Annotated in this window: 56 protein-coding genes and 1 other RNA gene (1 of these 57 running past the window's edge); 21 read left to right on the top strand and 36 right to left on the bottom strand. The window is 37.0% G+C overall.

Features of this window, described 5'->3' with window-relative positions; all coding sequences use genetic code 11:
- Window positions 1–1,577 carry the 5' portion of a phytoene desaturase family protein gene (locus CH361_RS00290; protein ID WP_100788846.1) on the bottom strand. The gene continues 10 nt to the left of window position 1, outside the view, so 1,577 of the gene's 1,587 nt are visible here — the first part of the coding sequence; it begins with the start codon at window positions 1,575–1,577; the stop codon falls past the left edge of the window.
- Entirely contained in the window at window positions 1,577–3,007 is a 1,431-nt protein-coding gene (locus tag CH361_RS00285; protein ID WP_100789389.1) for a DUF4139 domain-containing protein, read from the bottom strand. Before CH361_RS00285 ends, CH361_RS00290 begins: the two co-directional genes overlap by 1 nt.
- Window positions 3,008–3,099: 92 nt before the next feature.
- Between CH361_RS00285 and mtnP the strand changes: the two genes are divergently transcribed.
- Window positions 3,100–3,963, top strand: coding sequence for an S-methyl-5'-thioadenosine phosphorylase (gene mtnP / locus CH361_RS00280; RefSeq protein ID WP_100788845.1), 864 nt, complete (start codon window positions 3,100–3,102; stop codon window positions 3,961–3,963).
- Here the strand turns inward: mtnP and CH361_RS00275 are convergent.
- Entirely contained in the window at window positions 3,960–4,352 is a 393-nt protein-coding gene (locus CH361_RS00275) for an STAS domain-containing protein (protein WP_100788844.1), read from the bottom strand. The genes mtnP and CH361_RS00275 overlap by 4 nt on opposite strands.
- Window positions 4,349–5,518 carry a galactokinase gene (gene galK / locus CH361_RS00270; protein ID WP_100788843.1) on the bottom strand — a complete coding sequence of 390 codons (1,170 nt, stop codon included), beginning with the start codon at window positions 5,516–5,518 and terminating at the stop codon, window positions 4,349–4,351. The genes CH361_RS00275 and galK overlap by 4 nt, the downstream gene beginning before the upstream one ends.
- 44 nt (window positions 5,519–5,562) lie before the next feature.
- Between galK and CH361_RS00265 the strand changes: the two genes are divergently transcribed.
- Window positions 5,563–6,906, top strand: a complete 1,344-nt coding sequence (locus CH361_RS00265; protein ID WP_100788842.1) for a glucose-6-phosphate isomerase — start codon at window positions 5,563–5,565, stop codon at window positions 6,904–6,906.
- Here the strand turns inward: CH361_RS00265 and CH361_RS00260 are convergent.
- From CH361_RS00260 to CH361_RS00245, 4 genes are read right to left on the bottom strand one after another with little or no spacing between them, the layout of a single operon-like run.
- Entirely contained in the window at window positions 6,892–7,614 is a 723-nt protein-coding gene (locus tag CH361_RS00260) for a nucleotidyltransferase family protein (protein ID WP_100788841.1), read from the bottom strand. The two genes, CH361_RS00265 and CH361_RS00260, sit on opposite strands and share 15 nt — an antisense overlap.
- On the bottom strand, window positions 7,611–8,594 hold the full coding sequence (locus tag CH361_RS00255) for an aminoglycoside phosphotransferase family protein (protein WP_100788840.1): 984 nt from the start codon (window positions 8,592–8,594) through the stop codon (window positions 7,611–7,613). The genes CH361_RS00260 and CH361_RS00255 overlap by 4 nt, the downstream gene beginning before the upstream one ends.
- Before the next feature lie 8 nt (window positions 8,595–8,602).
- Window positions 8,603–10,114 carry a hybrid sensor histidine kinase/response regulator gene (locus CH361_RS00250; RefSeq protein ID WP_100788839.1) on the bottom strand — a complete coding sequence of 504 codons (1,512 nt, stop codon included), beginning with the start codon at window positions 10,112–10,114 and terminating at the stop codon, window positions 8,603–8,605.
- Entirely contained in the window at window positions 10,107–11,897 is a 1,791-nt protein-coding gene (locus CH361_RS00245; RefSeq protein WP_100788838.1) for an ATP-binding protein, read from the bottom strand. The genes CH361_RS00250 and CH361_RS00245 overlap by 8 nt, the downstream gene beginning before the upstream one ends.
- A gap of 61 nt (window positions 11,898–11,958) precedes the next feature.
- On the opposite strand from CH361_RS00245, the gene CH361_RS00240 reads away from it, so the two are divergent.
- A complete protein-coding gene (locus CH361_RS00240) occupies window positions 11,959–12,768 on the top strand; it encodes an alpha/beta fold hydrolase (protein WP_100788837.1) in 810 nt (269 codons plus the stop codon).
- On the opposite strand, the gene CH361_RS00235 is transcribed toward CH361_RS00240, so the two are convergent.
- On the bottom strand, window positions 12,769–13,002 hold the full coding sequence (locus CH361_RS00235) for a ferredoxin (protein ID WP_100788836.1): 234 nt from the start codon (window positions 13,000–13,002) through the stop codon (window positions 12,769–12,771).
- A 49-nt stretch (window positions 13,003–13,051) separates the two neighbouring features.
- Here CH361_RS00235 and CH361_RS00230 point away from each other — a divergent pair, with 49 nt between their 5' ends.
- Window positions 13,052–13,417: a response regulator gene (locus CH361_RS00230; RefSeq protein ID WP_100788835.1), complete on the top strand. Its 366-nt coding sequence runs from the start codon at window positions 13,052–13,054 to the stop codon at window positions 13,415–13,417.
- Between the two features lie 2 nt (window positions 13,418–13,419).
- Here the strand turns inward: CH361_RS00230 and CH361_RS00225 are convergent, their stop codons facing one another.
- The 6 genes from CH361_RS00225 to CH361_RS00200 are packed head-to-tail and all read right to left on the bottom strand — an operon-like array spanning window position 13,420 to window position 19,427.
- On the bottom strand, window positions 13,420–14,196 hold the full coding sequence (locus CH361_RS00225) for a TlyA family RNA methyltransferase (protein ID WP_100788834.1): 777 nt from the start codon (window positions 14,194–14,196) through the stop codon (window positions 13,420–13,422).
- Entirely contained in the window at window positions 14,177–15,100 is a 924-nt protein-coding gene (locus CH361_RS00220) for a polyprenyl synthetase family protein (RefSeq protein ID WP_100788833.1), read from the bottom strand. Before CH361_RS00220 ends, CH361_RS00225 begins: the two co-directional genes overlap by 20 nt.
- A 51-nt stretch (window positions 15,101–15,151) precedes the next feature.
- Entirely contained in the window at window positions 15,152–15,565 is a 414-nt protein-coding gene (locus CH361_RS00215; protein ID WP_100788832.1) for a nucleoside-diphosphate kinase, read from the bottom strand.
- A 42-nt stretch (window positions 15,566–15,607) separates the two neighbouring features.
- Window positions 15,608–17,716 (bottom strand): cation:proton antiporter domain-containing protein, encoded by a 2,109-nt coding sequence (locus tag CH361_RS00210; protein ID WP_100788831.1) that lies wholly within the window; start codon window positions 17,714–17,716, stop codon window positions 15,608–15,610.
- 18 nt (window positions 17,717–17,734) lie between these two features.
- A complete protein-coding gene (gene coaD, locus CH361_RS00205; RefSeq protein ID WP_100788830.1) occupies window positions 17,735–18,217 on the bottom strand; it encodes a pantetheine-phosphate adenylyltransferase in 483 nt (160 codons plus the stop codon).
- Between the two features lies 1 nt (window position 18,218).
- Window positions 18,219–19,427, bottom strand: a complete 1,209-nt coding sequence (locus CH361_RS00200; protein WP_100788829.1) for an argininosuccinate synthase — start codon at window positions 19,425–19,427, stop codon at window positions 18,219–18,221.
- Window positions 19,428–19,508: 81 nt separating this feature from the next.
- On the opposite strand from CH361_RS00200, the gene CH361_RS00195 reads away from it, so the two are divergent.
- The 3 genes from CH361_RS00195 to CH361_RS00185 are packed head-to-tail and all read left to right on the top strand — an operon-like array spanning window position 19,509 to window position 22,723.
- A complete protein-coding gene (locus tag CH361_RS00195; RefSeq protein WP_100788828.1) occupies window positions 19,509–20,657 on the top strand; it encodes a nitrilase-related carbon-nitrogen hydrolase in 1,149 nt (382 codons plus the stop codon).
- Complete coding sequence (locus CH361_RS00190) at window positions 20,641–21,168, top strand: hypothetical protein (RefSeq protein ID WP_100788827.1); 528 nt, start codon at window positions 20,641–20,643, stop codon at window positions 21,166–21,168. Before CH361_RS00195 ends, CH361_RS00190 begins: the two co-directional genes overlap by 17 nt.
- A 1-nt stretch (window position 21,169) precedes the next feature.
- Entirely contained in the window at window positions 21,170–22,723 is a 1,554-nt protein-coding gene (locus CH361_RS00185) for an FAD-dependent oxidoreductase (protein WP_100788826.1), read from the top strand.
- On the opposite strand, the gene rlmD is transcribed toward CH361_RS00185, so the two are convergent.
- The gene (gene rlmD, locus CH361_RS00180) at window positions 22,716–23,915 is read right to left on the bottom strand and encodes a 23S rRNA (uracil(1939)-C(5))-methyltransferase RlmD (protein ID WP_100788825.1); all 1,200 of its coding nucleotides are present in this window, start codon (window positions 23,913–23,915) and stop codon (window positions 22,716–22,718) included. The genes CH361_RS00185 and rlmD overlap by 8 nt on opposite strands.
- On the bottom strand, window positions 23,915–24,985 hold the full coding sequence (locus CH361_RS00175; RefSeq protein WP_100788824.1) for a quinone-dependent dihydroorotate dehydrogenase: 1,071 nt from the start codon (window positions 24,983–24,985) through the stop codon (window positions 23,915–23,917). The genes rlmD and CH361_RS00175 overlap by 1 nt, the downstream gene beginning before the upstream one ends.
- Before the next feature lie 100 nt (window positions 24,986–25,085).
- On the opposite strand from CH361_RS00175, the gene CH361_RS00170 reads away from it, so the two are divergent.
- The gene (locus CH361_RS00170; RefSeq protein WP_100788823.1) at window positions 25,086–26,702 is read left to right on the top strand and encodes a sensor histidine kinase; all 1,617 of its coding nucleotides are present in this window, start codon (window positions 25,086–25,088) and stop codon (window positions 26,700–26,702) included.
- On the top strand, window positions 26,699–27,628 hold the full coding sequence (locus tag CH361_RS00165) for a response regulator (protein WP_100788822.1): 930 nt from the start codon (window positions 26,699–26,701) through the stop codon (window positions 27,626–27,628). The genes CH361_RS00170 and CH361_RS00165 overlap by 4 nt, the downstream gene beginning before the upstream one ends.
- Before the next feature lie 7 nt (window positions 27,629–27,635).
- Here the strand turns inward: CH361_RS00165 and CH361_RS00160 are convergent, their stop codons facing one another.
- Together CH361_RS00160 and CH361_RS00155 are read right to left on the bottom strand one after the other, a co-directional pair.
- Window positions 27,636–28,277: an HAD family hydrolase gene (locus CH361_RS00160; RefSeq protein WP_100788821.1), complete on the bottom strand. Its 642-nt coding sequence runs from the start codon at window positions 28,275–28,277 to the stop codon at window positions 27,636–27,638.
- Window positions 28,267–28,983: an RluA family pseudouridine synthase gene (locus CH361_RS00155; protein ID WP_100788820.1), complete on the bottom strand. Its 717-nt coding sequence runs from the start codon at window positions 28,981–28,983 to the stop codon at window positions 28,267–28,269. Before CH361_RS00155 ends, CH361_RS00160 begins: the two co-directional genes overlap by 11 nt.
- 270 nt (window positions 28,984–29,253) lie before the next feature.
- Between CH361_RS00155 and CH361_RS00150 the strand changes: the two genes are divergently transcribed.
- Both CH361_RS00150 and CH361_RS00145 read left to right on the top strand, forming a co-directional pair.
- The gene (locus tag CH361_RS00150; protein WP_100788819.1) at window positions 29,254–30,435 is read left to right on the top strand and encodes an EAL domain-containing protein; all 1,182 of its coding nucleotides are present in this window, start codon (window positions 29,254–29,256) and stop codon (window positions 30,433–30,435) included.
- A gap of 179 nt (window positions 30,436–30,614) precedes the next feature.
- Window positions 30,615–31,847: a DUF2804 domain-containing protein gene (locus tag CH361_RS00145; RefSeq protein ID WP_100788818.1), complete on the top strand. Its 1,233-nt coding sequence runs from the start codon at window positions 30,615–30,617 to the stop codon at window positions 31,845–31,847.
- A 16-nt stretch (window positions 31,848–31,863) separates the two neighbouring features.
- Here the strand turns inward: CH361_RS00145 and CH361_RS00140 are convergent, their stop codons facing one another.
- From CH361_RS00140 to CH361_RS00125, 4 genes are all read right to left on the bottom strand, one after another.
- A complete protein-coding gene (locus tag CH361_RS00140; protein WP_100788817.1) occupies window positions 31,864–32,343 on the bottom strand; it encodes an LA_3150 family lipoprotein in 480 nt (159 codons plus the stop codon).
- Window positions 32,344–32,352: 9 nt separating this feature from the next.
- On the bottom strand, window positions 32,353–34,050 hold the full coding sequence (locus tag CH361_RS00135) for a porin (protein WP_100788816.1): 1,698 nt from the start codon (window positions 34,048–34,050) through the stop codon (window positions 32,353–32,355).
- 385 nt (window positions 34,051–34,435) lie between these two features.
- Window positions 34,436–36,427: a methyl-accepting chemotaxis protein gene (locus CH361_RS00130; RefSeq protein WP_100788815.1), complete on the bottom strand. Its 1,992-nt coding sequence runs from the start codon at window positions 36,425–36,427 to the stop codon at window positions 34,436–34,438.
- Window positions 36,428–36,507: 80 nt separating this feature from the next.
- Window positions 36,508–36,918, bottom strand: a complete 411-nt coding sequence (locus CH361_RS00125; protein ID WP_100789388.1) for a DUF3052 family protein — start codon at window positions 36,916–36,918, stop codon at window positions 36,508–36,510.
- Window positions 36,919–37,202: 284 nt separating this feature from the next.
- Between CH361_RS00125 and CH361_RS00120 the strand changes: the two genes are divergently transcribed.
- Complete coding sequence (locus tag CH361_RS00120) at window positions 37,203–38,768, top strand: methyl-accepting chemotaxis protein (RefSeq protein ID WP_100788814.1); 1,566 nt, start codon at window positions 37,203–37,205, stop codon at window positions 38,766–38,768.
- 82 nt (window positions 38,769–38,850) lie between these two features.
- Here the strand turns inward: CH361_RS00120 and CH361_RS00115 are convergent, their stop codons facing one another.
- Both CH361_RS00115 and CH361_RS00110 read right to left on the bottom strand, forming a co-directional pair.
- Window positions 38,851–39,711 (bottom strand): alpha/beta hydrolase, encoded by an 861-nt coding sequence (locus CH361_RS00115; RefSeq protein WP_100788813.1) that lies wholly within the window; start codon window positions 39,709–39,711, stop codon window positions 38,851–38,853.
- A 21-nt stretch (window positions 39,712–39,732) separates the two neighbouring features.
- Window positions 39,733–40,338 carry a TetR/AcrR family transcriptional regulator gene (locus CH361_RS00110; protein WP_100788812.1) on the bottom strand — a complete coding sequence of 202 codons (606 nt, stop codon included), beginning with the start codon at window positions 40,336–40,338 and terminating at the stop codon, window positions 39,733–39,735.
- A gap of 114 nt (window positions 40,339–40,452) precedes the next feature.
- On the opposite strand from CH361_RS00110, the gene CH361_RS00105 reads away from it, so the two are divergent.
- The gene (locus tag CH361_RS00105; RefSeq protein WP_100788811.1) at window positions 40,453–41,031 is read left to right on the top strand and encodes an LURP-one-related family protein; all 579 of its coding nucleotides are present in this window, start codon (window positions 40,453–40,455) and stop codon (window positions 41,029–41,031) included.
- Between the two features lie 228 nt (window positions 41,032–41,259).
- On the opposite strand, the gene CH361_RS00100 is transcribed toward CH361_RS00105, so the two are convergent.
- Window positions 41,260–42,015: an SDR family NAD(P)-dependent oxidoreductase gene (locus CH361_RS00100; RefSeq protein WP_100788810.1), complete on the bottom strand. Its 756-nt coding sequence runs from the start codon at window positions 42,013–42,015 to the stop codon at window positions 41,260–41,262.
- 207 nt (window positions 42,016–42,222) lie between these two features.
- On the opposite strand from CH361_RS00100, the gene CH361_RS00095 reads away from it, so the two are divergent.
- The 4 genes from CH361_RS00095 (at window position 42,223) to CH361_RS19640 (ending at window position 46,150) form a co-directional block, all read left to right on the top strand.
- On the top strand, window positions 42,223–43,107 hold the full coding sequence (locus CH361_RS00095) for an AraC family transcriptional regulator (protein ID WP_100788809.1): 885 nt from the start codon (window positions 42,223–42,225) through the stop codon (window positions 43,105–43,107).
- A gap of 255 nt (window positions 43,108–43,362) precedes the next feature.
- Entirely contained in the window at window positions 43,363–44,781 is a 1,419-nt protein-coding gene (locus tag CH361_RS00090; RefSeq protein WP_100788808.1) for an OmpP1/FadL family transporter, read from the top strand.
- 87 nt (window positions 44,782–44,868) lie between these two features.
- Window positions 44,869–45,348 carry a GyrI-like domain-containing protein gene (locus CH361_RS00085; protein WP_100788807.1) on the top strand — a complete coding sequence of 160 codons (480 nt, stop codon included), beginning with the start codon at window positions 44,869–44,871 and terminating at the stop codon, window positions 45,346–45,348.
- A 619-nt stretch (window positions 45,349–45,967) separates the two neighbouring features.
- Window positions 45,968–46,150, top strand: a complete 183-nt coding sequence (locus CH361_RS19640) for a hypothetical protein (RefSeq protein WP_165782213.1) — start codon at window positions 45,968–45,970, stop codon at window positions 46,148–46,150.
- Window positions 46,151–46,173: 23 nt separating this feature from the next.
- On the opposite strand, the gene CH361_RS00075 is transcribed toward CH361_RS19640, so the two are convergent.
- The 5 genes from CH361_RS00075 to ssrA form a co-directional block, all read right to left on the bottom strand.
- On the bottom strand, window positions 46,174–47,142 hold the full coding sequence (locus CH361_RS00075; protein ID WP_100788806.1) for a hypothetical protein: 969 nt from the start codon (window positions 47,140–47,142) through the stop codon (window positions 46,174–46,176).
- A gap of 35 nt (window positions 47,143–47,177) precedes the next feature.
- Entirely contained in the window at window positions 47,178–47,894 is a 717-nt protein-coding gene (locus CH361_RS00070) for a metallophosphoesterase (protein ID WP_100788805.1), read from the bottom strand.
- 504 nt (window positions 47,895–48,398) lie between these two features.
- Complete coding sequence (locus CH361_RS00060; protein ID WP_208861351.1) at window positions 48,399–48,941, bottom strand: hypothetical protein; 543 nt, start codon at window positions 48,939–48,941, stop codon at window positions 48,399–48,401.
- Window positions 48,938–49,315: an MliC family protein gene (locus tag CH361_RS00055; protein ID WP_100788803.1), complete on the bottom strand. Its 378-nt coding sequence runs from the start codon at window positions 49,313–49,315 to the stop codon at window positions 48,938–48,940. The genes CH361_RS00060 and CH361_RS00055 overlap by 4 nt, the downstream gene beginning before the upstream one ends.
- A gap of 494 nt (window positions 49,316–49,809) precedes the next feature.
- Window positions 49,810–50,161, bottom strand: a transfer-messenger RNA (tmRNA) gene (ssrA, locus tag CH361_RS00050).
- 97 nt (window positions 50,162–50,258) lie between these two features.
- On the opposite strand from ssrA, the gene CH361_RS00045 reads away from it, so the two are divergent.
- Genes CH361_RS00045 through CH361_RS19800 form a run of 4 tightly spaced genes read left to right on the top strand, consistent with a single transcriptional unit; the run spans window position 50,259 to window position 53,457 of the window.
- Window positions 50,259–51,401 (top strand): LIC13341 family surface-exposed protein, encoded by a 1,143-nt coding sequence (locus CH361_RS00045; RefSeq protein WP_100788802.1) that lies wholly within the window; start codon window positions 50,259–50,261, stop codon window positions 51,399–51,401.
- A gap of 6 nt (window positions 51,402–51,407) precedes the next feature.
- Entirely contained in the window at window positions 51,408–52,061 is a 654-nt protein-coding gene (locus CH361_RS00040; RefSeq protein ID WP_100788801.1) for an FFLEELY motif protein, read from the top strand.
- Window positions 52,058–52,795: a flagellar motor protein MotB gene (locus tag CH361_RS00035; RefSeq protein WP_100788800.1), complete on the top strand. Its 738-nt coding sequence runs from the start codon at window positions 52,058–52,060 to the stop codon at window positions 52,793–52,795. The genes CH361_RS00040 and CH361_RS00035 overlap by 4 nt, the downstream gene beginning before the upstream one ends.
- A 23-nt stretch (window positions 52,796–52,818) precedes the next feature.
- Window positions 52,819–53,457: an LA_2478/LA_2722/LA_4182 family protein gene (locus tag CH361_RS19800; protein ID WP_244279431.1), complete on the top strand. Its 639-nt coding sequence runs from the start codon at window positions 52,819–52,821 to the stop codon at window positions 53,455–53,457.
- Window positions 53,458–53,931: 474 nt separating this feature from the next.
- On the opposite strand, the gene CH361_RS00025 is transcribed toward CH361_RS19800, so the two are convergent.
- From CH361_RS00025 to CH361_RS00005, 5 genes are all read right to left on the bottom strand, one after another.
- Window positions 53,932–54,402 carry a hypothetical protein gene (locus CH361_RS00025; protein WP_100788799.1) on the bottom strand — a complete coding sequence of 157 codons (471 nt, stop codon included), beginning with the start codon at window positions 54,400–54,402 and terminating at the stop codon, window positions 53,932–53,934.
- Window positions 54,403–54,405: 3 nt separating this feature from the next.
- Window positions 54,406–54,981: a hypothetical protein gene (locus CH361_RS00020; protein ID WP_100788798.1), complete on the bottom strand. Its 576-nt coding sequence runs from the start codon at window positions 54,979–54,981 to the stop codon at window positions 54,406–54,408.
- Between the two features lie 220 nt (window positions 54,982–55,201).
- Window positions 55,202–55,480, bottom strand: coding sequence for a hypothetical protein (locus CH361_RS00015; RefSeq protein ID WP_100788797.1), 279 nt, complete (start codon window positions 55,478–55,480; stop codon window positions 55,202–55,204).
- Between the two features lie 198 nt (window positions 55,481–55,678).
- On the bottom strand, window positions 55,679–56,110 hold the full coding sequence (locus CH361_RS00010) for a DUF3806 domain-containing protein (RefSeq protein WP_165782212.1): 432 nt from the start codon (window positions 56,108–56,110) through the stop codon (window positions 55,679–55,681).
- Window positions 56,111–56,395: 285 nt separating this feature from the next.
- Window positions 56,396–57,671 (bottom strand): S8 family peptidase (locus tag CH361_RS00005; RefSeq protein WP_208861350.1); only part of this gene is annotated, 1,276 nt, incomplete at its 5' end.

Below are 57,671 nucleotides of genomic sequence, written 5' to 3'. Positions count from 1 at the left end.
TCTTGGCTCTTTTGAAAAAGTTCTTTCATCAGCCGAAGTGTTCCCGTGAGCCCTAAAACCACAGAAGAAGCTGCGATTCCGCCCATGAGAGCGCCAGCAACTCCGGGAGAACAGGCATCTGCTCCCGTTAGGTAAAGATTTTTGACAGTAGTCCTCACACCTAACCATTCTTGTCGAAAGCGTTCCGGTGTACAGGAAAGTCCGTAAATCGAACCTTCTTTATGTCCGGTAAAAAACTCTGTGGTAATAGGAGTGGAGAGTTCCGTGAACTCAATGAGATCTCGAAATCCAGGAAACCGAACTTCTAAAAATTCTAACATCCCTTCCGTGATGGTTTCTTTGAGTTTGGTATAGTCTTCCCCTCTTTTTTTCCAGGGTTCGTCTTTCCATTTTGCAAATAAAGAATAATCAGCAAAACTAATGGCCTCTGCAGTATGGTCTTCTGCTTCAGGATTTTTTAAAGAAGGGAAGGATAGATACATCATCGGAGGTTTCCCTTTTGCTAAATCATTTCTTTTCGCATAACAATTGTCATGATTTATCTCAGGGAAAATCCAATGGTTTTCGCCATGGAATCCAAGTTTTTTGGGAGATTCCTTAAATCCAATATAGAGTGTGATGGAGGTGGTTCCTTGGGAACTGAGAGTTTCCAAAGGTTTTTGGAAAGAAGCGGAATGTTCCTTGGGTAATAATCTGTTATAGGTAGTATAAGCTCCGGCATCGGAAACAATTACATCTGCGAAAAACTCCTCTTCTGAAAAACTTTTTCCTTTTTGAACTTCTACCTTCACCCCCACAGCCTTGTCCCCATCCAAAAGGATTTCTTTAACTTTGTGTAGAATTTTTAAACTTCCACCGTTTTCTTCTACAATAGGCTCAATAGAATCTACAATTTTGGAAGAACCACCTATTGGAAAATAACCACCATGGAAATAATGTGTGACGATCATCGAATGGATGGCAAAGGATGAGGCCGAGGGAGGAAGTCCATAATCACCCCACTGGGAACAAAGAAGGGCTCTTAAGTTTTCATCCCGAATATGAGTGTCCATATATTCTTTGGTTGTGATGTACGGTGTTGGAATATGGTTTAGGTTTAAGAACTTAGCTGCCTTTTCAAATACTGCCGGTAAAGCCTTCAAGGTAAAATGCCTTCCAAACCATTGGGTAAAGGTTTCGATGTCACGAAAGTATTGGTCAATGGAATCTGTTTCTAAAGGAAATTTTTGTTTTAGATCTGCTATGAATTTTTCTTTTTCTCCATAAACTGGAAAACTAAAATCGGGATAATCAAAAACTTCAAAAGGTTCTTCCATTTTGTTCCATTTCACACCTTTCCTTGTGATGGAATCAAAAAGAGTTCGTAACATAGAACCTTCACCTAAGTCTCCGATATAATGGATCCCCACATCCCATTCAAATTTACCAAGTCGTTTGAAAGTATGAGTAAACCCACCTAACTTAAAGTGACGTTCGAGAACGAGTACTTTCTTTTTGGCAACTTGAGAAAGGATAGAGGCGACCGTAAGGCCACCAATACCCGATCCAATGATGATTACATCATATTTGTTTTCCATTAATGGTATTTAGTTTCTACAGTGTATTCCACAGTTACAGTTTCGTTCGCTTTTAGAGGAACATCTGTATATGCTTTTGTTGCAGATTCTTTTGTAAATTTATGGGAAGACTTTGTTATATTCCAATCACCCCAAAGACTCGCATAAAATCGAACTTCAATTTCTTCTTTTTTTCTATTTCGAATTTCTGCAGAGTAGGTCGACTTATCTCCTCGAGAAAGTTTAAACACTTCGTTTGAAAGTCGTTTGCCGTTAGCAACTACATCAAAGGCTTGTCCTGTTCGAATTTTTACTTCTTCGTTCTCAGGTGTATGGTCAATTGTGTCCTCACCCAGAAGTTGTTGGCGTCCTTTGGAATCTGCTTTAAAAACACGAATGGTTCCTTGTGGGAGTGGCCTTCCTAAATTGTTTTTCTTTGCATTTTTAAAGATGTATTTGACGGTTGCGTTATTGAAATTCTTTTCATTTCCTTCATACATAGGTAGATTTTCAAAAACAAAATATTTTTTGATTTCAATTCCTTCCGATTGAAAGAGTTGAACTTGTTTCGTTTGATTGTAACCAATGTTTGTCGGTTGGTCTAAAGTGTATAAATAGTATTCAGACAAATTTTCTTGGTTAAATTCTGGAGCATCAGCTTCAGCATATTCTTTTGTCATGGTTTTTTTCACAGTACGTTCTTTTACAGCATAAGATGAAACTTGATTGGAGACCAAATTTACTTTTCCTGCAACGAGTTGTAATACTGCGTTTTTGAATTCTGCACCAGAGTTGTTATTTAGGGTAACCCAAGAATTCAACCCACAATTATTTTCTTCTTTGTCCAAAACGAGGATATAGTCAGCCGACCAACCAAGGCCATGGGTTTGGTATGATACTTCTAATGTTTGTTCTTTTTCTGTATCATTCTTTAATTTCCAAACAAGAGTAGGTTTTGCATAAAGATTTTCTGGGATGGTGGGAACTGTCACCCTTCCATTGTAACCTAGTGAAATTTCATCCCCAATTTTATAAACGGGGTTTCCGTTGTTTGCGATCAAAGTGGCTTTGACTGAAGTTGTTTTTTCTTTTCCTTCGTTGTGAAGAGTTACTTCTTTTCCAATGTATTTGTCCATAAGCCGTTCTGGAGAAATTAAATCATATTCGTAGTTTTGTTCAAAGACAGTGAGTTTTTTGCCATCTTCCCCTTTGACCCTTACGGTTTGTGGAATGATTTGAGAAGGAACATCTTCGAAGCGTAAAGTACGAATTCCCTTGGAGAGATTTAGACTTCGTGTTTCTCGAACGAGACCAATCCCACCGTTATAAATAGTCACACTGACTGTTTTACGATCAGATTGTGTCGACAGGTCAAAAGCGGAATCGGAAGTGATACCTGCTGTAAAAATCAGAAGTGTAAGAGTGGTTAAGGATAATATTTTGGATTTCATGTATTCTCCCATGAGCATTCTACAGTCTCTGAATGCAAAAAACGAATGCAACTAAAATCGTTAGAAGAAAACTGCACTTTAAGGGGATTCGTATGGCAAATGTAGTGAAAATCGGGGTCATTGGTGGAACAGGCCTGTATTCAATTGATGGAATGGAGATCATTCAGGAAATCCATCCAGAAACTCCTTGGGGCAAACCATCGGACACGATTACAATTGGTCGGTTTAAAGGGAAAGAAATTGCCTTTTTACCAAGGCACGGGAAAGGACATTTTTTAAATCCTAGCGAAGTTCCTGCACGAGCCAATATTGCCGCATTAAAACAGTTAGGCGTAGAAGAAATCATTGCTTTTAGTTCTGTCGGAAGTCTTCGTCAAGAAATTGCTCCTAGAGATTTTGTAATTCCTTCGCAAATCATCGATCGTACCAAAGCAAGACCATCTACATTTTTTGAAAATGGAATGGTTGCTCACGCTCCTTTTGCAGATCCCTTTTCTCCGGGTCTTGGAAAAAAAGTAGAAGAAGCCGCAAAACAAATCGGTCTACCCATCCATGCTAACAAAACATTGATCTGTATGGAAGGACCCCTTTTCTCTACAAGAGCTGAATCTCATATGTATAGATCTTGGGGAGCTGACATCATCAATATGACAGTTCTTCCCGAAGCAAAACTAGCAAGAGAAGCAGAGATTCTTTATCAAATGATTTGTATGTCTACAGACTATGACTGTTGGAAAGAAGATGAAGCTCATGTGACTTTGGAAATGGTTTTGGGGAATTTAAATAAAAATGCAGAAACAGCAAAGAAGTTGTTATCAGCACTCATTGACCTTTTAGGAAAATCGGATGATACTAGCCTAGTAGGAAGTACAAAGTTTTCTTTGGTAACCTCTCCAGAAAAAAGAAATCCGGAACAAATTGAAAAATTAAAATTTCTTTTTCCTACTTATTTCTAAACTGCTTGAACAGCCTGTTCCAATGTTGGAAAAATTTGGAGTAGGCTTTTTAGTTTCGTTAATTCCAATACATATCTAACTTTTTCAGACGGTGAAATGATTCGAATATATCCTTTTTGTTTCATCAGTCTGGAATGGACTCCCAAACAAACTCCAAGCCCAGAACTATCAATATAACTGACCTGTTCAAAGTTTAAATAAATATAATTGATGCCTTTAGAGATCAGGATTTCCAAATTTTCTTTCATAATCTGGGAATTGTAAAGATTGATTTCTCCTGATAACTCAAAGTATACAGCAGTTTCTGCGAGGGGCACAAATCTTTGGTGGAGGACTTCCATTTTAAAGTCTCCGCTTTCGACTGTGTAATCACTCCAGTTTTCGATCATAAAAAAATTTCCTTTACCCCGTCCGAAATTTGAAACTTGTAGAAGTCTAACGCAAGGTTAAATTTTTGTTGATAACTTTTTTTTAAAACTTCTTCGATTTCAGAAAAATGATCCTTCTTGTCTAGTACGAGTACGCATCCACCGAATCCACCACCGATCATTCTGGCACCAATGACACCTGCATTCTCTAAGGAATCAACAATGAAATCAGTTTCGGGGCAAGAGACCTCAAAATCTTTTGATAAAGACCAATGTGTGCGAAACAATGCCGATCCAACTTCTGAAAAATTCCCAGACTCTAGTCCATTAATGACAATTTTTGTCCGTTCTCTTTCAGAGGTGACATGTTTGGTTCTTTTACCTTCTTCTTCTGTTAGGTGGCAGTTAGATATCTCCAAATCGGATAAATCAACGTCATATAAATGTGTAAATTTCGGATGATTTGTTTGAATTTTAATCAATGCTGATTCGCATTCGGCCCGGCGATTGTTGTAGGAACTGTCTTTTAAGTTATGTTTTACATTCGAGTTAATCAGGTAAAATTCGTAGTCTCCAAGATCAAAATGGTGATACGAATATTTTAGTGTATCAGTATTTAAGGAAATACAATCATTCTCTTTTCCAACAGCGATGATGAATTGATCCATAATCCCACATTTGGTTCCAACAAAATTGTTTTCAGCTCTTTGTCCTATTAGAGCAATTTCTTCTTTGGGAATCCTTAGTCCAAATGTCTCCTGAATGGCAAAACCAGTGACTACTTCCAATGCAGCCGAAGAAGAAAGACCTGATCCTTGAGGGATATTTCCATCCACGAGGAAATCGAATCCAGGAACGGTGTGGCCTTTTTTTTCTATTTCAACAATGACTCCGGCCACATAGTCCGACCAAGGTGATTTCGAATTTTGTAATAGAGGTTTTTTTAATTCAACTGTTTCGTTATGTGTGACTGAGTGAAGATGATAGCTAGAAGTATTGTTTGGACGAATATAGACTTGCACAGCGAAATTAATCGCAGCTGGAAGGACCGTTCCTCCTAAATAATCTACATGTTCACCAATTATATTGATTCTAGCTGGAGCTTGGAACAAACGCGGTAGTTGTTTTGTTTTTCCAAATAATGACTCAAATTGATTCAAATTTTCTTTACTTCTAAAAGAATCCACTTCATCTTCCTTTCGATGCCATACTTTATTTTAGGACAGGTGCTATGTCGAACCTAAAAATTTCGGATCGATTTGTGAAATCTTTTCTTACTGAAACTTTACTTCAGAAAGGATTAGAAAATGCCGAGAAAGCCCGACAGACTTTACTTCAAAAAACAGGAATGGGGAAAGAGTTTTTAGGTTGGGTGGATCTTCCCGGCCAAACCAGTTCGGAAGATTTGCAAAGGATACGATTGGCTGCCGAAACGATCCAATCTCATTCTCAATATTTAGTCGTAGTAGGAATTGGTGGAAGTTATTTGGGGGCAAGGGCAGTGATTGAAGCACTGACACCAGAATTTGGTGGTCATGAATCCAATAAAAAATCAGTAAAAATCATTTATGCCGGTCATCATTTAGATTCAGATTATCATTCACGTTTACTTGCTTTCCTGGAAAATAAAGAGTTTTCAGTCAATGTGATCTCAAAGTCGGGAACAACAACTGAACCTGCGATCGCCTTTCGTTTGTTACTTTCTCTTTTGGAAAGAAAGTACGGAAAAGAGAATGTTAAAAATCGAGTTTTTGCAACGACCGATAAAGAAAAAGGTGCTTTGAAACAACTTGCTGACGAATATGGGTTTCCCACTTTTGTTATCCCTGATGATGTGGGGGGGCGTTATTCTGTGTTTACAGCTGTGGGACTATTACCAATTGCTGCGGCAGGATTTAGTATAAATAAACTCATTGATGGTGCCAAACAAATGGAGGCTGAGCTTAAAGAAAAAACTGCTTCCGAAGGCAACGTGGCCACAATGTATGCAGCAATTCGAAATAATCTCTATACAAACGGAAAAAAAATAGAAATCTTTGTTAGTTATACTCCTGCATTGTCTTTCGTTTCTGAATGGTGGAAACAACTGTTTGGCGAAAGTGAAGGAAAAACTGGAAAAGGAATTTTCCCCGCTTCGGTTCAATTCACAACGGACCTCCATTCTATGGGCCAATATATCCAAGACGGCGAACGTACTTTGATGGAAACAATTATCAAAATAGAATCTCCAAAACAAGATTTATACCTCACAGAAAAAACAGACGATCGTGATGGTTTGAATTATTTAGCAGGTAAAAAACTTTCAGAAGTAAATCAAAGTGCAATGCTCGGAACTCTGATTGCTCATAAAGATGGGGGAGTGCCTTGTTTAGAAATTACCTTACCATCCTTAAATGAAGAAATGATTGGTGAACTTTTATATTTTTTTGAATTTGCTTGTGGAATTTCTGGTTATATGTTAGGTGTAAATCCTTTTGATCAACCAGGTGTGGAAGATTATAAAAATAATATGTTTGCTCTTCTCGGGAAAAAAGGATACGAAAAACGAAAAGAAGAGATTCTAAGTCATATTTGAAGTTTCGAGAAAGACCTGAATTTTTGGAAGTTCGCTTCCAAAAATATCTTTCGTTGCATAGGAATCCCAAAGTTCTTTTGTACCTAAGTCCAAAACATTGCCACTAAACACTTCTCCGGTAATCTCTCCTCTCTCAGCGCATTCCTTAAAGATATCAGAGAGATCATAATATTGATCCTTTTCTAAATGGATGAGGCAGTTTGGATCTAAGATGGCAAGTCCAATGTAATAATAAGATCCATTTCCAAATTCTAAAATTCCATTACTGAGAATATTTATTTTTGTATAGTTCTGTCCTTCGGGAGTTGGAAGTAAGTATAAATGAATTTTTGTTTTATCAGATAAGTGATTCTTTGGTGTAAAATCTGAATTTGGGAAAAATAAAGTGTCTGGATTGATTAGTAAAATTGGATCATTTAGTGATTCTTTAGGAAGACCAGTTCGAATTCCTCCTGCTGTACCTAAAATTTTCTCTTTCTCTTCCAATACTTCTATTGGTAGTTCTTTAAAACTCTCTAGATGTGATTTGATTTGACCACCTAAGTAGTGTGTGTTGATCCAAACTTTAGAAATCTTCCATTGTTTCAGTAAATATAAACTGTAATCAAGTAAAGTAATACCTTGAATCTTTAATAACGGTTTAGGACTGTTTTCTGTGAGAATTCCCATCCTTTTTCCAAATCCAGCCGCCAATACAAAGGCATTCATAAATTTTTAAAGTCCTTATGACGGCTTAGTTCTTCCCGTAAACTACGAACAAAAATATACAATGAGTCAGCAAACATTCCCAATTGAATGATTTCTTCCAATTGATTTAAACAGGAAATAATGGATGGTTTGAATTTATCTTTTCCATGGTCTGTAACCATTCGAAAGTAAGTTCCAAGAGCCTTAAAGGATCGTTGTAGTGCTTGGAGATAAAACGTATCGTTAAATTTTTTTGTTTGGTCAGTATTTCTTTCCCGAAATGATTTTAACATCAAAGAACGAAAATCTCTCGGTAAAGGATAGTATGCATCGTATAAAATGGAAGCGAGATCGTATTGCGGGACACCCATTCTTGCATCCTGAAAATCAATCAAAGCATAGTCAGAATTAGGTGAAATTAAAACATTGCGACAATGAAAATCTCTATGCGTAAATACATTGATTGGATATTGACTTAAATAACCAACTGTCTCTTCAATAAATGCCTTGGCTTCATTCGAAAATTTTGTTCTGATTTGGAATAAATTTTGAAATCCTTCGTATTTTTCCAATGTTAAGTTTGTTTCGAAACTTAATTTTTCTGTATCAAATTTTCTATTTTTTACGAGAGGTGGTGGATCCAATGTTTGGAGTTTTAAAATTAAATCGATTAGGATTGGAAATTTATTTTTATAATCATTTAAGTGATAAGTGCTAAAGTCATCCAAACCTTCAAAACTCATAAAGGTTAACCCAAACTTTCTATTTACATCTAAAACTTTTGGGGAGTTTATTTTATTTTGATTCAGAAATTCAGAAATAATAATGAAATCTTCATTCACAGTCTCATCTACACAAACAACTTCTTCTGGATTTTTTAGAGAAGTTAGACGAAAGTACCGTCGGCTAGAGGCTTCTTCTTGTAGAGGAACGATTTTACAATCTCTACCACTACGAGAGAGAATTAAATCTAATTGTGAGTCATTAAGTCCTGGATACACTTAAGTCACTATGTTTCTGAAACCTTTGGAAAAATAAAATGAAATTTGGATCCTTTTCCAATAGTTGAATCAATTTCTAAGTGAATTTCAAAATTATCTACGATTTGTTTGACAACAAACATTCCAAGACCTGTCCCTTTTCCTAATTCCTTAGTTGTAAAATAGGGTTCATAAATTTTATCTAAAGTTTCTTGGGACATACCTTCGCCATCATCAGTAATGACTAGATGGGAATTTTTTTGATCAATATAGGACGAAATTTCAATGGTTCCAATGTTATTAGTAGCATCAGCTGCATTTAGTAAGATATTGGAAAGCAAGAGAGCAAATTGGTCTGAATTCATTCGGATCGGAATTTCTTCCGTAGATTCTTCTCTTTTGATCTGACAGTATTTTAATTTGGCTGTTTCTTTGAATACTTGAAGAACAGAATTAACTTCTTTATTTAAATCTAAAATTTTTGATTGTTCACCGTTAGATTTTAAAGATTTTCCTAGTTGTAATAAGTTTGAGGTAAGCGCTCTTAACTTTTCAGTTTGGTTGAGGGTTACTTTTAAGGCTCTATCTTTTAACATGTTATCGGCATTTTCTCTGGAGGCCATTTCCACAAAACCTTGGATGGCGGTAAGTGAATTATTGATTTCGTGTCCAATGCTTGCGGCCACTACAGATAAAAATGCTCTTCGTTCTGAATGGATGAGTTGTTCTACCATCAACTTCTTTTGTGTTACATCTCGGATCACACCAGTGTAATAAGTATCCCCATCCAAACTATAAGAACAAATGGCAATATCCGCTAAAAATGTTGTAGAATCCGAACGTAATAAAGTAACATCCGATAATTGCAAAGTAGATTGATTGGATTCTTCATTTAAAACTTTTGAAACCTGAGTCATATATTTTTGCATTTTATTTTCTGTGAATAAAATCCTTACTGACTGCCCAATTAAATCTAAAGGAATTTTAAATCGAAACATTTCAAAACTTGCTTTGTTTGCCGAAACAACTGTTAATTTAGAATCAATTGTGATTACGGCATCCGATGTTGCATTGAGTATGGCCGCGTTTTGTCTATTTAAATCTAAGTTTTGTGTTCGAAGGGCTTTTTCTAATTTTTCCGATAACATTAGTTTTTCGAGATCAGAATCTTTTTGGTTCTTAACCTCTAGAGCTCGTTTTACAACGGAAAGAATTTGGGTTTTATCTACAGGTTTAGAAATATATTCAAAAGCATGATAACGAATTGCTGATTCTGCAGAAGATAAATTTGGATTTCCGGTAATCAAAATGACAGGTAGATTAATTTGTTTTTCTGCGATGAATTTGGTGAAATCAATTCCTGACATTCCAGACATTAGAATATCAGAAATTACGATTGAAAAAGTTTCTCCTGCAGAAATTCTTTGGATCGCTTCTGTAGCCGATTCCGCAAGTTCAATTTGGTATCCTTCGCGAGATAAAACTCTTTTTAAGGCAATTCGAATGTCTTCTTCATCATCTATGATTAAAATTTTATCCATTATCGTCTGTATGAGCAGGAAGGTAAATTTCTACCTTTGTTCCTGTTCCTTCCTTTGTTTTAATATAGATTTCGCCACCGTGTTCTGCGATGATCTTCTTTGAAATAGACAACCCTAAGCCAGTACCTTGTTTATTTCTTCTTGTTGTAAATAATGGTAAAAAAACTTTTTCTAAAGTTTCGTCATCAATCCCTGGTCCATTGTCTTCGACGGTAAAAACAACCCATTCTTTTTTTTGATTTTTTACTAAATCGATACCCAATTCAATTTTTGGAAACTGTCTCAAACTCTCCATTTCTGAAAGTGCATTGATGGAGTTTACCACACAATTAATTAATACTTGTTCAATTTCCTGCCATCGAACAAAAATTCCCGGTAAATTTGGATTGGCCCGCCTTTTAAAATCAATGTTCTTCTTTCGGCAACTCACTTCTACAAGTTCACTTGTACGAACCAAAATATAATAAGGGGAAACAAAATCCCGATTTGGACTTTCCATCCTTCCTAAATCAAGTAATGCTTTCACCAAGTCTCGAATGCGTAGATTTGCAGATTCAATTTTTTTTAGAATATTACGTCTTTCATTCGGATCGGTTTCATCCACTGTAATTAAATCATCTAAATACAAAAGAGCACTTTGGAGTGGATTGTTAATTTCATGCGCAAGGCCTGCGGCAATTTCACCGATACTTGCAAATTTCATTGATTCTATCAATTGACGATCCATTTGTTTTGCTTCAGTAATATCCGAGAAAACTAACATTATTTTTTTATCATAAGGATCATATCGCCTGACAGGTATAAAGCGAATTTCAAAAGTCCGTTCTTCACCAAGGAGTAAATATTCGAATTCTGTGGTTTCAACGTTTTGATTTTCTACGACAGAATTCAAAACATTAAGCATTTTAGATCTTACTTTTTCATCAAAAAAATGGAAGATATCTTCACCAACTTCAAATGCAAAAACTTGAAATAATAGAAATTTAAATATGGGCGCAATTTCTATTATTTTTGCTTCTTGGTTAATGATTACAAAACCATTATTCATTGTCGCAAAGAATGTTCGTAATTTATCTTCACCGTATTTGAGAATACGTTCCGCATTTTGTAACTCAGAAAGATCTAAAAGAAGGATTGTAATGCCAGTTTGTTTGCCTTGGTCCGTTGTGATAAAACTTTGAAGCTGAAAACTAACCAACTTACCTTTCTGTGGTTGGAATTCGATAATCCGTTTTATGTTTTGTTTGAGTATTTCTTGTTTAAAATTTTCAGATAATCGAAGTATTTCAAAAGCATTATAGGATTGAATTTTTTCATTTGATAATTGAAAAAAATGAACGAACCGCGTATTCGCATAAGTAATGTTTCCATTTAAATCTGCTTGTAAGAAAGGAATTTCTAAATGGTCTACAATTTCAGAATTTTCGCCTGCATATTCATGATTCCAGTTGATCGTAAATGAATATATCTCTGTGTCAGGATCAAAGAATTCTATTAGTGAGGAAAAATGAACAGATACAGCAATCCTTTCCGAATTTTGATTTTTTAGGAACCATTTGTAGTCACTTTTCGAATGGGGATGTGTATGAATTTCTGAAATTAAAAGGTCATAGTCATAAAAAAGATTTTGGATTTCCAATGACTTTTGATTTTTAAGTTCCAAACGTTCCCTTGTGTTTTCGTCAATATAAAGGACTTGTTTGGATTTAAGATCGACGAAAACCAATCCATTCTGGGAATGGGAAAGTAGCTGCGATAGTCTTTCGATTTTTGAATTTAACATTATGATAAAATATTTTTACCGAAGCTTATTTCGAAATTATCAGTCCCAGAGACGTAAATCAATGAAAAATATGGGCGGAATCCCCTGTTTCGTAGCTATGGGTGGGCATAACATTTTTTATTGGAAATTTGGAAATGGCAACAAAAAACCCATCGTTTTTTTTCATGGTTTACTTGATGAAAGTTTTGGATTTCGAAGGGTCGTAAAAGAGTTGTTAGATGATGGATACCCACTCTATGTATTTGACTTACCTGGTTATGGTCAAAGTAAACTACCCTTAGTAAAATATTTATACCAAATTGATGTATGGGCAGATTTACTTCTTGAGTGTTTTCAAAAATTAGATCTAAAAGATATTTGTCTAGTAGGTCATTCCATGGGGGGACTTACTTCTCAACATCTAGTTCTGAAGGATTCCTTAAAAATAGTCAAAAAACTAATTCTTCTTGCTCCGGGCGGGATTCCACATCCAGAACGAGAAAGAATGCGAAAAATTCTATTTCCTAAAACCGAAAAACAGGTGGTATTACTCCTTCGTTATCTTTATGGAGAAGAATTTCCCGAACCTGGATATTTATTTCGCCATACTCTTGTTACAATTTGGAATGAAAAACCAAATGAATACTTACAAGAAAATACCTTACGTAGAGAAAATGAGATTTTTTTTGATTCAAAAATTAAAGAAATAAAAATTCCTACTTTGATACTTGCTGGAGCAGAAGACGAAATCACTCCACCGTTTATGATGAAAAAAATGAAATCTTACATCAAAAAAAGTAAATTAGTTTGGATTCCAAAGGTTAGACATGCAATCCATTTGGAGAAACCTATCGTAGTGGCTGAAAATATCAGAATATTCTATAATTCTTAATTATTCGCCGTCATCGCCAATTGCGTCCACTGGACACATGGCCATTGCAGCTTTCGCCTGTTTTTCTTCAGCGGGAGTTGTTGGTTGGTTTTTGAAGAAAATATGGCTTTCATCCGAGCTGTATTGGAGTAAACCAGGGGCTTCCTTGATGCAGTCGTTACAAGGAACACAGGTCTGGTCGACATAGTATTTCCCTGGGACATTCTCCGGTTGTTTGCTACTTTTATCTGCCATAGAGTATTTTTACTTTTTAACAGACCCCCCCTTATAAAATAAAGCATATATGACGAAAAAGAACATCCTCATCGTGGAGGATGAACCCTTCCTCGGGCTCAATATCAAACAGAAAATCGAATCTTTTGGTTTTCATGTGATTGCTGTTGTACCTTCTGGGGATGAGGCCTTCCAAATAGTTTCGGAAAAGGTTCCGGACCTTATTTTAATGGATATTAATTTGGAAGGTTCTTTGAATGGGATCGAAACGGCAGAATCCTTAAGGGAACAATTCTCTGTACCGGTTTTGTTTTTAACCGGATTTTTGGACGATACAGCCAAACACCGAATCAATAATAACCCGTCTTATGCCTATTTGATGAAACCTTTCACCACAGACCAATTGAAAGAAGCTGTCTCTGGTTTTACTGTCTAAGGTTATTTTACCGAATCCTTCCATTCCCATCGAATCAGAAACTCTCTGTTCCCGTCGGCACCTTGGATGGGAGATTCCGCGAGTCCTAAAAATTTAAGTCTTGAATCTAAGTTTTTGATCTTACGCCATATTGTTCTAATCGTATAACCAATATGATGCGAATCTTTTAGAACACCTTTTTCTAATTTGGATGGATGAACTTCGAATTGAGGTTTGAATAAAGAAATCCCTTGCCAAACAATCTTTGGTTTGGATTGAAAAAGTACAATCAATGATCCAAAAACCGGAACCAAAGAAATAAAACTCAAATCCATAGTAATCCAAGTTTCTTCTGTTAAAGGTTCTAACTCTGTGATGGAAAGGTCTTTTAGATGGGTGCGATCAAAGACGGTGACTTTGGGATTGTTTGCTATCTTTTGGGCTAGTTGTCCATAACCAACATCCACTGCAATGACTCGAGCTGCCCCTTTTTCCAATAAGACCTGGCAAAAACCCCCGGTGGAGGCACCCAAATCGATACAAGTTTTGTTTTCCACATTGGATGTGGGAAAGGAATCAAAAGCACCAAGAAGTTTGTAAGCTCCTCGAGATACGTAGGTTTTGATTTTTTCTTTGGTGCGGACTATGTCCTTGGGAGAAATTTTTGTTCCAATTTTAGAAACAACAATATCGTTTACAAGGACGGAACCGGACAAAACGAGAGATTGTGCTTTTTTTAAATCGATCGCATAACCTTCACGAACGAGAAAATCATCGAGTCTATTTTTTTCTTTCGGCAATGTATTTTGGCAGTCCTAAAAAGAATTCATTGTTTAAAGACGGTAATTCAGAAACGAGAGAAATTGCCTTTGTAACGGACTCATCTCTTAGTTTTTTAGCGGTTTCCAATCCATAAAGGCTAGGGTAGGTGAGTTTACCGGCTTTGGCATCTTTACCAGGAGTTTTTCCTAATTCTTCCAGATTCCCTTCTACATCCAAGATATCATCGGTAATTTGGAATAATAATCCAATTTCTTTCGCATAACTAGAAATTACGGATTCTCTTTCCAACCAGTCGGGGCGGAGTCGGTTCCCTAGTAGAAAGGATGCTTCAATGAGAGCTCCCGTTTTTTTTTCGTGGATGGAACATAGTCTAGATTCCTGATCACTAGTGCTTGGATTTTTTTCTTCTTCAATGTCTTCCATTTGCCCAAGAATCATCCCATTCATTCCGGCACCTTTGTGTAGGATTTGGATGGAATCACGAATGGCATTTGGGTCTGTGGGTTCGAGTAGAGATAACAAATAGAAACTAATGGAGTTAAGTGCATCGCCCGCAAGGATGGCGGTTGCCTCATCAAACTGGATATGGCAAGTGGGCATTCCTCGCCGAGTGTCGTCATTGTCCATAGCCGGAAGGTCGTCATGGATGAGAGAATAGGTATGAATGCACTCAACGGCAAGCGCCGCTAAATACGCCGGCTTGTGATTATGGAAACCAGATTCTCTCATCACAGCTTCTGGATTCAAAAAAGAATTGAGCACAAAAATCGGTCGGATTCTTTTTCCCCCGGCCCTTAAACTATACAAACAAGCATCCGTTATGCGAGTCTGTGGTTGGAATAATTTCTTAGTATAGGACTCAAAAAAAGAATCAAAAAGTTGTTTGGAAGTTTTTAGAATTTGGAGAAAGGATGATGACACAGGAAAAAGACCGGTCCTACCTAAAGAACCGATCGTTTGGTTGGTTTCAAATTAATTGAGTTCATACCCTTTGAAGAAAAACGCAATTTCTTGGAGCGCGTTTGCGACAGAGTCAGAACCGTGAACTGCGTTAGCTTCTTTGCTTTCTGCAAAAAGAGCACGGATGGTTCCCGCTTTTGCTTCTTTTGGATCAGTGGCACCAATCACATCTCTCCAATGAGTCACTGCATTGTCTCTTTCAAGAGCGCAAGCAACGATTGGGCCAGATGCCATGTATGTGCAAAGATCATTGTAAAATGGACGAGCCGCATGGACTGCGTAAAATTGTTTTGCGTCTTCGAGGCTGAGTTTTAGGAATTTCATTCCTAGGATTTTAAATCCTTCTTTTTCAATTCTTTGAAGGATGTCACCGATGTGTTTGTTTTTTACAGCATCGGGTTTAAGCATGATAAAAGTTCTTTCCATATCTCCAGTAGCTTGGAGAAACCGAAAAAAGCAATCGAATCTTTAGGTAGCTAAAAAACGAACCAAAAGAAATGAAGTGGGGAGTAGGTCCATCTTTTCAAAACCCAGTTCTTCCCAAACGTTCAAATCAATCAGGATCAATGAAAAACCCGTGATTTTATTTAAGGAAATGGGATAGGGATTCAAATCCGTTTCCGGTTGGACCAAATCGTCCACCTTAATTTTGTTCGACTTCATTCCTTTGAGCGAAGTTAGTTTTTGAGCAAAACCAAGGATTGGGTCTTTTTCTCCCTTATAAATAATCGCAATTTTTTCCAGAGAATCGAGGCCATTATCGATGAGAACTCCAACGGTTGCAGGGCAATAGTTCAAAATTCCTTTGATTTTGCCTCCCGTATAACTTCGGGAAAATAAAGGTTTGGCGGCACCAATGAATAAGGTGTCCGTATGTTTGACTTTAGCAAAGTTGACAATTTCATATGTCACGTTGTCTGTAATCCGATATTCTGTTTGGACTTGGATTCCCATACTGGAGCCTGTTTGGCGGATGGCTTCAAAACTAGCATCTCGGTAACGACGAATTTCTTCATTGGAAAGGGAATCGTTCGGGGAAATATGAAGGGCGGTGATATCTAAATTTTTCTTTTGGTTGCCGGAGAGAGAATAAGCAAGCCTAACTAAACTTTTTCCCATTTTTTCTTGAGCAAATGCCACTAACACACGTAATTTGTGGTCCATTGGTTTTTCTGCGGGAATTTGTTTTTCCGATTTTGAAAAGATCTTTTGGATTCCATCCAAAAGTGGTCCAGTAGAAAGAGTGGTCACAAGTGCCATAAGGACAAATACGGCAAAGATCTCTGGACTTAAAATTCCAAGATCGTATCCAATGTTAAGAACCACAAGTTCCATAAGGCCTCTTGTGTTCATAAGGGCACCGATGGAAAGTGAATCTTCCCAATTGGATCCTGCGATCTTTGCAGCAAAAGCACTTCCTATAAATTTTCCAACAACCGCAACAAGGATCACTAAACCAAATACCATCCAAAGATGAGAACCGCTCAGAAGTCCAATTTCCGTTCTAAGTCCGGTGATCACGAAAAAAATAGGGAGAAATAAAATGACAGCAAGGTCTTCGATCTTTTCAGCAATCAGCTTTTTTAGATTTCCTTCGGAAGGCATAATCACACCGGCAAGGAAGGCACCAAACAATGCATGGATTCCTATTACTTCTGTAGTGAGTGAGGATAAAAACAGAATCATTAGGATGAGAGCCACTGCAGATCGTGTTAGATTTTCACGAGAAATATAAATGGATCCCAATCGTTTGAGAAAGGGTGCCACTAAATAGATCATACTTAGGATATAAGCAAAAGATAATCCAATGGTAAAGAGGGCTGTGTTTAAGTTCCCGGCTTTGGATATGGTAACAATAATCGCAAGTAAGATCCAAGCCGTGATATCATCCGCTGCGGCACAGGTGAGAACCATGGCCCCGAGAGGAGTTCTTGTGAGATTCCTTTCCTGAAGGATTCTGGCAAGGACTGGGAAGGCCGTGATACTCATTGCTATTCCCATAAAGAGCGAAAAAGACAAAAAACCTACATTTTCAGGTGCATAGTCAGTATAAAAGTAATAAGCCAAAATCATTCCTAAAAAGAAAGGAAAGATGATACTCGCATGACTGATGATAATTGCCGAGTGGGCTTTGTTTTTGAGAACGGAAAGATCTAGTTCCATCCCAATGATGAACATAAAAAGAACTAAACCAATTTGGCTTAAAGTTCCGAGTGTTGGTAAACTTGTGGGTGGAAACAAAAACCCCATTGTCTCTGGGAAGTAGTAACCAAGTAAAGATGGTCCGAGTAAAATCCCCGCAACAATTTCTCCCATCACGGAAGGTTGTTTGAGTTTACGAGAGAAAATATATCCAACAAATCTTGCCGATCCACAAACGATGATGATTTGGAGGAAAAGGAGTGCTAAGGGGTGGTGGAAGCGGTTAAAAAAATTCTCTGTATCTAAGTTTTCCGCACTTACAGGAATGATATTTTTTGTGACTTCCAGTAAGTTCCCTGCTTCTAAAAGAAGGTAACCAAGGGTTCCAAATATTAGTAAGGTGAATCCATAAAAAAAAGAAGAACGTGTTCTCATAAAATCCTCACTTTCTACTTAAGCGGAAAATTTTTTAGCCAGAGCTTCACCCACAACATCAGGGACTTGGTTGGACACTGCTCTACCATGCCTTGCTACTTCTTTGACGATTGTTGAGGACACAAATGAGTATTCATTGTCTGCCATTAAGAAATAAGTTTCGATTTCTGGGGCTAATTTTTTATTCATTAGGGAAATCGCATATTCATAATCAAAATCTGTAACAGCACGAAGCCCACGTAAAATGACACGTGAGTTCTTTTCTTTGCAATAATCTACAGTGAGGCCTTCAAAAGTATCGATTTTAATTTTGTCCCAACCTTTAAAGACCTTACCAATCATCTCCACTCTTTCCTCGGAAGAAAAAAGCGAAGACTTTTTGGAGTTAATGGCTACAGCAATGATGATCTCTTCGAATAACGGATGAGCTCGCCGGATAATGTCGAGATGACCGTTGGTGAACGGATCAAAAGAACCTGGATATACGGCGATATTTTTCATCTTATTTGTTTACCCTTGCCCACTCTTTCATAGGAAGTCCGTAAAGGTTGATAAAACCTTCTGCATCGTATTGGTTGTACAATTCTTCTTTTTCGAAAGTGGATAATCCTGCATTGTAAAGAGACTTGTTGGATTTACGTCCGACAACCGTGCAATTTCCCTTGTACAGTTTCACTCGAACGGTTCCATTGACATATTTTTGAGTGTAGTCCATGTAAGCTCGTAAAGCATTCATTTGGTTGGAATACCATTGGCCGTTGTAAATATAACGAGCAAATTCTTGAGAGAGTTCATCCTTTTTGTGTTGGGTGTCACGATCCAGTGTGATGGATTCCAAATCGCGGTGGGCAATGTGAAGGATAGTTCCACCTGGAGTTTCATAGACTCCGCGTGATTTGATTCCCACAAGTCGGTTTTCGACAATGTCCACTCTTCCTACACCGTTTTTTCCACCTAAATCATTTAGGGTCTCCATCACTTCGAGTGGATTCATTTTTTTTCCATCGATAGCAACACAGTCTCCATTTTCGAAATCCAATTCTAGGTAAGTTGGTTTGTCGGGAGCTTTTTCGGGAGATACGGTTAGGATAAACATATCTTCTTTTGGTTCGTTGAATGGATCTTCTAAAATTCCCCCTTCAAAAGAAAGGTGCATTAGGTTTCTGTCCATACTGTATGGTTTAGCAGCTGTTACAGGAACTGGAATTCCTTTTTTCTTTGCGTATTCAATCAGATCAGCTCGGCCACCAAAATCCCAAGTTCTCCAAGGGGCAATGATTTGTAAGTTAGGCGAAAGAGCTTTGAAAGTGAGTTCAAATCGAACTTGGTCGTTTCCTTTTCCGGTAGCACCATGAGAAAAAGCATCGGCTCCTTCTTTTGTAGCAACTTCTGCCATTGCTTTGGCAATGAGAGGACGCGCGAGAGAAGTTCCGAGTAAATAACGCATTTCATAAATTGCATTTCCGCGAATGGCAGGGAAAATAAAGTCACGTGCAAATTCCAAACGTAAGTCTTGGATGTAAACTTTAGAAGCTCCGGTATTTTTTCCTTTTTCTTCCAGACCGGTAAGTTCTTCTTTTTGACCAACATCGGCACAAAAAGCAACGACTTCACAACCGTAGGTATCTTTCAACCAAGCAAGGATGACGGAAGTATCGAGTCCTCCGGAGTAAGCGAGAACGATTTTTTTGGGAGCAGGTTTCTCTTTCATAGAATAAGGTCAAAATAAAAGAAAAAACTAAGAACACAATTAAATATTGTCTGAAACGAAAATGTGTAGTAGATTTGGTGGATGCGTTTTCCCGTTTCTTTTTCTGTTTTTGTAACCATTACAGTTTTTACAGTCCACTGCCAAAAGCAAGTTGTACCACAAGAGGAAATCTCCAAGTACCTTCCAAGTCCAAAGGTTTACATTCAAAAGGAAGGAGTGGGGAAACGCGGAAGTTTTGTAGGGATTGAGCCTTACCTAAACAAGTACAGTTACGCAACAGAAGATAGTTTCTATTTTGTTTTGAAGGGTTACCTCCAAGAAACAAAGGAAAAGGAACTTCTTTTCGTAGATCGAAGTATCATTGTTCTACCTGAATATATTGGAACTTGGCTTGTCGTGACTGGTGATGATAAATCCATTTTTGCATCGAATACAATTCAGGAAGCTATGGAAGTTTTGGTAAAACATAACTTAGGTTCCTTTCTCTGGTATTATTTATTTAACACTTCTTATTCAACAGATACCTTGAAGGAGACACTTTTTCGGATGAAGGCTTGGCAAATGGCAGACAGATACCAATCGGTATTTGCAAGACTGGCCAGGGAGTATCGGGTCTCTATCGTAGCAGGTTCTATTGTACTTCCTCATCCCAAAGTCATTGAAGGAAAAATCACTCCCACAGACGGTCCCTTAGAAAATGTGAGTTTCTATTTTCATCCAGATGGCCGAGTGGACGACCAAATTGTACGCAAACTCTTTCCCATTATTGAAGAGAAAGAATTTTTAAAAGAAGGGAAATTAGAAGAGAACGCAATCTACCAAACCTCACTTGGTAAGTTATACACTATGGTTTGTGCTGATTCTTGGTTTCCAGAAGTTTACAAAGAACTAAAAAAATCAGAGGCTGAACTTTTAGCTGTCCCTTCTTTTGTGGCACCAATTGATTCTTGGACTAATAAATGGAATGGTTACAACGGTTATGCGAATCCAAGTGATGTGGAAAAAAAAGATATAGGTAATATTTCAGAAAAAACTGCCTGGAAAAAATATGCTATGTCCGGCCGCTTGAAAGATCCTAAAGTAAAGGCAGGAATCAATGTGTTTTTTCGAGGTGAAATTTGGGATATGGCAGCCAATGGAGATGCTTTTTTGTCTCTCGGTGGGAAACCAGTTTCGAACTTTGTAAAAGAAGAAAAAAACCAAGGAAGAATCTATGTACTCTTTCTCTAGAAAATCCTTTTTGGCTTTATTATTATTTTGTGCGGGAATCAAATCCAAAATCCGTTATTTCTATTTTAGTGATTCAGAAGTTAAAACGGTGACTGCTTTTGCAGAAGTAGTTCTTCCCATCGCAGAACCTGAAATGCCAAATTTAGAAAAAGCGGATGTTATGCGAAGATTGGATGAAGAATTGTATTTTGTTTCGGAAGAAATCCAAGAAGATTTCCATTCTGCGGTGATGGTTTTAGAATACCTCCCTCTTTTCTATGGAAATTTTAGTCTTTTTTCAAATCTTTCTAAAGAGAAAAGAGAAACTTTGTTAATAGAATTAGCAGATACAGATTCTGATATTGTTCGGGCTGTTGTAGGGAATTTAAAACTTTTAGTTTGTCTTGTTTATTATGGGCATAAGTCTTCTTGGGCTCCTATTTCCTACCCAGGTCCTTTTGCAAATCCCCCGGAGAAATGGAGTGAGGCAAGAATCCACTACCAAAATCTATTAAAGGGAAGGGAACTCTAAGATGAAATCAGGAAGTTATCGTGATTACAAAAGTTATGCGAATGGCGAAACAATTTCCATTGATGTAGTAGTGATTGGTTCGGGCTGCGGTGGTTCTACCATGGCTTATGAACTTTCCAAAAAAGGAATTAAGGTAGCTCTCCTCGAACAAGGTGGGAATTATCATACCGGAACTTTTGACAATCATGAACTGAATATGGGAGGCAAAGTTTCTGCTGAGAGAAATTTCCATACCACAGCGGATGGTGGAATCAATCTTGTTTACGGAAATAATTTAGGGGGTGCCTCGGTTCACTACTGGGCAGACAGTTACCGCACTCCTGAAGACAGATTGTTATTATGGAATCGGAAATATGGGATTGAACACCACCTTCCTGAAGATTTACATTCTTATTGGCCGGAACTCGAGGCTGACCTTCATGTGACTCCTGCGGGAGAAGAATACTTTAACCCCATGAACCGACTTTTTCGTAACGCATCACAAAGATTAGGTTGGGAAGGTCATGCTGTCCCACAAGCCCGAAAAAACTGCCAGAAGTCGGGACATTGTATGCAAGGTTGTATGTTTGGCGCCAAACAGTCGCAGCTTGTGACTCATATTCCGAGAGCCGTGCAACTAGGAACTGATGTTTATACAGACCTTCGGGCCGAAAAACTAATCATTCGAGGACAAAAGGTGACCGGTCTTGAAGCAGTGGTGATTGATCGAAGGACACTACGACCAACGAAGACCAAAATCACATTTCGAGCCAAAGCAGTTTGTGTTTCTGCAGGAGGATTTGGTAGTTCTACTTTTTTACTTAAGAATGGTTTCAAAAAACAGTTACCAGCTCTTGGTGAGTTCCTTGCGATCAATCCCTCTCCCATGGTACATGCGTTATATGAAGAGCCGATTGTTCAGTGGCGTAATATCCCGGCTGCTTATGGGGTAGAGGATTTCCGATTGGCTAGATTCCAAAATGGAAAATACCGTGAGGGTGGGTATATGTTAATGCCTAACCAATTGCAACCGGCAACTTTAGCCGCTCTTGTTCCAAGTTTTGGAAAAGACCATTTTCATTATATGAAACAAATGGAAAATTTAGGGGGAACCATCGGTTGGATTGATGATGTGGATGGAGAACTAGGAAGGATCGAAGTGGATTTATTTGGAAAAAGAAAAATTCATTATCCTTTTGGAAAGATCACCAAACAAATCTTTAGCGACCTTACTTACAAACAAATGAAGTTGAATTTTGAAGCTGGGGCTAAGGAAGTTTTTCTTGCGGGTATGAAACTTCGTAAATATACAAAACTTCCCAAAAAGGAAGAAATTGATACTCTTGCTTGGAGACCGGCTGAATTCCCAATGGCGGCTCCTCATCCGGCGGGTGGTTGTCGGATGGGAAAATCGAGAGAAACATCCGTGGTGAATTCACGGCACCAAGTGCATGGATTTCAAAATTTGTTTGTCGCTGACTCTTCCGTATTTCCTACGGGAGTGAGTGTGGATCCAAGTTTTACCATTATGGCTTTTAGTAAAAAAGCCTCTGAGTTTGTAATGGATGTTATGTGAGATTTTTATTCCTAAAAACGGCCACGGTTTCGACGTGATCAGTTCTAGGAAACATATCCACAGGTTGGACCGAATTTAAAAAATACTGCCTCGCAAGGAGATTTGTATCTTCTCTGAGACTAACGGGATCACAAGAAACATAAACGATTTTTTTAAAGCCCATTCCGAGGATGGTTTCTGCCACCTCGACTCCAAGTCCTGTGCGCGGAGGATCAAGAACTAAGGTATCATAGTTTTTTCCAAAAAGAGTGGGTAATACTTCAGCAACTCTTCCTTTGCGAAACCGTACATTATGTACTTTGTTGTATTTGACTGATTCCAGTGCGGTTTTGTGGGAATTGGGATTTTCTTCGATCCCCATCACTTCTTTACAATTTCCCGCGATCCAAAAAGAAATAGTTCCAATTCCAGAGTAAGCATCGATGACCCGAGATTCTGGTTCCACTTCATCAAGGACCAAATTGTACAAACTTGGAGTTTGGATGGGGTTTACTTGTAAAAAGGTGGAAAGACCTACTCGAAATTTATGTTTTCCAAAATGTTCATGGATGTAAGGTCTACCCCATAACAAATGTTCTTCGCGACCGAGTGCCATTGTTGTATGTTTGGTATTGATATTTTGGATGATACCCACAATTTTTCCAAACTTTCCTGTTTTACCTATTCGGTTTTGGATGGCAGTGTGGAGTCTTTTCGAAGCATCTTTGGCATGTGGTAGGTCTTCTTTGGCAGTGACAATTCCTAAAATGATTTCACCAGTGGAAAATGATTTTCTTGCCACAAGATATTTCATCATCCCCCTTTTAGATTTTTCGTTATAAGGAAGCAGTCCTTCTCGCCTAGCCCATTGTTTGACGGCGAGGGCAATTTCTGTAAGTCCAGGGTCTTGGATTTGGCATTCGGTTTGGTCGAGGACAAAAGTGGATTCCCGGTTAAAAAGACCTAATGTAAGTAAGGTTTTGTTGGCAATATTACGTCTTCCAAAAGGGAGTTGGATTTTGTGACGGTAATATTCGGGTGAGGGACTAGGAACAATGGTTCGAAATTCTAAGTGGCGATAACTTTTGAATAGTTCTTTAATATTTTGTTCTTTTTTACGCAGTTCTTTGGTGTAATCAATATCTAAATAATTACAACCACCACAGGTTCCGAAATGAGTACAGATTTTTGTTCCAGGACTTGCGGTTGTCATTAACTATTTCCTTTCCCAACAAGTTCTGAAATATGAGTGAGCCCTTTTTGTTTTAGAGTTTTGTCGAGATAAGAGCAGATTTGATAAGGTAAAAAAGGACCTTCATAAATATAACCTGTATAGATTTGTATTAGATTTGCACCGGCTTCAATCATACGAACTGCCTTTTCTCCAGAATCAATTCCACCCACACCAATGATGGGAATTTTTCCTTGGAGTGTTTTGTAAGCAAGAGAAACAAATCGAAGAGACTTTTCAAACAGTGGATCGCCTGAGAGCCCACCTTCTGGCGGATTTACTTCGCCAAGAATTTCTTTATTCAGTGTTGTGTTTGTGAGAATGACACCACTAATTTTATAATCCAAACAAACCTTTAGATTTTCCATGAGTTCTTCTTCTGACAAATCGGGAGCAAATTTTAAATACAACGGAATGGGAAACTTCTGATCAAAAGCCGTTTGAATTCCTTGGATGAGATCGATTAAACTTTTTTTGGTTTGGAGGGAACGAAGGCCTGGGGTATTCGGAGAACTGATATTGATGACGGCATAATCCCCATAAGGTACTAGTTTCTTTAAAGTATAAACATAATCACTCACAGCATCTTCTAGCTCAGTGACTTTTGATTTTCCGGCGTTGATCCCGCGAATTCCCAACTTTGGTTGTTTCTTTAAATTGGATTCTGCAATGTCAGCTCCTGGGTTATTGAATCCCATACGGTTGATGAGTGCTTTGTGGTTGGGATAACGGAAAAGTCTAGGTTTCTCATTGCCTGGTTGTCCTTTGGCAGTGATGGTTCCGACTTCGATAAATCCAAATCCCATATGAATCATTGTGGGGAAAAGTTCTGTTGTTTTATCAAAACCTGCGGCAAGACCGAGAGGATTGGGAAACTGGATTCCTTGGATGGTTTGTTTCAATCTTTCGGATTTGTACTCGAAAAGGGAAGAGAGGGTTTTGTGAAAAAATGGGATCTTTTCCGAAAGGGAAAGGAAACCAGAGACCAGATGGTGTGCCGATTCTGGATCTAAATGAAATAGGATTGGTTTGATCAGGTGGTTATAAAACAAGAGGAGAATCCTTACGTTGATTCTTTTTTCGCGCTCTTTTCTTACAATTTCTTTCCGAAAATAGCGTTCTCTCAGAGATTCATTCTCAGGACTTTAATGAATGGCACCTAATTCTTCTTTTTCCCGAATTTGGCAAAACCCATCCGACTTCCCTCCCGAAGTTGTTTTGCGGGAATTGGAAAATCTCTTAAGATCCAATCCAGATTTTTGGCTCAAAATCAATCGAGATGGAATCATTGTTGATTATAAGTCTTCAAGGTTTGTGAACATTGGAGATAAACCAGAAACACTTCTCGGAAAACACATTGATGTAGGTTTACCGCCTTACTTACGTGAAATTACAACAGAGGCTTTGGATTATCTTTCTGAGAAAAAAAGCCAGGTGTTTTGGAAAGAGTATTCCTATGGAATTGAACCAAATGTTCGTCATGTGGAAGTGCGTTTTGTGGTTCTCTATGAAGGATATATCATGTCCAATCATCGAGATATCACAGAAAGGAAACGTTTAGAAAATGCGTTTCTCGAAAGTGAATCTAGGTTTCTTTCTATGGCTCAAAATGCCGCCGATTCAATCATCATCATTAACGACGAAGGTACCATTCAATTTTTTAATAAAACGGCAGAAAAAACATTTGGTTACGATCAAGAAGAGGTAATCGGTAAAAACATTTCCATTATCATACCTGGTGATTATAAAGACAGACATGATGTATTTTTAAAAAGGTATAAAGAAACCGGAATGCAACATATCATTGGTGTGGGGAGAGAACTAGTCGCACAACGTAAGTCAGGTGAAAAATTCCCTTGTGAATTATCAGTTGGTGAGTTTAGAAGTAAATCAGGTAAGATGTTTACTGGAATTCTTAGGGACATTAGCCTTCGTAAACAACAAGAAGAAGAACTTTATCAATATAGAAATCATTTAGAAGATTTGGTAGAAAGTCAGACAATGGACTTAAAAATGTCCAAAAATATTGCGGAAGAAGCGTCTTACATGAAATCACTTTTTCTTGCTAATATTTCTCACGAACTCAAAACTCCGATCCATGCGATTCTAAGTTACGCAGAACTCGGAGAAGAAAAATCGGCCTCTGTCACTCCTGAAAAAATTAAAGAATACTTTCAAATCATTGATTCCTCAGGAAAACGACTGTTAGGTCTACTCGAAAATTTATTAGACATTGCCAAACTAGAATCCGGAAAAATGCGATATCTTTTTGAAAAGAACTGCCTGAAAGAAACAACAAAATTTGTGATCAACGAAATGCGTGTGATTTTGGAAAAAAGAGGAATCACAGTTGTTTTAGTAGATAAGGAAGAACGTTGGGAAGCAGAATTTGACTATGAACGGATCCAGCAGGTGATACGAAATATTCTGTCGAACGCATTAAAATTCATCCCAAATGACACTAATATTGAAATTAGTATGATTCGAAGAGAATTTATTCCGAGAAAAACTCAGTCATATGTCAATGGTATCGGAATACAAATTCGTGACTTTGGGCCGGGGATCCCTCCGGAGGATTTGGATAAAATTTTTGAAAAATTCATTCAATCCAAACAAGTAAAAGCAGGTACTAAGGGTACTGGACTTGGTTTGTCCATTTCCAGGGAAATTGTCAATGACCACCACGGACTGTTGTATGCCGAGAACCATGAAGTAAAGGGAGCTATTTTTACGATGTTAATTCCTTGTTCTCGCGAGGGTCTTAAATGATTAACCTACTAGCAGTGGATGATGAGATGATCAATTTAATGATCATTGATGAATCTTTGTCAGATAAAGGATTTACTGTTGTCAAAGCAAAAGATGGTGAAGAAGCCTACCAAATTCTTAGTTCAGATACATTTGCTTTTCATGCTATTATTTTGGATCGACTCATGCCAAAAATGGATGGGATCGAACTTTTAAAAAAAATCAAACGATCGGAAAAGTATAAAGACATTCCGGTGATTTTTCAAACGGCAATGAGTTCTGTCACAGATATGACAGAAGGGTTAGATGCCGGAGCCTTTTATTATTTAACAAAACCTTATTCTAGAACATTGCTCGTTCGCATTGTGCAAACAGCGGTGGAACATTTTATCAAACTCCAACGTGCTAAAGAAGATTTACACAAAGGTATGGGTGCTCTTCGGCATATGCTTACGGGTGAGTTTCGCATTCGTTCCATTCGCGAATCACATGAGTTGGCACCACTACTTGCCAATGCTTGTCCTGATCCAGAACGTGTATTAACTGGGATCATGGAAATTTTAAACAATGCCATTGAACATGGAAATTTAGGTATATCTTATCAAGAAAAATCGGAACTTCATGATAATGACAAACTGATGGAAGAAATTTTTAGAAGGTTAGAAACTCCTGAGTTTAGAGATAAATTTGTCAAAGTAACTTTTGAAAAGAATGAACAACATGTAGAGATTCGAGTGAGCGACCAAGGAAAAGGGTTTGATTGGCAAAGGTATTTGTCAGTGGAAGCTATGACAAAAAATGCTTTTAAAACCCATGGTCGAGGAATTTTTATGGCCCGTAAATTGTCCTTTGATGATTTGTCTTACACTGATGAAGGTAGAACGGCCGTCATTCGTATTGATCTTTCAAACAAAAAAGGAAACTTACTCACTGACTTTCAAGAGTAACTCTCTTTTATAACTCTAAAACAATTGGGTTTGTGAAGTCATAAATGATTTGTTCTACGTGACTTTTTAGTTCTGATTCTGTATGTGATGTGGCCACTCCAATGATGGAACATCCTGCAGACTTTCCTGATTCTAAACCAGCAAGGGAATCTTCAAACACTACACAATCTTTCGGGTCTAGCCCCAATTCTTTGGCACAGAGTTGGTACACTTGTGGATGAGGTTTGCCTTGACTCACTTGAGAGCCATCGATGATTACATCAAAAAAATGCCTTAAGGATAAATTATCCAAAGTAAAATTTACATTCATTGTAGGAGCAGAAGTTCCTAATGCAATTTTAACTTTTTGTTCTTTTAAGTGCTTTAAATAATCCACCAGTCCAGTATGTGGTTTCATTTCTTTTTGGTATAGAGACTGATACCAACTTTCTTTTTCATCCCCATACAGTTTGCATTCTTTGTCAGAAATATCTCCAAAGATCATACGAAAGAGATCAGAGTTGGTTTTGCCGTTAAATGTATCTCGATAGATTTCGGAATTTAATGGAAAATTATATTTTTTAGAAAATTCCATCCATGCTTTAAAATGAAAGGAATGGTTATCAACCACAACCCCATCCATATCAAAGATAAATCCTTTATGTTTCATTTGAGATCCTTTCGTAACCGCCAACAAGCCCCGAAATAAAACTTGGGATTTTGGTTTCAAATGTAAGTAATTTTTTACTAAACGGATGAGTCAATTGGATTGAAAAGGAATGTAATGCCATGCGAGGGTAAGTTCTTGCGTCGTTTCCATATTTTGTATCCCCTACAATGGGATGTTTTTTATCAGAGAGATGGACACGAATTTGGTTCTTTCGACCAGTTAAGAGTTCGATTTCTAATAAAGAATAAAAGTTGGTTTCTTTTAGAACTTTGAATTTAGTTTTAGAGAGTTTTCCTAATTCTGGTTCGTCAGTGGAATACACCCTATGTGCTTTGGATTCCACAAGATAGGATTGAATGGTTCCTGACTTTTCTTTCCAAACGCCATGACTCACAGTAAGATAGATTTTTTTTGTTTTCTCCCATGATTCTTGTAAGGTTTGTTTGGCAGTTTCTGTTTTTGCAAAAACCAAAATTCCTGATGTTTCTCGGTCCAAACGATGGACAATGAAGATTCTATTTTTTGATCTTTCACTTCCTTTTTTCACATAATCCATCAGAGCCGCATAAGCCGTTTTTGATTTTTCCGATTCAGTTGCGATTGTAAGGAGTCCGTGAGGTTTGTCGACGACGAGGATGTCCCGATCTTCATATAAAATACTGAGACCCTTGGGTAAAAATCGGGTATTGGTTTTTTGTTTTAACATAGAAAAACAGATCCTTTCAGTCGAAGGATTCGAAATTTGGTTTCGGGAGCTGGGCTTGCCCCGGTGGGAGCGAGGAGAATTCCAAACAGGAAAAGGAAGCGGTGCATCTTCCGTGAGTCTAAGAAAGGCTAGGAAATGGGTCAAGACTTGTCTATTTTTAAGAAAACCAGGCTTAGAACTTGGTTCAGAAAAGAAATAGTTTAATTTATTGAATTTAATTCCGTTAAAACAGATATTGGTTTCTAAGGAAACCTGAGCACTTTGGAAACCATGTTAGTGAATCAATATGTACCTCTATTCCAACCAATCTTCTCTGTAGAGGAGCAGACGGTGGTTGCCTACGAATCTCTTGGCCGAAGGCGAGAAGAATCTGGAAATTTGGTTTCGATCCCTGAATTTAGCGATCCCCATGTCACAGCCCTTCGCATGAGTTCCATTGACAGACAATTACTGGGGCAAGCTTTAACTCGAATTCAATCAACGAACGATCGTTTGTTTGTAAATATGTCCCCGGACCAAGTCATTTTGGAATATGAAGAAAGCCGTTCCAATTCATTACCAATTTCAGATTTAGTGAATAGTTACGGAATTCCTTTAGATCGTATTGTGATTGAGATCACTGAAAAATCAGGAAGTTATGGAACCGATGTTTTGGCGGCCGGTGTTGAATTATTAAGAGAACAAGGATTTGGAATTGCACTAGATGACGTTGGATCGGAATCGTCCAACTTAGAGCGATTAGGTGCTATTAAACCTGATATCATTAAAATTGATTTAAATTTATTAAAAAAATCCATCGAAAAAAGAGAATTCCAATCGATCTTAGAATACTTAAAGCAGATTTCTCTAAGTATTGGATCCCAATTACTTTTTGAAGGAATTGAAACAGAGGAAGAATTATATAGAGCCATTAGCTCTGGTGCGAGTTTGTTACAAGGTTACTTTTTAGGAAGACCGTCTGAATTTAACCAAGATAAACAAAGTATTTGTGATTTAGTCGTTCCTCACTTACAATTGTATCATGAACAGAAACGAAGAGAAGTGGCAATGGAGATTGAGTTTGAAAAAAATATTAAACTCCAACTGGATCAACTTTCTTTAAAAACATTAATTTTGGAAAATCGTGTGATCATTGATCCACATTCCTTTTTTAAATTAGACCAAAAAATCCAACGTGTTTATATTACAGATTGGTCAGGAACACAAGTTTCACCATATTACGTGCGAACAAATGAGTTTGGATTTGTCGAAAACTTATCTATGCTTCAGAAAAACTGGTCTTATATGCCTTTCTTTTATAAACACGTCAAACAAGTGTTTCGAGATGCAGAAAATTGGCAGGTAAGTGATCCTTATTGGGATAAAGAATTAAAAAAGAACGTAATTGTGTTTTCTAAAGTGAATGAATTGGGTTATTCTTTTTTCATCGATGTCGTTTTAGATTCTCTCTAATGTCATTCAATTCATGACATCAGTTTTCCTTTTTAAGGAGAATGATTCGTTTGAATTACCAAAATCAAAAGACTTTTTGCTATATCTAAATTTTCTAATACAGAATACAATTGGATCAATAAGAAGGATTGACGATTTTTACCCGCTAATGTTCTCATTGCCACTCACGGGGAAAATCTATGACAAATAAAATATCGATGTTATCGTTCGTTATTGGCGTATGCATCGTATCATCTCTTTTAATCTATTCTTGTTCTGGTTCCAAATTAGAACCAAATGAAGTAAAAGACGAACAAGGTAAAATTATATCTCTCATTCCAGAACCGGATCTGAGTTCCACAAAACAAACAGAAATCAAATCGAGTGTTTCGCTTTTAAAAGAAGATGGTAAGTTAAATATTTCTGGTTGGGCCAGATACCCTTTCTTTCAGATTGATGAATCCAAAATCAAAGTAGATCCTAAACGATACAAACGTTGGGAACATTATACTTTTTATAATGAAAAATTTGGTGGAGCCATTACTGTCACTGACATTGGAAATTTGGCCATGGGCAGCATTGAACTTTTAGAGTTTGGAACGGGAAAGGCCATTTTTTCAAAAACAGAATTAGTCAGACCTGGAGAAATCTTTTTTCCAACAAATACAACCGATCCCATTGAATTTAAAAAAGGAGATCAGTTCATTCGTATTACAAAATTAAAAGGAAAAAGAATCATCGAGTATTCGATCCTAGGGGATTCTTCATCTGAATTGATTAAAGGAAATTTCGAATTAGAAGAAAAAGCCCCTGAAGCACTCGCAGTCATCACTCCTTTTTCTGAATCTACATTCTTTTATGAATACAAAATGCCAAGTTTAGTTTGTAAGGGTTCGATCCAATACAACAACGTAACTTATGAGTTTAATGACAAAAGTTATGCGGTTCTTGATTGGGGGAGAGGAACTTGGCCAGAAAAAAACAAATGGCTTTGGGCAGCAGGTGCGGGTCTTGTCAAAGACGAAGTACTTAGTCTAAATTTGGGTTATGGGTTTGGAACTCCGGACCAAGCAACAGAAAACGGAATCGTTTATAAAGGCAAAGTTCATAAACTAGATAAAGTCATTTGGAAGTATGATGTAACCAATTACTCAAAACCTTGGAAATTCATCAGTAACGAAGGTCGGTTGGAATTAGATTTCACCCCAGTGTATGTTTTGCATTCTGACATTGATCTTAAAGGTATGTTTGGATTTTTGAAACAATTGTATCAAAACTTTTCCTTTGCCGAAATTTTAGAACTACTAAAAACGGAAGCTTATTTGAATAAAGCTTTTGGACATTATAATGGTTATGTGATTTTAGACGATGGTACAAAGTTAGAAGTCAAAGACCTTGCTGGCTTTGCGGAACAAATGTACCAAAAGTGGTAAACATCAATTTTTAATTTCAAAATCCTGCAGCTGTGATGGCCGATTTAGAACAAGGGTTATTATTGGGATCACAGCTAAACATCTTAAAGGTAAATTGATCATTAGGATTTGGCCTTTGTGAAGTAGATCCAAAATTACTCCCACTAGTAAATCCTAACTCTGAACAAGAAGAAGTAGAAACCGCATATTTTTTAATATTGGTATTCAATGCTCCGCCAGAACCACCGGGTGGAGTGTTGAAATAAGCAGTGGGTCCTACATTTCCTCCATTCCATTGAAAAGTATCGTAACAAGTTCCTGTAAACGATCCGGCAAGATCGGCCACTTCCATCACGACAAGGGATTTGTTTTTATCGACCACACCATTTAGTAAATTGTTAATCACAAGGGAAGAAATACCTTCTCGGTCTTGTTCTTTAGATTGGCAATTCCAAAGAAAATGGGAAAGAATTAGGATCATAAAGAATCGGATGATTAAATTAATTTTTAAGTTCATGTTTTCCTCTTAGTTGGGTCTATAACTATAAGCTTCAGGAGAAACCACTCCGGTCCAAAAGTTTGCTTGTAATTGTAAGTAAACTCTTCTGTCATCGATTGGCATCGCGTTTCCTGTACTCGGATTTACATCGAATTGATTGCCGAGGACTTGGTAATAAAGTTGTGCTTTAAAATGATGTTTATCACCGAAAAGATTGAGTCCGGCCCAATAAACTCGTAAAGAATCGGTTGGATCTACTTTTCCATTTCTGTTAAAATCACCTTGGATGTACTCATACTTTAACACAGGCATGATGTAGTATTTTTCCAAAAAAGGAAGATTGTATCCAATTGTTCCGTGATATCCAAACAAATCATTGGAAGCAGCACCACCAAATTTGGTATAGGCGCCAGATAAATAAAAACCTTTGTAAGTAAAAGTGCTATCGTAAGTATGTCCGATGAGCCCCATCTTCGGTCGACCAAGCGTAGGAACTGAGTTTTGCACTAAGAAGTTTGGGTTTCCATTGGCATCCAAACCCCCGCGGTCAGGATTTGATCCTTGTGATGTAAGTAATTGAATTCCGCTAGTGGTTCCAGGAGTGTATTCGGGAACATAAAGAGAAGGGGTTATTAAGTTTTGAGTTTGCACATAACCAGCGCCAATCGACCATTTTAACTCACGTTGGAAAATCTCTTCTCCCTCTTGCCAATTCACCATCTTTCCATCAGATTCTCGTTTGAGACCTCCAAAAACATTCACTTGTGCTCGTGCATAGTAAATAGGTGAAGTATTTACAGCTCCATACCGATTGGCAGTGGTTAGGTCTTGTCGTCTACCTGTCCCATAATCTCCACCACCACCTTTTCCGTTACTCATCATAATAGAAACTTGTAAGTATCTTTCCCATTTATGATCAATTTCTTTTAATGGAGTGGCTTGGAGCATCACACCATTGTCAAATTGAGGAATGGCATTTACAATCATACTTCGTTCTAATGTTACAAAGTTAGCAGATGATTGGAGATATTCTCTACTGAATTGAGTTGGTAACTGACCAAATACAAATCGTAATCCGGCATAAGGAATTTTTGCATAAGCAAATGCCTCATGGATATAACCACGATTATCTTTTAGTTTGGTATTGGTTACATATGTTGTAGTCGCAGGCCTTCCATTTGCATCTAAATAATTTAATGTGTTGGTTGTTTGGACCACATCTGGTCGGTTGAGCATATTTTCCAAACGGAGTTGGATATTGGCTCCCCACCATTCATTTTCATATTGAACACCAAAACGGAGTCTTCGAAAGTTCCAATCGACGGAATTAAAATCTCGATGTCCATTATTGTAGAGTGAGTCTTCCGAACCAGAAACCCCTCTAAATTGCATACGGCCTGCAATGGTTAGTTTTTCTTTTGTGGTGTCATCCGGTCTATGTGCAAAGGCATCAGGAAGTGTGCTTGAATTTCCATTCGTAAGAGGACGATTGTATTCCACTTTCACTCGGTTTGGACCTGGTTTTGTAAAAATCTGACCAGATTCCGTGTCTTCGTAGAGTTCACGGTAAACTTTCGCTTGCGGTTCTTTTGTTTCTTTTTTATGTTCTTTGGCTTCTAGAGGAGCCGGGGTCTCTTCTTTGGATTGGAGATTTGTGTTTGGTTCAGCAGAAATCGCCCTCGTAAGGAATAGGAGGCCTAAGAGAACTTTAGAGATAGTTTTCATTTCAATTTGTCATTGCTGTTTGGATTATTACAAGCGGGAGGTTACGTTCCGTTTGAATGTTTCAGCTTAGTTACAAACGTATTGAAGTATTGTTGGGTTTGGATGACGGAATTGTTACAAGTTGATTACAGGGTCTAGATTTGAGGACATTTGTTACGTTTTTTTTGCTAAAACCGAACTTTGTCATAATTCGAAAGAGTTCTGTTACAAAAACATAACATCACAATCGTTACATTAGGTACGAGAAACCGATGTGTTTGTATTGTTTTTTGGGCGGATCCCACTTACGCATTTTGCGTATGTGGGATCGGGCTCTATGCTCCAATCTTTCGCAAGGAGCGAAAGGATTTCCGCTACGATCCCTTCCGCGACTTAAGACTGCTTTTTACACTTGGAACTGGTCGCAAATTCCTTTTAATTTGTCTGCGGTGTTGGAAAGGTTTTTTGCCGAAGAGGACATCTCTTCTGCCCCTGCGGCTGTATTGATGGTATGTTCATTGATTTGAGTGATAACGTTGGTAATCTCTCTCACAGCTCCCCTTTGTTCATCGGCCGCTGTTTTGATTTGGTCAGATTCACCTTTGACCACCATGGAGTTTTCCAAAACGGATTGGTTGATTTCAGCCTGAGAACCCATAACTGTATAAAGAGAATCCATTGCTTCGGAAACCCCATTGATGTTTTTAATGATTTCTTGGATGAGGGAAGTAGAGGACTGAATGCTCTTTGCTCCTCCGTCCAATTCTTTAGAGTTTTTGTTAATCATTTCCGAAATCGATTTGATCGACGATGCGGTTCGAATCGAAAGTTTTGAAATTTCTTCGGCGACTACAGCAAATCCACGTCCTGCATCCCCAGCCCTTGCCGCTTCAATCGCAGCATTAAGAGCTAAGAGTTGTGTTTGGTCAGAGATTTCATTGATGATCGCAATGATGGCCTTCATTTCATCAGAAGACTTTAAAATATTACTGATCATATCATTCATTCCCGTAAGAGATTGTTCTCCCTCTTTGGCCTGGTTGGAAATAGATTTCATTCGAACGAGTGTATGGTCGATTTCGTCAGCCACCTTTTTAACACTATCAGCTAACTCTTGAATCCTAATTTGGAACTGAGATATATTTCTATGTTGGATATCAATTGAACCTGTGATGTTTTCCATACTTGCAGACATTTCTTCAACAGTAGCTGACATCTGTTCTGTGGAAGCTGCCGTTGCTTGTGCGCCCCCAGAAAAACTATCTGAACTTGAGGAAAGTTCTCCCGCACTTGATGCAAGTTCCTGAGAGATAAACTGAATTTCTGAAACAATCTTCCTAAGACTGATTAAAAAGGAATTGGTATCACCACTCAGCTCTCCAATTTCATCATTATGTGTGATGGTTAAAGATTGTGTTAAGTCACCAGAGGACATCTTTTTGAAAAGGTCTCTGAGTCCAGAAATGGGTTTTAGTCTTCTTGTGATCAAATGGGAAAGGGCATAAATAGAAATACTTAAGATGATTACAACGAAGATCCCAATTTTGAATAACATATCATGAACGACTGTTAGAATCTCTCCTTTGGAAGCAATTGTCGCTAAACGAATATTATATTTTTGTAAATCAAATACGGTCGCAATTTTTTCTCTTCCGAAAAAATATTCCATATGTTCTTCAGATTTTAATTCGAGTAATCGTCTTCCCCAATCTAGTTTTTTGAGATCAAGTTTTAGAATGAGAGATTTGTCTGGATGTCCAAGGACTTGGCCTTCTCTGTCCGTGATGGCTACAAAACCTTCTTTGCCAATTTTTACATCTTTGACAACTTCATTGGTGAGTTGGTTTAAAGATATTGCAAATGCAAAGATTGCTACTACTTGTTTTCCTTGGAATACGGGCATCGTCAAAACAGCAACAGGTTCCTCTGTAACAGGAGAACGATTGACTTTACTGAGGGCAGGTTTTCCTTCTAGAACTGCTTTGATATTTTCATCAAAACCTGTGTTTCCCCAGCGAAATCCAATGGCTTTACCCGTTGCATCAGAAAAAACAATTGGGTTCTCTTCTGCAGTTGATAAAAACACATTTTCATAAACATTGAATTTTTTGCTTAGATTGGCAAGGAGTGGATCAAGATAGCGCCGGTCCTTTTTAATACAACGTTCGGCAAACTCAGGGTTTGATGCTGTAAATTCCGCGAGGAGAAATTGTTGATCAAAAAAATTGCGTATATGTTTTCCAGAAAGTTTTGCAACGTTTTTCATCTCACCAATGTAGGCATCTACGATGTAGTCTTTGGCTATAATGTAAGCAAAGGAAGAAATTCCGAGAGCGAGTACAATAATTACGGCAACACTCAGAGCAACGATTACGGTCTTTAGGCTATTGAATTTCATTTTTTTGGTCCCGGAAAACAAATAGAATCATATGTGATGATTCTTGGATGGGTTTTGTCAAACCACATAAAGGTTTTTCTTTATCGATTTTCTTTTCGAATGACTAGTTTTAATCCTGACCAAATTTCATCGACAGCACAGACTTTAATATCTACAAGTCCCAATTCCAAAGCAAAATTACGAATGAGGTCTTCATTCATATCGGTAGAAATTTTGGAAGATTTTTTCGGCCAAGAAATCCAGATCATTCCCGTTGGTTTTAGAAATTGGATTAGTTTTGGTAATTTCTGGTTGTACTCTTTTGAAGATTGAGTGAAGAAATGGATCATATCCATTCCGGCTCTCGGTTTTTCTAAGATATTGATTGGTTTGGGAAACGTTCCCCAGTTTTTTAGAAAATCTTTGGAGGGAAGATTGATAAAATGAAGGTTCATATTTTCTTTGATTCCTAATTTCTCAACCAGTGGTTTTCCTGAATATCCAGCAGTCATCATTTCCCTCTTGATTTTGTTTGTTTCCATACTATCGGTAAAACTTTGTTAGTTTCTAAATAGTAGACATAATTATTTCTTCCCTAGAGCGTTTCTAAATCTGAAGTATGGGAAGAGGAACCAAAATGCAATTCGTTCGGTCTTCTTGAAAAAATCGGGTTTTCACTGAAAAATGAGAAAATACGGATCATTTCCAATCAATTTGATCCGTAGATCTTAAGAAGACTAATAAAATATTGCACCTAATCGACATTCTGGTGATGTCATTGAATTGAGGGTATTGAGTGTTAACAATCGCAGATCTTTGGAAACAAGGGAAAATCATCATCAACAGAATCAGGTTCGGACTCGTTCTATTATTCCTACTCGCAATGATTGGGGCCAAAGACGAATTCCAACCAAAGATGTTTTTGATCCACATGATTGGAACCTGTACGATGGGGTTTTACTGTGCGATCGCTTATATTCTCGAAAGAAAAACAAACCCTCCTACTTGGTTTCATAAATCTCTCATTTTGATGGATACTTTAGTTTTGGGTGGAACCATCATTATGGATTGCACTCTCAGTTTGAAAGAAGCACAAGCTGCACTTGCAAATGCAGTAGTATATTTTATCTTTTTCTTTAATGCGATTTATTCCGGATTTTTAGGAGATCGTAAATTTGTTTTATTTAATTCTTTCATCGGGGCAATGACTTCAGCAGTTGCTTTGTATTGTGCTGTGAACATTGCTGGGATCAAACTCTCGGTAGATCCTGAATTGTCTCGCCAAATGGGTTACGTTGGTCTGGCAGGGGAAGTGATGAAACCTATTTTTATCATGATTGCCGGATACATAGTCAGTTTACTTGTTCAATTATTAACAAAGATTAGTTCCCTGGCAGAACTCAAAGCAAATGAAGCAGAACTATTACTTGGTCAAACCAAGGAACGAAATAAAATTTCCGCCAACGCTGCTGTAAAACTTGAAAGTTCGATCACTAACTTCAGTGACTTTGTTTCTAGAACGTCTGTTAAATTGGAATCCCAAGCAGCATCTTTAGAAGAAATTACTGCTGTCATTTCGGAACTATCTAGTTCATTCGAATCTAATGGATCTTCTATCGAAGAACAAAATAATAAAGTACAAGGAATGGTTTCTGATACAGAAATACTCAAAGAAACTGTGGATCAAATTCTTGTACAAAGTGAACGGCTTGTCGAAATTGCAGAAATAAATAAAAAAGAGAGTATGTCTGTTACGGAAGTTGCTGACCAAACTGCCACTCACTTAGAGTCCATCCAGTCTTCTTTTGACCAGGTAAATGAAATCAACAATATCGTTGCTGAAATTGGAGAAAAAACAAATTTACTTGCGTTAAATGCTTCAATTGAAGCGGCAAGGGCTGGTGATGTTGGGAAAGGATTTGCCGTTGTTGCAAACGAAGTGAGTAAACTTGCTGAGTTTACAAAAAATAACGTAAAACGAATTTCGACAGTAGTTAAAAGTTCCAAAGAAATCATTTCGAATGCGAGAAATGCCTCCAAAGATACTGGTGAACTCGCCAAATCACAAATTGAACGTTTGAATCAAACCTTGGTAGAAATCCAAGATATGAACCGATTGTATTTGGAACAAAGAAATACTCTTTCTGCAATTTTAGTAGAACTTGCTCAAATTAGAGAATTATCCAAACAAATTTCTGAATCCACCAAAGAACAGTTACTTGGTCAGAAAGAAGCTTCGAAAGGAATTGTCCAACTAGAAATGGAAGTCAATGAAATCAGTCGAGCCTCCAAAGATCTAGAAGAACACATTGAAATGATCAAAGACGAAGCAAATAAACTGGCATCAATGAGCCAGAGTTAATTGTAAATTTAGGAACTTTAATGCAATTTAGCGAAACCTAACTTAATTTTTTTAAGTTAGGTTTACATTATTTAATTTTGGTTTAATCCGCTTTTAAAAAACCAATAATTTCATCTTTTACGCTCTCGGTTCTTAAAATCATTTTATGACCGAGACCTTTTGTTTTTATTAACTTGGATTTTTTCCATGCTTTCGATACAGTGAGCCCCATCGAAAAGGGAATTTCTAAATCATCTTCATCGTGAATGACAAGAAGTGAGTTATTAAACTTTGGTCCTGCTGTACTTAAATCCAAACTACTTAAAGGTTGTTTGACCTTTCGTTCCAGAACAGAACGCATCGAATCCTGTTCTTCTTCTGTCAATTGATAGTATTCGCTGAAACTTTTTCTTAAAATTTCCAATCGTAAGGGTGGGGCAATATAAACTAATTTGTTTGCACTTACACCTAATTCTTGTGCAACGGTTGCTACTGCACCGCCAAAAGAATGTGTGATGATATAATCTGGGTTTCCAATGATTTGTGTAAGTCTACGAACCATCTTGGCTGAGAGAACAATATTGGAATACTTTCCGGAAGAAAATCCATGTCCTGGTAGATCAATTCCAACAACATTATAACCTTCTTCTAAAAGTGAAGGGATAATCCTTGAAAAGTTTCCCGTATGTCCGTTCCAACCGTGAACCAGAAGAACAGTTTCCCCCTTTCCCTGCCAGTGAAAGTATTGGATGTGGTGTTCGTTTTCTTGAAATTCTTTTTGTTCCGCTAAGGTTAGGACATCCATTTCCTTCCGTGATGGTTTTTGTTTCTGTGTGGATAAAAAATATTGGGCTGCCACATGACCAAAAAACATCGGTTTTCTTTTAGCAAAGGCCCATTTTTCTTCCATCGTGATGGGATAAGATCTATTTAAAGAACGAACGATCGTGCTATTAATTTCCATTAGTAAATCCTCTTTTTTAAGTTAGTCTTGATTCTCTTTATACTGATTTCGTTTGATTAATTCGTTAAAACTTTGTTTGGTTCTTTTTTCTGTATTTTTGTCTTCTAGAAGTCTGTTATAAAAATGAAAGGATAAGATGAGTCCCCAAATTTCTTGTACCAGCTTATCTACATTTGTATTAGAATCTAGTTCTAAAGTGTCTTTCGCATCTTGTACAAATTGTTTTAATGTCTTTTGCCAACTGATCTGTGTTTTTTTTAAATGATCCCTTACAACCCCCGGCCTATCGTCAAATTCCGAACTAGAGGATAAAAATAAACATCCTCCAGGCAAACTGTCTGTGTGGGCCCAAGACAACCACATCTGGAAAGCTGTTTTGAGTCTGGTTAGGCCTGGTTTCGTTTTTAAAGCAGGATATACCACGTTTCTGCGGAAAAGTTCACTTCCCACTCGGAGGACATCGATTTGGAGATTTTCTTTGGAAGCAAACTTGGCAAAAAGTCCACTTTTGGACATTCCTAATTCGTCGGCTAAGGTTCCTATGGTGAGTCCTTGCAATCCTTGGACACTTGCCACCTGGACAGCTTTTTCCAAAATCATTGATTTTGTATCTTCCCCTTTGCCCATAATTAAAAGTACGATCGTTCGTTTTTTTAGTAAAGTACTTTTTTGCAGTTTGGAAGGTGGTTTTGACTTATTTTTTCACTTGAGTTTGCTCGGGTTTTCTTACAATCGTGGCCTATGCAACAGTACACATTTAACAAATATTTTGCTAAAAAAAGTTTTTTGAAAATTTTTGGTGGTGAAATTCGTATCTTTGATGAGAACAAAAACGACCTTCTCTTTTTTGTAAAACAGAAAGCTTTTAAATTAAAAGAAGATATTACGGTTTATGCAGATGAAACAAAAACAAAAGAACTCTTAAAAATAAAAGCACGCAGTGTGATTGATTTTTCTGCAATTTATGATGTGGTTGATGTCCCTTCGAATGAGGCAATTGGGTCTCTTCGTCGAAAAGGTTTTAAATCTATATTAAAAGATTCTTGGGAAATTTTAGACACTAAGGACCAAGTGGTTGGCTCGATTGATGAAGATAGTATGTTTAAGGCAATTCTTCGCCGATTTTTAACCAATTTAATTCCTCAAAAATTCTTCATTACATTAAACAAAACCCAGGTGGGAGTTTTAAAACAAACTTTTAATCCATTTGTTCCTCAATTCAATATTGATTTTTCTTCTGATAGTGCAAAGTCACTAGATCGAAGAATGGGTATTGCGATTGTAATTTTGTTACAAATCATTGAAGGTAGACAACAATAACTTTTGGAGTGGTAATTCAATTTAAACTCCGCGTTAAGGATCCATAGGGCTTGGTCACCTACCATCGTTAGATGGTGGGGGACGGGAGCGTTTAGCGCACCCCGGAGGAGCCTGGCCCTTGAAAAATAAAATGTTTTTATAGAAAAAAATTGGGAACGCCCAAATGAAAAATCCATTACGGAACTTCCTCTATCTATTGGTGGTTCTGTAATGGATTTGTTTGATAATTTAAAGTAAATGTCCACCTGAGACTTCGATGTCTTGTGCTGTGACCCAACCAAAATCATCTGAGAGTAAATTTACAATCACTTTGCCAATGTCTTCGGGTAAACCAATCCGTTTGAAAGCAGTTTGTTCTGCTAATGGTTGGATGAATTCTGGATATTTATCAAACACTCCATCACCAAAATTACTATGCGTGGGTCCTGGTGAGACTGCATTTACACGAATTTTACGAGGAGCCAGTTCATTTGCCAGATAACGAGTCCAGGTTGACAAAGCCGCTTTCAGAGATCCATAGATAGAATACCCAACAAAAGCTTTGTTACTCGATGAACTGGAGGTGTTGACAATGGATCCGTTATCTTCCATAAGGCCAATCAATTTTTGTGATAAAAAGATGGGCCCTTTGTAGTTGGTATTAAGAATTTGTTCGAAGTATTCTTCTGTTAATTCTGTGAAAAGCATTGGGCCGCCGATTCCACCGTTATTGACTAAGTAGTCGAAACTGTTTCGGTTCCAAACTTCAGAGAGTTTGTTTTTTACTTCTTCCACAAATTTCGGAAAAGTATCTTTTTTAGTGAGATCTAGTTTTAATGCGACTGCTCGCACTCCAGGATTTTTTTCAATTTCACTGACAACGGCATCTGCTCGGTCTTTGTATGAATTGTAAGTGAGGATCACACCTATACCTCGTTTGCCGAGTTCCAATGCAGTTGCTTTGCCAATCCCGTTACTTCCACCAGTGATGATTGCTACTTTCATAATTTTCTCCTATTCCTTTGCCTTATTAATGATAAGGGTTGATGAAGAAAACTATAGTTGATTTGGGGTTTTGGAACAAGATCCGATTTTACCAGTTTATTGCCTAAAACTACCGATTTAAAAATTTTTAACGAAAAAATTTCTAGAAAAATTAATTTTTTTATCTAGTGAGTGCCTAAAAATCTCATCATATGCTATGATCTTAGGATGCAGGAAATTCTAAAGGAAATGATTGGGCTTTGTTCAGCTGCAACTACGGAACCAACGAAGACGGAGTTACCGCGAGTGCTCATCATCCAAGGAGAAGTGCCGAAACACCAACTGGCTGCCATTTATGAACCAATGGTTGGTCTTGTTTTGCAAGGGAGTAAAACGGTTTCTATTGGAACACAAGTCATCCATTTGAAACCAGGATCTTATTTTGTGATCCCAACGGAAATGCCAGCTACTGGATTTGTAAAACAAGGTCCGAATGGATTGCCATATATTTCGATGGGGATTCAATTGGATCGGACGATTTTAACTGATTTGTTAAAAGATATCCCATCTAATAGTAATTATTCGAATATTGGGACAAGTGATTTTTCTGTATGTAAAGTTACCACTAGTTTTTTGGAAGTTTGTCTTCGAATGCTCCGACTTTTAAAAACCCCTGAACACATTCCCGCATTAGCTCCTGCATACGAAAGAGAGATACTCTATCATGTATTGATTGGCCCAGACGGTTGGAGGCTTCGACAGCTATTCCAAACAAGAGATAAAGAATCGAGTATTCATCAAGCAATCCAATGGGTGCGTAATCATTTCATAGATTCCTTTGAAATCAATCAATTGGCAGATAGAGCTTGTATGGGTATCACTACATTTCATAGGCAATTCAAAGCGATTACTGGTTTGAGTCCGATTCAATTCCAAAAACAGTTACGATTGTTAGAAGCACGAAAACTTTTAACCTTTAGTGGTTATTCTGTTACAGATGCGGCATTGGATGTGGGATATGAAAGTACTTCCCAGTTTAATAGAGAATACAGTCGATTTTTTGGAAATTCCCCTGGAAAGGATTCAAAGATATTAAAGGAGATGGTTCTTTAACTAATAACTGAAGTGAAACAAAAGTTAGTTTGTTTCTTTTTGATTCAATCCTGACGTTTTGAAAATTTTACAGGACAACTCGTACCCGGAAAGAATATGATAATCAACATTTTGCCTAAAATATAAAGAGAAAGGAATTACATATTCTGCTATATTGGAAATAAATTCTATAAATTGAAGGAGTTAGATTGGAATTTTGCCTGTAATGAGGAAATGGTAACCAAAGGAAACCCTTAGGTTATCAGAGGAAATTACATGGACTTAAGAAAAAAAAGAATCTACACCTATTCTCTCTTAGTTTTGACTCTCGTTTTGTCCTTCGGAAATCGTCTCGAAGCCATTGATGGTCTCACGCGTAATGCATTTAACGCACGTTATGAAGGTCTTGCGGGAACTAATACGGCTTTGGGGGGATCGGCAATTGATGTGGCTTTAAATCCTGCGAATCTTTCCATAAAAAAAGGAAAACTTTTAGAATTTGGAGCTACCAACTCTACGATCTACACAAGATACCAAGATCGTTTTTTGGATTCTAATCCTCAGTATGTTTATTCGAATGATAAAAAATCTGCAGTGAATGCACCCGCCCCTTATATCGCATTCAAAACTCAAGTCACAGAAAACTTAAATTATGGAATTGCATTTTATGTATCAGGTGGAGCCAAAGGCGGAGTGGATAAAATCACTCGGAATACTCCCACCGGACAAACGTTAAATGATTGGGGTGATTTAGCTCTTCCCGCAGGAATAGGAGACAATCCACAAGTGAAGGAATCGAATTCTAATGAGTTTGCAATTGCGAGATTGGTCAATGGGATTTCGTATGATTTTGGGAAACTTTCCGTTGGAATTAGTATTGAAGGGCTTTATGGATACCAACGACTGAACCAAAAATATTATGATTTAACTGGATCTGTTGAAGTTCCTGGTACGGGATCCTATTACGAGAGTAGTAAAAAATCTTTTGCCTTAGGTGGAATTTTTGGGCTTAATTATAAAGTCAACGAATGGTTACGCATTGCTTACTCCTACCAAGCGCATGCTTCCTTACCGATGAATGGTCATTATACGGTCGGTATTAATAATCCGGCATACTATCGAACAACAGGGGTTTCTTATTTTTTTAATATGCCTGAAAAACATTCCTTAGGTTTTGCTTTTGGAGCAGATAATCTGAAAGTTGGTTTGGACTTTGTTTATACGAATTATGGGTCCTATTTAAGAAAAGTAACGCAGAGATTGGAGGATCCTTGGCTTGCCACACCGGTGGGTAACGTACAGGCAGGTGATGCTCAATTGAATTTTAGAGATCAGTTTGCAGCTCTTATTGGGTTAGAACATAAAATCTCAGAAAGTTGGATTTACCGTTTGGGATATAGTTATAATACACTTCCCATTAAAAGTAATGGCCTTGGCGGATCGACGGGTGGATTCTTTTCGTTACAACATGTGGTTGCCGCTGGTTTTAGTTATCTCTTTGATAAGTGGAGCATTGATTTTGGAATCAGTTACAATGGTCCAAGAAACAAGATTACCGGTGCCAAGGGGACAGATTGGGATTTGTCTCATTACATTCGTACAGGCCCTACTTCTTTTAATGGATTGGGTTATAGTTACAATGCAGAATCTTCTTTTGTGAACGTTACCTTAGGAGCCACTAGAAGTTTTGATTGAAGTTACATTATAAAAAAACATCGAAGCAATATAAAATTCTAATTAATATGGAGTTGAAATTATAGATTAGAATTTTATATTTTGTTTATGGACTCAAAAATTGTTACCATCGAACGAAAGTTTATTGTTGGTTATAAAAAAGAAATGTCCCTTGTAGACCATCAAACTGGTATTTTGTGGAAAAATTTTATTCCTAAACTTAGTCAGATTTTGAATCGGGTGGATTCTCTTTTGATTTCCGCTACGGTTTATCCTTCGGATTACTTTGAAAATTTTCATCCCAGTCATCATTTTATTAAATGGGCGGGTGTGGAGGTTTCAGATATAAAAACGATTCCTGATGGTTTGGAGGTATTAGAGATTCCGACGGGCCTCTACAGTTGTTTTGAATATAAAGGTCATCCGAATGATGCGGGTCCCTTTTATCAAACAATTTTTCAGGATTGGTTTCCTAAGTCTGGCTATGAATTGGACAATCGTCCTCATTTCGAAGAGATGGGAGAAAAATACAAAAATGACGATCCTAACTCAGAGGAGCTTGTTTATATTCCGATCTTAAAAAGATAATGAATGACTTTCTTGTTTTCGTTCCGCTAGAATACGTTAAGCGATGTTTTTATTTTTGATTTTCTATTGTTTCACCTGGTTACTCTGTTTTTTCCCTCAGAAAATTGTTTACCTTCCTTATGGAAAATTTTGGCGTTTAAAAATATTGTACGCAGAAGGAGCCAGTTTTCTCTGTTTTTGTTTTCTAAGTTGTTCTCGCCCAGATTATCAAGATAAAAAATATTGGCAGGGAATCGCCATACACGAGTTTACTCACCAGCGCCAACAGCGGTTATTTTCTCCATTTCTATTTGGGATTCTTTATTTTGGAGAGTGGGTTTTTCGTAAGTTCTATTACAGACAAAGTTGGTATGATGCTTATTCGAATCTTCGTTGGGAAAAAGAAGCAGAACTGGCACGACTTAAATATGAAGGAAATATTTCTTAGATCGATTTAAAATGAGGAGCGGTATATAAAAGGCCTGTTCTACGGTAGAGTAAGAAAACCTATAACCTTTTTGTGCATAATATAGTTAACAATGGATTGGCGAAAATTAACCTCCCGATTGAGAATGAATAAACCCCCATTCTCTCCCCTTTGCCATTCGTGAGATGTGAAATCATATAGGAATTAGAGATTTTGCCTCATCTTCACTTTCTAGAGAAAAAACTTTTTTGGTTCTGGTGTGATTATTTGTGTTGGGCAGTGACCCAAGGTAAAAATCCATCCTTATGGACAACGAATCCTTCTAATGTGAATCAAATTGATCCTGCGAATGGAAAAAGTTTCGGTTATTTTTTACCTAAAATCACGGTGAAATGAAATTAAGAAACCTAATTCATCAACTAGATTTTGTAAGTTCGACTTTGGATTAGATTGATTTGGCTCTTCAGTATATCTCCCATTAAATACTCTGACCATAAACCTGCGTACCAATTGAAAGGTGTATTGATATAAAAATGACTAGATAAAGTTAGTTTGCATGTTCCGTCGGATAAACTTTGTAGTCGATATACATCCTGCAATATATCCACATGTTTCCCACCAAGAACAATATGTTCATCCATCACTTTTACAGGAATGGTATTTGGATTAATATTGATATTGAGAACCAGTAGTTGTTCATTTTCTAATTTCGCGATTGTTTCATTGAAAAATAGTCCTTTATCATAGATTGCAATTCTTCGGCCACCTATTTCCAGCTTCTCAATCGTTGTGCTGATATGCCTAGGGAACCCTAAGAAAGTAGATAAACTATTTTTTTGTTCTTCAGGTTTGATTTCGTTAATGTTCGTCAGTTCTTTCCAAACTTGCTTTGATGAAGCTTTAATGATAACAGATCTTGAAATGTAAAAATCCTTTCTACTTGATGTAGTGTCTCCTTCAATGAATCCTAAAACAAGTGGCAAACAAAGGATAAAAGAGCCATACAAAGTATTACGATTTTTTTGATTTGAATCTCTATCATTTTTCTTTCTAATTTGAGAAGCTATAATTCCACCTAAACTAGCAGTGAATGCAAATAAAGGAAAAATCATTAACCAACAAATCGTTCCTTCAATATTTAAAGCAATAGTGATACACATTAAAATAGCGCATGGCAAAAAAGGTTTGAAAATTATACTCACCATACTCTTTGTTTGATCTTTTGGTAGAAGATAAATAGTCAAAAAACCTATCGTAAGGGGCGCAAGCATAACAAAGCTTATACTGATTATACTTCCCAAAAATTGATCTAATAAATCATGCAGAATCCGTAACAATAAGCCATAAACTGTTGCCGCTGTGACTGCCAAGGTTGTCGATTTTTCCATGTTACTATAATTCCTTTTTGTAATGATTTACAAAATTAATCCTTCCGATTCCCATTCACTTGAAGAAAAATCATATCTCTTTTGCAGTTGAATCTTACGGGTAAAGTATCTCCTAATCCTTTACTTATGAAATAATGGCAACCGTCTTTTGTTGCTTTAAGAATGTTCCATTTATAAAAAAATTTTCCAGGATAAAGGGCACCTTCCTTTTTCCAAAATACAAATTGGCAACCATGAAGGTGGCCAGCAAAAACCGTGTCATGGTGTTCTTTTAGTTGTTCGATGGAGTTGGGGTTATGCAAAACCAAAATGGAAAAATCTGATTTTTTCTCTTCATTTTTCATCAAATTTCCTGTAATTCTAATTGTAGTGTTATTGATTCGGAGATGGATTGACTCTTTTTCAATCCAAAAGACATTATTTACTTCCATAGTTTTTTTAATTTTTTCAATTCCGAAGAAATAGTCATGATTGCCTGCAATTGCAAAAAGATTTTGCCTATGTGATAATGAAACAAGTAATATTTTTAATTGAATAAGTCCCTGCTTTGAATCTACATAATCACCGCCAAACAAAATCATTGTGGGATTTAAATCTTCGATCTTATTAGTGATTTCGTAAATTTTTGTTTTCGTAAAAAAATTTAAGTGTAAATCAGAGAGAAACAAAATGCTGAAATTATCTTTGCAATTACCATTCAGCGTTTCTTTTCTAATTTCAAATGGAAAATTATAACCTATCTCTAATTTCATCCTTGTACCATATCAAAATAGCTATACAGCCAACTAACCAAGATCGAAGTGGATTCTTGAAATGGAACAATCCCCAGATCATAAATAGAGCAATTGGAATCACATTAACTATAAGATGTATCAGTCCTATTTGATATGTGTACTTTATACTTGTGGCAATGGGGTTTGTTTTCTTATCAAAAAGAATGGGAAAAAGAAACAAAAAATGCACTTCTACGAAATAGAAGATGATTACCAGCGATGGTAGCAAAAACAAATTGATTTTGGTAATTAAAAGTAGAAAAAGGACCGTTACTAAAATTGAAAGTCCATATTTGAAGACTCCATAACCAAAAAAATTGATCGATGGATCATAATATCTTGAATGATTTGGACTGATTTCATTCATCCGATCGAACATCCATTTTGAACCAAAATCTAAAACTTTAAAATCTTGCTGCCAATCATTGTTTTCTATCGATAGGTCTATGAATTTTTTAGCCTGCGTTAATAATTCATAAAATTTCATTTGATATAAATAAAATGGAACCAAGCTAACCAAGCGATACCATTTCCAAAAATCAACATTTGATGGTATCGATTTTCCAAATTTCCACAGCGTTTTTTGTGAAATATAAATTCATCATAACAAATGGCCGTGACTGTAAAAATTAGAACAAGAATGATTGGCAGCAAAAATTCAATTGGATTTGCACTAATCATTGCAAACCACATGAGAAAGAACATTGGTAAACCTCCCAACCCAAGGGCAATCGCTTCTACTGTCCTTTCTTTTTTTGATAATTTCATACGGAGTGTTTTCCTATGAAATCTCCAATCTAAAAACCCGCCAATCGTAGCAATAGTGCCCGTAATGATGATCACAAAAAATTGCCAGGATAAATAAGGAAAATATTCTGTAATCGAAAGTTTAGGATTACTTTTAAATAAAATAAGAAAACAAAAAAACATTCCTGCTGGTGCAAACAATAATACGAGCGAAAAATAATTTTGAATAAAGTTAAATAGAGTCATATAAAAAGTATGTTTTACTAAAATCGTTCTCACCGATTTTCCTGTTTGATTATTTCTTTAAACATACCTGTTATCTCCCAATCACCTTTTCCATCCGGTTTCATCATAAAAGCTTCAACACCTTTTGTCCACCAAACTAAAGTTTTGTCATCGGTATAACGAACTCCTGATGCTGCCTCTGCTTGATTCAACGTAATCAATTGTTCATAGGGAATTTTTAGAGTTACAGAAAATGTATTTTCTCCATCTAACGGATTGTGATACATAGCCGTAACTTTTTGACCATTATGACCTTGATAAACTGCTTTGATTTCTTCGTAAGCAGGTGTACAAAAGAAAGTAGGTAGGAAAATAGCAGCTATTATAGCAATCTTAGAGAAGAATTTCGATTGGTAAGATGTTTTCAAAGTAATTCACCCAATTCTATCACATCAAATGACATAACTCAAATAGGAAAAAGAAATTACAAACGGTTTCTTTCTCTCGCATTCGTTCTCCTCTCATCGCAAATTGTTTGTTAAATGATATCGGGAAGTCAAGAACAGAAAAGAATTCTCATAAACTTTAGCGTGATAACCTAGTGGAGGTGTTTGTTGCGAAAAGCACCCAGGGATGGGTGCGGGCGGGAGCTCTGGACCAGGGAGGGCCAGGCGAACGCGAGCAAGGAATGCCGAAACAAATACCGAAACTTTGGAGACGCTCGGTGAGTCGGTCTCCGGTGCCTTCCCATCCGGGTCAGGCAACCTCCGACCCGTCCCGCTCGAGGTCTCAGGCATCGTGCCTTCGACAGAAACAGCTTCACGCTCCCTATGGGTCGCTACTGTTTCTGACTCTCGCGGTCGTTCGACTCCCTCGTAAATCTTTTGTTAAATGGATATTGAATTGTGACTACTGGAAAGAAATGTGGAGACGCCGGGAGTCGAACCCGGGTCCTATCATCCTCAAATGCAGCTTCTACACGTTTAGTTTGCAAATAAATTTCGGAAAGACTTACCCTACAAACGGGGGACTAATTCCTATCCTACTTAGAGTTCAATCCGGTTCGAAGCGGGCAACAAATCCGAAAGGTCCTTAGAGAGGTGTCGGTTTCCTAGCCACCTAAGGAAACAGCCAGGGAAACCGTAGAGCTTAAAATTAAGCTGCTAGAGCAAATTCGTTATTTGCAGTTATGGTTTTGAAGGTTTTTAAGAGGTCCCTCACCCCTACGTGCCACTGAATCCAAGCCAACAACAGTCGAAACCAATGTCGTCCCCAATTCTTAATACTTAGACGAGTAAAACAAAGGAGTTCGAAAGGAAAAGCAAAAAAGGTTGAATTGGAGTTTTGGTGTGATGGAATGAAAGAATTCCTATGAATTTATCCATTCCGTTTCGATTTACAGTGACTTTACTTTTCGCATCGCTTTCTTTCGTATCTTGTTCTCAAAAGGAAGTCCCTTCCGATTCGGAAATTCGGGCCGCCATCTACGGCAGTGACCAGGGACAACCGGTTCGTGTTTTAGGCCAAAAGCAGATCAATTTGGATGAAACCCCAGAAATAGAGACCTTGGTTTTGTTCCAATCTGGGACAAGTGAAGTTCTAGCAGCTTTTCGTAGAGATGGCTCGAGTTGGAGCTTTCTTTGGAAGTTGGAATTTTTCCTTCAAAACTTAGGGGAAATGTTCTATGATGCGAAACTGAAAACCTGGGTTCCTGGATCGGCTCCGGGAAAAGAAAAGGTTACTTTTTCTGGGGACTGCCTGCGTCGGATCGTTTTAGCGGAACTTCCTGGAGATAATTTTAATTCCGTATTTATTGAAGTTCTTTCCGAAGAACCACCGTTAGGTTTATTTTCGGTACCGATGGGATACCGCAAAGGGAAAAAAATATGGGATGGGCTTCAACTGAAAGAACACGAAGAATTAAAAAGAAGTAAACGTGTGGATTTTGAATACAGTAACAAAGACAAATCTTTTCGTATTTTTCCAACAAATCCCAATTATTCTCAAGAATTTGTTTTTAATGGATGGGAAATGATTCCCAATCTTCCTATGCAACCAGTTCCTTCTTTTGTGTCTTTTGAAGTGACTCCAAAATTTGAAATTGGAAAAGAATCACTTGTGACGTTACAATTAAAGAATCGTGGAAACTATGTTAGTTTGGCATATTTATCTTTGTCATTCCCCGAAGCTGGAAGTGTTCGATTGGCAGGAGAAACTCAAGGAGTTCGTTTATATAAAAAAGGCGATATTGTATTTAACGTGATTGCAAATAAAAAGATTCCAGCGGATTATTCCTTGTTGGAAGTTACAAAAGAAGGTTGGGCAAATAACTTTCGTTATGGAATTAAATTTTATTACACACCGAAAGATTCTGTTACACCGAAAATTTTATTTCGTTCTACTTATAAATTTTATCACGAGATTGTTTCTATCCCCAATCAATTTTCAATAGCACCATTTGAGAGAGACCAACAAGGATTCCCTTCCTATCTTTTGGGAGCGCCGACGAACTAAAATAAAATGAAATATCAGCTCACGAAAGAAGTCACACTTGCAAGAAGAGAGATTGTTCGTGTCCAAGTAGATCGATTTCACCTATATTATTATGATTTTTTTCATCGAAATGAAACTATTGAAATGGCGAAATTTTTCTTTGAAACAGTTTATAATTTAGATGGTAAAGAAGAATGGGAATCCTTAGCTTTCACCACTTATGACAAAGTGAAAAATATGATGAAAGAGGGCACAAGAGAAAGTGTCGAAAGATTGATAGAACTCAATTCCCTCACTGACGAATTGGACATCAGGATGGCAGAACTTCTTCTTTCTAAGGGTTGGAAATTAGGTAAAGAAATGAGCCAAGATGAATATTTCTCTTTGTTTTGTGAATTGGATAGCCGTGAAATTCGAAAAAAACAATTAGAAGTTGTTCTTTTTAATCTTAAAAAATTCTATGAGTTGGCACATAAACCGGTAAGTGCATATATCATTAAACCTGCTGCAATGATGTCTCGTTTTTTAGGAGTCTATCCTTTGTTTAAAAAAGTTGAGCAAGGTTACTACGCGACTTTACCAGTGAATCAGGATTTATTTAACGAGTTTTATGCAATGGTAAACGAAAAGGAATGGGCTTTTTTATATAAAGCCTTTCCTAGTCTCAAAGAGGAAATATGAGAAGACGCTCTAGGTTTGTATCGAAAGAAGAAGAACATATAGAAGCGCATGACCGTTGGTTATTGACTTACGCTGACATGATCACTTTGCTTTTAGGTCTTTTTATTATTCTTTATGCAATTAGTAAAGTTGATGCCAACCGCCTAACGGAAGTAGCAAAAGACATCAAACGCGGATTTGGTCTAAATGTCAGTTCCGTAGGTGCGATTTTAGAAGGTGGGTCTGGAATCTTAGAAGATGACACTATGGAACCTAAGTCCCAAGTGTTTCGACTTTGGGAACGTATTGGATTTGCTTTGAAAACACTTCGCGAAAAGGCAAAGTTAAAACTTGGGCTTGCTGAAACGGAAGAGTTGAAATTAACTTTTGCGGGATCTGATTTGGCTTCGGATGATATTTTAAAAGCTGATCCAGATCTTAAATTTGCTTTTGAACAACTGGCGGTATTATCAAAAGGAATGGATATTGATATTGTAGTTCGCGTACAAATACCTTACGAATCACAAATTGATAAGTCAAAATTTCAAAATTCATGGGATTACCATTCGCACAGAGCTTCTTTACTTGCGGAAAAATTAGTGAACGAATATGGAATTCCCAAAGAACAAGTATCTGTTCAAGGTTATGCAATGTTCCAAAAATCAAAAGAATCAGACACTCCAGAAAAAAAAGCTAAAGAAGAGCGGATCGAAATCCTTATTCGTAAAAAAGAAACAGCTGAAACGAGCAAATAACATAGGAACAGTAATAATAAAATATGAACTTAAAAAGTTTACTTAATTCGATATTTCGTGGGAATAAACGCGATACAGTTAACACACACTTGATTTTGGGGAATATGCGCAATGCGATTAATAGACATGGTTTACGTAGACTGGAAGGGGAACCGGTAAATATGCGCAACGCGATAATTACTAATAGTTTGGGGAATAAACGTAATGCAATTATAATCAGTGTGGTCTCAGGATTTAAACGTATTACGATTAACACCCAACCATTCCATTTACCTATACTTCTATCTGCATTTATCCTCGTTTTTGTTGTTTCTTGTAAAAAAGAAAAAGGGATTGTGAATATAGAATGGCAGAATGAATCTTTAAGTTTAACGGCAGAGATTTGTGCCAAATACAGAAATTGTGCAGATAAAGAGTGGAAGTCCATTCCTGAAAATCTAAAAAAATTTACTGAAGGCCGATTGGAAGAAACTCAATGCCAAAAAAGATTTCGAGAAAGTAATGCATACAAATTAATAGGTGCTGATCCTTTAGCGATTCAATCTACTTATAAAGAATGTCATGGCAACATTTTGCGTTTTAGCTGTCAGGATTTACAAGAAGGGAAGATTGATACTGTTGGGGCTTGTTTGGCTTTTCAAAAGATTCAAAATGGAAATTAGTTGGATTTGATTGACGTTTGTAACGGGAGAAGGGTGTTGTTAGTGGGAAATAAACGCAATGCTAATATAAGCTTTCTGGCAGGAGCGATAATCATTTTGATCCAATATTACTGCTGAAAATTTGCGGAAATCATTGTAATCTGTTTATAAAGTTATAGAGAAGGGTAGGTAGGATGCTTTCGCAATGGTTTTTATACGTAATACGGATATAAACCTGGAGAAGAAGGAATTACTATCCGTTTAGCGTATATTTCCCGATAAAATTTGAGAGAATAAACGTAGTGCAGATATAAGCATCCTACAAAAAACTGGATTGATTAACAACAGTTAATTGATAGATGGAGTTTTCTTATTGTATGTCCAAAAAACTTCTAATCATCTTATCACTCTCAATTTTTAACTGCACTAGCTATGTACTTTCCCCAGGAGTATCTTCTGATTCGGAAATACCACTCGTCGAAGTACTTTCTTCATTCAATCATCATTTTTTATTTTACCGGATGTGATTCCTAATGTTTCAAAAGATATTTTTCGAAACGGAGTTTGACCATCAATGGTTCCATCAACATCTGCTATAAGCACTGGGTATGGCGATTTGCGAAGGTCAATCATCAAAATACCTTCAACTTGATAGTCATTTCCTGTTCCCCAGTTATCAATGATGTAAGCAAAAGGAATCACTCCTTCGCGTAACTCTGGTGAGAAAATTTCATCATCACCATTATCAAGGATATATTTGCCAAGAACATTTTCTTCTTCAATATCGCCAAACCTATCGTAAAAATCTATTTTTTTGTTTTTAGTGGTAGAGAACCAATTGAATAGACGAATGTTTTTCTTCGTTTTTTTCATACCTTCAAATGGTATGGTTATGTGAGCAGACTTCCCAAATAATGATTTGTAGTCTCCAATCACTTGGTTGAATGGATCTTCGTATTGATTCATTGTTTATTTAATCGAAATGCTATCTATAATGAGAAAAGAATGCAAAAGAATATTTTTCCATTCTTCATCTTGAAAATTGGGATGATAAATAAGATTAATGGTAACTTTATAAGTTTCTTTTGTGTCTTTGAAATAATAGAAAGCATTGATTTTGTTACCTAATAGTTCGCCCGGCCCAAAAAGAATGGTTGTTTTATCCGTTTTAAAAGAAGTTAATTCCATCCATTTATTCATTTCGTAAGGAGTACTTCCGAAATCTTTGATTTTTGATTCTTGAAGAATCGTTTCATAAGATTTTAATGAATGGGGTATTGCCAACACAGATATTAATAAAGAAAAACAATCCTTTTCTTGAATACAGTCAGCTTTAAAAAATGTGATCGGATACTTGTCCGTATTGTGAATGCTATCGACCCGTTTTGCGATTTTTGGGATAGTGATTTCCATAGACTGTACTTTTTGTACTTCAGTGGAAGAGAAATCAATACCTCTAAAAGTATTTTGAATTTCCGATTCCGTAGCAAAAATCGCGATTATTGGAAAGGCAAATAAGGTAATCAATTTGATTGTATTTTTCATTGTTTTTATGAGATTTTGAACTTTGTCTTTATTTCACCTAACAAATAAGGATGATTGAAAATTCAAATTCAGTAATTTTTTCATCAGTAAATTATTAACTACTGAAGAAAGTATATATCTGCTGTTCGTATCTATTGCAATACGATAAATCAAGAAAATTTTTCGAATATGTATTGTTTTTTAGGGAATCAACTCTTATTGCTACAAAAGTTTTTGAATGTCATGAAGTTGAGGTCATATTAATGAGAGAATATCTTTTCTGAAACCAAAAGTCTTTACAGAATAAAATATGTAACAAGGTGTAAAATTCAATCACACCATGACTTGTCTCCTGAAGCAATTGCTTTGCATTGTTTGCTGTCACACCAAGATTTTTCTCCGCTGGCCACACCCCTGCAGTCGTTGTCATTGCACCAGGACCTATCTCGCGACGCCCAAGCTTTGCAAAGATTAGAAGAACAAAAAGATCTAATGCCACTCGCCACACCTTTGCAGTCATCACTATCACACCAGGATCTATCTCGTGAGGCTATTCCTTTACAATCATTCGTGCTGCACCAAGACTTCTCTTTACTAGCAATGCCTTTACAATCTGCAGTAGACAGATTCGATAGATAGCGATCGTTCCAGTCAATAGCCCAAAGAGTAAAATGAGAGATAAACAGGAAAAGAAGGAAGAGAATGTATTGGGATTTTTTCATTTCGATAAATTCTCAAATTCTTTTTCTACTACACTAGTCCATATTGGTTCAAAGAAATTGATATCTTGGTTACTCGGATCAATGCGCTTCCAAACAGAATTGATAGGATAAACTTCCGAGCCTGTTTCACTCACAAGTGCAAAATCAGTTCCAAAACTATCGGTGATTACCGCCCATCTACATTTTTTATGATCTTTTATATATTTTCCAAACAAAGATCCAAGCCCTACCGCAATTAAATTCTCCGGAGCTTTGTTATCGGTTTTATCTAATTTCCATTTTTGAAAAGCAGCATCCAAAGTGCGGGGATTTAATTCTTTGTTTTTGTTATACCAATCAAGGATATCATAACCTATTGTGTTGGATCTCTCCAACCATTCGCTATCCTTTGCATTCAATTCACGAACTTTTCTTTCTGAATGATTCATAGAGGAAGGGTCTCCAATTATATTAGAACAAAATAAAATATAAATGATGAGGGTTAATTTTTTAAACATGATTTAGAGATACTCTAGGGAAGGTACTTGGATGTCTTCCGCATTCAAATCTTTGATATAATTTCCTCAGTGTGGCTCGAAGTTTACTGATAAGTCATGACGGATGGAACGTCACAATCTCATACTAAGCAAGAGCTATATAAATGTCGAAATCTAAAAATTAAAACGTTTTTTTCTTCATTCGAATCAATCAATTAAAGGCAAGGGTTTAACTGATTATAACTCGATTTTAATCTTGTTTGCTATCTCAGTGTAGATATCAACTGCACTACTCTTTGTTTTAATTGTAACTAAAAGTGAAAATCGAATATTATTATTAAATTTTCCCAATTGTTTTCTTGTTTTCCACCAGCCACCGATTGGATACACACAAATACTCTCTTTTTTGGCTAACTGTGCTGCAGTTCCTAGCCAAACATCCGAATGAATTGAGCCAAAAGTTCGAAGTTTAGATCCAAATACCCATTGGCTATTTTCAGGATTTGAAAAATTAGATTCATATTTTCCACTTTCCAGTTTTTCTCTTTCATTCTTATTGATTCTTTTCTTAAAATTTTCAAAATTTTCTGTTGCAGCAATCGAATCAAATCTTAAAGCACAAGACGAATAAGTTTTGGCATATTTTGTATCTATTTTTTTTACATTAGGTTCAATAAAATAAGACAAGGTAACTTTAAGCTCAACATCTTGATCGTAGATTGTTTCTAAAGCATTCACAGGGAGAGGTAAATTATAAAATTTGATTTCATTTGTTTTGATACTGTTGTCAATATTCACAAATGGCTGGATTTCATCTTGGATAATTAATGTACAAAAACTTTTTCCGCTCTTAAGTGCAATATTCAAGTCAGGGTGCCCATATCCAAATTTTCGAAGTATATTCAATTGCTGCGTTTGGTTTTCTTTCTTAATTTGATCATAACTTAGATTCAATTTTTGATAATCAGCTGAATGAACTAAAAGTCCACGAATTGTTTCTGGCCAAAATTCAGAATATTCTGAACCAACTAATGCAGCATATCGGGAAGCTTGTGCGGTTGCGGCGCTTGTATCTAAACAATGCGTTAACAATTTATTTTGAAAATCGCTTCGAGTAGTAATCAGAGAAAGGGAATCATTATTTGTTACAAATCCTGTTTTGTCTTTCGCATAGTTTCCACCCTCCATGACTATCTCTGGTTTGATTGGCCAATCAGACTCATTCCATAACAAAGAAGTAGTACTTGTCGGAGATAAATCTCCTTTGTCAGCAATCACGTCTAGCTCAGGAAATTTAACAATATCAATATCCACTTTTTCCGTGAAAGCACCCACAGATATGCAATTCCAAGCCTGCGATGGATTCTGAACTGAATTTAATTCATTGGAGACCGGATAATTTTTTATCTCGTTATGTTCCAAGTTTCCTGCAGAAATCGGTAGGTTCAAGAATCTAATGCAACAAATCCCGATAATATAAATCGGAGAAAAAATGGCAAAATACACGAGAATT

The organism is Leptospira brenneri (genome assembly GCF_002812125.1).
Classification (GTDB): Bacteria; Spirochaetota; Leptospiria; order Leptospirales; family Leptospiraceae; genus Leptospira_A; species Leptospira_A brenneri.
Note: the sequence above shows the minus strand (reverse complement) of the source record. Positions and strands in the feature narration are given on the sequence as shown.

Bases quoted from the DNA above. Each gene is read 5' to 3' on its own strand.
- CH361_RS00285 (WP_100789389.1), bottom strand. From the start codon at position 3,007: ATGAAATCCAAAATATTATCCTTAACCACTCTTACACTTCTGATTTTT.
- mtnP (WP_100788845.1), top strand. From the start codon at position 3,100: ATGGCAAATGTAGTGAAAATCGGGGTCATTGGTGGAACAGGCCTGTAT.
- CH361_RS00275 (WP_100788844.1), bottom strand. From the start codon at position 4,352: ATGATCGAAAACTGGAGTGATTACACAGTCGAAAGCGGAGACTTTAAA.
- CH361_RS00265 (WP_100788842.1), top strand. From the start codon at position 5,563: ATGTCGAACCTAAAAATTTCGGATCGATTTGTGAAATCTTTTCTTACT.
- CH361_RS00260 (WP_100788841.1), bottom strand. From the start codon at position 7,614: ATGAATGCCTTTGTATTGGCGGCTGGATTTGGAAAAAGGATGGGAATT.
- CH361_RS00250 (WP_100788839.1), bottom strand. From the start codon at position 10,114: ATGGATAAAATTTTAATCATAGATGATGAAGAAGACATTCGAATTGCC.
- CH361_RS00245 (WP_100788838.1), bottom strand. From the start codon at position 11,897: ATGTTAAATTCAAAAATCGAAAGACTATCGCAGCTACTTTCCCATTCC.
- CH361_RS00240 (WP_100788837.1), top strand. From the start codon at position 11,959: ATGAAAAATATGGGCGGAATCCCCTGTTTCGTAGCTATGGGTGGGCAT.
- CH361_RS00235 (WP_100788836.1), bottom strand. From the start codon at position 13,002: ATGGCAGATAAAAGTAGCAAACAACCGGAGAATGTCCCAGGGAAATAC.
- CH361_RS00230 (WP_100788835.1), top strand. From the start codon at position 13,052: ATGACGAAAAAGAACATCCTCATCGTGGAGGATGAACCCTTCCTCGGG.
- CH361_RS00215 (WP_100788832.1), bottom strand. From the start codon at position 15,565: ATGGAAAGAACTTTTATCATGCTTAAACCCGATGCTGTAAAAAACAAA.
- CH361_RS00210 (WP_100788831.1), bottom strand. From the start codon at position 17,716: ATGAGAACACGTTCTTCTTTTTTTTATGGATTCACCTTACTAATATTT.
- coaD (WP_100788830.1), bottom strand. From the start codon at position 18,217: ATGAAAAATATCGCCGTATATCCAGGTTCTTTTGATCCGTTCACCAAC.
- CH361_RS00200 (WP_100788829.1), bottom strand. From the start codon at position 19,427: ATGAAAGAGAAACCTGCTCCCAAAAAAATCGTTCTCGCTTACTCCGGA.
- CH361_RS00195 (WP_100788828.1), top strand. From the start codon at position 19,509: ATGCGTTTTCCCGTTTCTTTTTCTGTTTTTGTAACCATTACAGTTTTT.
- CH361_RS00190 (WP_100788827.1), top strand. From the start codon at position 20,641: ATGTACTCTTTCTCTAGAAAATCCTTTTTGGCTTTATTATTATTTTGT.
- CH361_RS00185 (WP_100788826.1), top strand. From the start codon at position 21,170: ATGAAATCAGGAAGTTATCGTGATTACAAAAGTTATGCGAATGGCGAA.
- rlmD (WP_100788825.1), bottom strand. From the start codon at position 23,915: ATGACAACCGCAAGTCCTGGAACAAAAATCTGTACTCATTTCGGAACC.
- CH361_RS00170 (WP_100788823.1), top strand. From the start codon at position 25,086: ATGGCACCTAATTCTTCTTTTTCCCGAATTTGGCAAAACCCATCCGAC.
- CH361_RS00165 (WP_100788822.1), top strand. From the start codon at position 26,699: ATGATTAACCTACTAGCAGTGGATGATGAGATGATCAATTTAATGATC.
- CH361_RS00160 (WP_100788821.1), bottom strand. From the start codon at position 28,277: ATGAAACATAAAGGATTTATCTTTGATATGGATGGGGTTGTGGTTGAT.
- CH361_RS00155 (WP_100788820.1), bottom strand. From the start codon at position 28,983: ATGTTAAAACAAAAAACCAATACCCGATTTTTACCCAAGGGTCTCAGT.
- CH361_RS00150 (WP_100788819.1), top strand. From the start codon at position 29,254: ATGTTAGTGAATCAATATGTACCTCTATTCCAACCAATCTTCTCTGTA.
- CH361_RS00145 (WP_100788818.1), top strand. From the start codon at position 30,615: ATGACAAATAAAATATCGATGTTATCGTTCGTTATTGGCGTATGCATC.
- CH361_RS00140 (WP_100788817.1), bottom strand. From the start codon at position 32,343: ATGAACTTAAAAATTAATTTAATCATCCGATTCTTTATGATCCTAATT.
- CH361_RS00135 (WP_100788816.1), bottom strand. From the start codon at position 34,050: ATGAAAACTATCTCTAAAGTTCTCTTAGGCCTCCTATTCCTTACGAGG.
- CH361_RS00130 (WP_100788815.1), bottom strand. From the start codon at position 36,427: ATGAAATTCAATAGCCTAAAGACCGTAATCGTTGCTCTGAGTGTTGCC.
- CH361_RS00125 (WP_100789388.1), bottom strand. From the start codon at position 36,918: ATGACTGCTGGATATTCAGGAAAACCACTGGTTGAGAAATTAGGAATC.
- CH361_RS00115 (WP_100788813.1), bottom strand. From the start codon at position 39,711: ATGGAAATTAATAGCACGATCGTTCGTTCTTTAAATAGATCTTATCCC.
- CH361_RS00110 (WP_100788812.1), bottom strand. From the start codon at position 40,338: ATGGGCAAAGGGGAAGATACAAAATCAATGATTTTGGAAAAAGCTGTC.
- CH361_RS00105 (WP_100788811.1), top strand. From the start codon at position 40,453: ATGCAACAGTACACATTTAACAAATATTTTGCTAAAAAAAGTTTTTTG.
- CH361_RS00100 (WP_100788810.1), bottom strand. From the start codon at position 42,015: ATGAAAGTAGCAATCATCACTGGTGGAAGTAACGGGATTGGCAAAGCA.
- CH361_RS00095 (WP_100788809.1), top strand. From the start codon at position 42,223: ATGCAGGAAATTCTAAAGGAAATGATTGGGCTTTGTTCAGCTGCAACT.
- CH361_RS00090 (WP_100788808.1), top strand. From the start codon at position 43,363: ATGGACTTAAGAAAAAAAAGAATCTACACCTATTCTCTCTTAGTTTTG.
- CH361_RS00085 (WP_100788807.1), top strand. From the start codon at position 44,869: ATGGACTCAAAAATTGTTACCATCGAACGAAAGTTTATTGTTGGTTAT.
- CH361_RS00075 (WP_100788806.1), bottom strand. From the start codon at position 47,142: ATGGAAAAATCGACAACCTTGGCAGTCACAGCGGCAACAGTTTATGGC.
- CH361_RS00070 (WP_100788805.1), bottom strand. From the start codon at position 47,894: ATGAAATTAGAGATAGGTTATAATTTTCCATTTGAAATTAGAAAAGAA.
- CH361_RS00045 (WP_100788802.1), top strand. From the start codon at position 50,259: ATGAATTTATCCATTCCGTTTCGATTTACAGTGACTTTACTTTTCGCA.
- CH361_RS00040 (WP_100788801.1), top strand. From the start codon at position 51,408: ATGAAATATCAGCTCACGAAAGAAGTCACACTTGCAAGAAGAGAGATT.
- CH361_RS00035 (WP_100788800.1), top strand. From the start codon at position 52,058: ATGAGAAGACGCTCTAGGTTTGTATCGAAAGAAGAAGAACATATAGAA.
- CH361_RS19800 (WP_244279431.1), top strand. From the start codon at position 52,819: ATGAACTTAAAAAGTTTACTTAATTCGATATTTCGTGGGAATAAACGC.
- CH361_RS00025 (WP_100788799.1), bottom strand. From the start codon at position 54,402: ATGAATCAATACGAAGATCCATTCAACCAAGTGATTGGAGACTACAAA.
- CH361_RS00020 (WP_100788798.1), bottom strand. From the start codon at position 54,981: ATGAAAAATACAATCAAATTGATTACCTTATTTGCCTTTCCAATAATC.
- CH361_RS00015 (WP_100788797.1), bottom strand. From the start codon at position 55,480: ATGACTGCAAAGGTGTGGCGAGTGGCATTAGATCTTTTTGTTCTTCTA.
- CH361_RS00010 (WP_165782212.1), bottom strand. From the start codon at position 56,110: ATGAATCATTCAGAAAGAAAAGTTCGTGAATTGAATGCAAAGGATAGC.